Source organism: Schaalia sp. JY-X159 (assembly GCF_014525425.1).
GTDB lineage: Bacteria > Actinomycetota > Actinomycetes > Actinomycetales > Actinomycetaceae > Scrofimicrobium.
Genome location: NZ_JACEXI010000006.1, coordinates 1 through 57,671 on the forward strand (window position 1 = coordinate 1; position 57,671 = coordinate 57,671).

Here is a 57,671-nt window from a genome sequence, read left to right on the forward strand (position 1 = left end):
GGATCGTAATCCGGTCGAGCTGCCAACGTTGGCAGGTCATAGCAGAACGTCAGATCGCCAACCACAACTCGCATCGGCCTGTGCCTCATCGCCTGCACGCCAAGCGCAGATGCGATGCTCCCGTCGATGCCAGCTAATCCCCTGTTCGCAAAAACACTCGCTCTTCCAGGCGCCCTCGCCGCAATATCAAAGGCTCTCACCGCATTCGATGCGCCTAACCACAGGTCTGTTCCCTCGGCCTGCCCCCAAATCTCTTCGGCCGTAGTGACGTGGTCAAGTTTTTCATCGCGACTATGTTGGTCGAGGACGCGATCAACTCGGGTAGCCGCATCCCTCCACGTTGCAAGCCACCGTTGTGCATCATCATCCCCCTCAGAACGGTCGGCCGCAGCGATGGAGGCAGCCTCAACCAGCCCGCGCACCTCCAGTGGCACCACGACCTCGACCTTGCCCCAGAGGTCCGTCCATTCATGGTGGTTTGCCAGTGCCACAATTCGCACATCAGGCCGTTGCAACAGCCTCATCACCTGGCGGGAAAGCGTTGGCTTTCCAAGCACAAGTATCTGCTCCACTTGCGCGCCGCACATCTCAATAACCCAGGGGGAATGCGGGATCCATGTCTCACAGTCACAGAGTCCCGACGTCGGTTCAGCAATCACAGGAATCATGCGCTCACCTGCTTGTTTCGTGAGTTCCCGCGCCGCCGCCAAGTCGCCCGGATCAACGCTGCCCGCGACCACAATGGTGGACAGTCCCGGCTGCACCAGCTCTTCCCAACGCGGAATCTGCGTGCCTGCTGCCTCACGTCCGAGGGCGTAGAGCGCCGGATTCTCACGTTCCTTCCCCTCGATCTGCCCCTCCGTGACAGCGGTGGCAAACGCAGAAAAGTCTGACGGCACCAGCGGGTCAGCTAAAGCAACATTTATGTGTACGGGACCACTACGCCCTCCCATGCCAAGTCCGCGCGCCAGCGCCCGCCACACCCGGTTGCGGACCCCTAAAGCATCAGAGCCCTCTGGAATGTCCACTCCAATGCAGACAGTTGACGAGAACATGCCGGCCTGGTGCGTTGCCTGCGAGGCCCCCACGCCAACCATGTGAAATGGTCGGTCCGCTGTGACCGCAATGACAGGTAGGCCCTGATGCCGCGCCTCTTCCAGTGCTGGGTGAAGTTCGGCGACAGCTGTGCCCGACGTGGTGATAACTGCGACCGGCACGCGTCCTCCCAGTGCCTGCGCCGCACCCAGAGCCCAATAGCCCGCGCCCCTCTCTTCAGCAAACGTGTGAACGTTGACCCGCCCGGCAGCTTCTTCCGCCGCCAGAACGTATGCGAAAGGCGCGTTTCGTGAGCCGGGGCAGTACGCAAACTCAGTTGCTCCCGAAGAGATCAGCGCACTCACAACCGCACGCGCCACTTTCAAACTAGGGGGCTCCATTAGGCTCACCTCTGCTCCTCCCCTTTTCGCAGGACACTAGCAACCCTCTCCAGGCGCTCGTGCCAAAGCTGCTTCACTGAACTCTCAACCTCATCCGCATGGGGGTTCAGTGCGGAGAGCGTCGCCACTTTCGCCTGCTCCACATCAATCTGTCCATCTACCGCAACAAGGGGCTCGGCAAGCACATCACCGACAAACATGGTGGCCGTGTTAAGTCCGCAGGCATGCTGAAGGTTCGGTAACGAGGCAGCAAGCGCCACCCCAGCGGCGATTCCAACTGAGCTGTCAAGGGCAGACGAGACAACAGTCGGAAGCCCGATCGCTGAGCCGAGCCTACGCGCCTGCGCGATTCCGCCCAGAGGGGCAACCTTCAGCACCGCAATGTCTGCTGCACTCATGTCGCGTACCGCTTGCGGATCATCTGAGCGCCGTATCGACTCGTCTGCTGCCAGGGGTACCCTTGTGTGGCTTTTGAGTTCCGCCAAATCCTCGGTTGAGCCAACGGGTTGTTCAGCGTATTCCAAGCCACCCAGCACTCGAGCCGCCCGGTTGAGAGCGTCAAGCATTTCCACGGCATCAGGAACACTCCAGCCCGCGTTGGCATCGATCCTGATCCGCGCCTCCGCACCGTGGTTTTCGTAGAGGGCACGCGCGACAGCCTCCACCCGCTCCAAGTCCTCTTCCAGCAGTTGGCCACGCTCGGCGACTTTAACCTTGGCTGTGCGACACCCACGCTGCTTCTCAACCCGTTGCAGCGCCTTCTTGACGCTGCAGGCCGGAATGGTCACATTGACGGGAACTGCGCCGCGGACCGCACGCGGGGTGGGAATGGTTGCAGATGCTATGCCACTTGCGAGCCACCGGGATGACTCCACGGCGCCGTAGTCCCAAAAGGGCGCAAACTCGCCCCACCCGGCAGGGCCCCGCAAGAGGATGCCCTCACGTCTTGTGATGCCACGGAACCGAATGTTCATCGGCAGAATGAATACTACGACCTCGTCAATGTCCCCAAGGGTCGCCCGCGCGTCGTCACTAAGCCAAGCCAAGGGGAGAGCGGAGAGACCGGGGCGTGGGTAAGTTGTCACCACCGAAGTCTATATAGTGAGCTCATGATTCTCATTGCTCTTCTGGCGGGTGTACTTGGCCTTGCGGGTTCTCTAGCGCTGCGTAGAGACACGGCCCGAGCCCGATCGCTGCGCAACTCGAAGGGTTTGGCAGACGAGCGGTTTATTCTCCTTGCACTACCCGGCGTCTCTCTGTTTCTTCTGGGAGCGGGACTCCTGGGTCTCATACTCCCAGGAATTGGTGGCGCACTGGGCAACGTCCTCGGCGTCCTCCTCGCGATCCCATGTGTCGCCATCATCGGGTTTGGCGCGTACCTGGCAATCCTGGGGTTTGGTTCGGGCCCGGCTCCCAGTTGGGCCAAGCCAAAGTCAGACCGTTAGTCAGCCGTGTAGATTGTCTTGGTCCGCCATCCTTCTGGCAGATTGAAAACGTACTCGACTTCCGGAGTTGGCCCGTAGAACCCGTTATCCGGCAGAGTGGGGTACTGCGTCCCAAACTCAAAGTGCCAAGGTTCAGGCCGCAACGTCCCAAAAGCCTCATGTGTTGGGTTTCGCCATCCGTAAGCGGGGCCGTTCTCAACCAGCCAGACTACCTCGGGATTCTCGTATGAGGTGTAGAGGTCAATGTCAAAGTCAACGGCCACCCCCCAACTGTGATTTGACGTTCCCGGCAGTGTTGTCATTTCGGGCGCGTTCTCATGCGCCCAGACTTGGTCGGCGTACGTGCGATACCCACTTTGGATGGCCAAATCATGGCCAAACTCCGCCTTGAAAGCCACGTTCAAACGCTCAAGGTTCGGGACCGTGGCGCAAAGCAAGCGGTAGGTAGGGGCCCAGGGAACGGGACAGAGTAGTGACTCATCAATGTAGCCATTCTCCGCCTTGGACAGATCTGGGAGGGAGGCTGCTATGCGCAAATCCTTCTCAGTCTGGAATGAGCTGCCAAAACCGCCTGCTATTAGCGCATCCAGCTCGTCGTCAGTAAGCGAACTGGCATCAATGCTGTCCGCGCCCAAGACCACTGCTCTATCCGTCACGGGAAGTGAAGCCAGTGCAGTTGCCAATTGCTGTGCTGCCGTTGCCACCTCGTCAACCGCGGTGGTCTTCACAGGGGCAACAATCCTTGAACTTCCCCTATCCTCAACAACATCGGCGGTGGGCACAGTCTTGATGTTCGTCGCCGCCGTAAAGAGTTGCCGAATTGGCGCCGAAGTTGTCCTGTAGGAGTCCACCAGTTCATCAGGAACGCCCTCGAGGACGAAAGCCGTTCCAGTGGCCTGCTCTGCTGAAGCAACTGCACTCTCCAGAGCCTGGAATGCCAGTAATGCCTCTTCACTGGAAGTGTCCCCCGGAGCCGTCGCAATGGCATCGATATTGAGGGAGTCACAAGTTGATTGCGCTGCGGAAATGACCGCTGCCTCCTGCATCTGCGGCGCAAACGTTACGACAACGGTCTGAGACCGGGTGGTGGCTGGCCTTTGCGCACTGTCGGAATGAGCATATGTTCCAACTACCCACGTGGCAGCGGTTATCACCAACGCAAAGGTAAGGGCACCCGCAACGAGTGCGGTGGACACCCTATTAGCAGCTGCCCGCCTGTAACGGCCCCGCCCGATTGCGTGCTGGGGCACAACACCAGGAGACTCAGATTTCTCCGAGGCCGAAGTCGGCTTGGTATGTAAGTGTGACAGAGGACGTCTAAACCAGTCTTGCACCAGCGCCCCCATTGCCGAAGTTCTCTCCCGACCCCATATCAGGGAAAGTCAAGCTTACATCGAACCCAGTGACCGAACCATGACTGCCTTGATGGTGTGGAGTCTGTTCTCCGCCTGGTCAAAGACGACTGACCGCGGCCCCGAGAACACTTCATCCGTGACCTCGATGCCTTCCAAACCAAACTCTTCAAAGACCTGCCTGCCCACGGTGGTATTGAGGTCATGGAAGGCAGGCAAACAATGCATGAACTTCGCATTTGGACCGGCAAGTTCCATGAGTGCCTCATCAACTCGGTAGGGCCTCAGCAGCTCTATTCGTTCAGCCCAAACGTCTTTGGGTTCACCCATCGAAACCCAGATATCGGTGTGGACAAAGTCTGACCCCGCAACCATATTGATGTCATCCGTCACAGTGATGGTCGCACCTGTGGCAACTGCGATTTCGTTGCCACGCTCAATAACTTCCGGGTCCGGCCACAGCTCGCGGGGAGCGACAATACGCACGTCGCATCCCAGGAGAGCGCCATTTATAAGTAGGGAGCGGCCCATGTTATAGCGCGCGTCCCCTACGTACGAATAGGTGATTTCTGAGAACGATTTCCCACCGGCATGCTCCACCATCGTCAGTGAGTCAGCCAGCATCTGTGTTGGGTGCCACTGGGCTGTAAGACCATTCCATACCGGAACCCCGGAGTCGGCGGCCAGGATGTTGACTTGGCTTTGATCGTCGCCACGAAACTCTATGGCATCAAAGAAGCGCCCGAGGACGTGGGCAGTGTCCGAGATGGATTCTTTGTGACCCATCTGGGATCCCTGGGGATCAAGGTAGGTCGTGGACGCACCCTGATCAGCCGCGGCCACCTCAAACGCACACCTCGTCCTTGTCGAAGTTTTGGCGAACACCAGGACAATATTGCATCCCCGAAGATAGTGGACCTCAGTTCCGGACTTCTTCTGCTTCTTCAAGATTGCGGCAAGCTCGATGAGTCGGTGCCAGTCACGCGGTGTCTCATCATCCTCTTTGAGGAGGTGGGAACCCGGCTTGAGGTATTCAGCGATGTCAGTCATGACGTCATCCTACGGGTTATCGTTGTTTACGTGAGCTCCTTAGAATCAGTTTCAGACACTTTCGATCCCTCGCGTTGGCGCCCTGTTCAGGGCTTCTCTTTTGGCGACATCACCTATCACCGCGGCATCTCGAGAGGTGAGAGTGATGGGGCGTCGGCCGGCGCTAGTCTGCCGTGGGTACGCATCGCATTCGATCGACCAGAGGTGCGGAACGCCTTCCGTCCCCAAACAGTCGATGAACTGCTGGTTGCGTTTGAGGACGCCCGAACTGACGCAAGTATTGCCGCGGTGATCCTGACAGGTAATGGACCGAGCCCCAAAGACGGGGGATACGCATTCTCATCCGGCGGAGATCAAAGGGTCCGAGGACGTGACGGGTACAAGTACTCGGTCCAGGTCCCTGGGAAGAGTGACATTTCGGAAACCGCCAAATCACCCTCCCAACCTTCGGATGGTGATTTGGGGGCAGTGGAGAGAGCCCGTGCGGGGCGGCTGCACATCCTTGAGGTTCAGCGACAGATTCGCACGATGCCAAAAGTTGTAATTGCAGCAATCAATGGATGGGCTGCGGGAGGAGGACACTCGTTAGGGGTGGTTTGTGACCTGGCAGTGGCTTCACGTCAACACGCCCGGTTCAAGCAGACCGACGCAGACGTGGGGTCCTTTGATGCGGGCTATGGGTCTACACTCTTGGCGCGTCAGGTGGGCGACCGCAGGGCACGTGAGATCTTCTTCCTGGCGCGAACCTACTCAGCTGAGCAGGCGGAACGATGGGGTGCGATCAACGAAGCCGTCGACCATGATGTCCTTGAGGAAACCGCAATCGAGTACGCCCGCCTGGTGGCGGGTAAGTCACCGCAGGCTCTGCGGATGCTGAAGTACGCATTCAACCTGGCCGATGACGGCCTGGCTGGGCAACAGCTTTTTGCTGGCGAAGCGACCCGGTTGGCCTACATGACGGATGAGGCTCGTGAGGGACGTGATTCCTTCTTGGAGCGTCGGGAACCTAACTGGTCAGCATTCCCCTACTACTTCTAGAGACTAGTAGCGGCTAATTACCTTGGTGCCCACGTTGGCCCAGTTGTAGAGATCCCGCGCGCTTGAAACCGGCATGTTCACGCATCCGTGTGAACCGGCCGAGCCCGCATCATACCCAAAGCTCGAACGCCAGTATGCGCCATGGGTCGCATATCCTCCGTGGAAATAGAGGATCCACGGGACATTCTCGGTTTCATACTTCGTGCCGTCGGCATTGTTACCGCGCATCGTCTGCGTGGGAACTTTTGCCCACACACTGTACTCGCCAGTGACCGTCGGCGTTGCTGGAGCTCCGGAAACCATGGGAGAAGAGAGGACGGGAGTAGCACCCTCATAAGCCGTAACTGTGTGCGCGGAGAGGTTGATATCAATCCACTTCTCTCCCGGAGCGGCCTGGTACGCCAGATTTTCAGCACCCGGGGCGATGAGTCGCTGTTCGGTAGCACGCGGCTCGACCACATACTCAATGACTCCTACGAAAGGCTCTGTGGATCCCATCGTTTGCACTATTGCGTCTGCCAGTGCTTGCCCGTTGTTCGCTACATAGCCGTCCGCACCCTCGCGGGCGGTCGACAGCACTGTGCCCTGAGCATTCACATTCTGCACCATGGGCTCCGAAGCAACATTCGTTTCCGCGGAATGCTCATCAACCCAGGCCTTCACCAAGGTTGGATCCAAGGTGGCAGCCAGAGACTGATCCTTAGCCTCAAACACTACCCACGACGCCTTTGTCGGTACATCTGCATCATGGCGGATCTCTTCGCGATCCAGCAGGGCAAGCTCAGTCTGCAACCACTGGTTTGCCTGATCAGCGGCCGCAGAAACCACCGCAGAATCATACTCGGGAGCCACTTCCACGACAGAAACCGCGATGGGTGTGAAGCTCATGGCTTTGGCGGCCCGGGTCACCTGATCGGCTAAGGCATCGAGGTCAACCTCAGAGCCAGATTCTGACGCACCGGCGACAAAGACCTGCTGGTCTGCGTCAAACGTGACCTGGCCATTGGCTGCCTCCCGAACCGAATCGCCTTCAAGCCCTCCTACAGCCACCTCGAGCTGCTTCTCATCAACCGTAACGACAGGTTCGATATCACGTGAGTCGAACAGCCCGCTGACACGGGTTATCAGACCCCTGTTCGGCGCAAAGGCTTCGTCAACCGTCTTTTCAACGTCAACTTGAATGCCTATGTCCGCAAGAGCAAACGTTGCGGGAGTGACTTCTCCCTCTAGCACCACTGATTCCTGGGCAATCTGAGCGTTGATTCCCTCAGTTGCCTGCTCACGAGTCATTCCTGAAATTGACTGACCTGCAATGGATGTTCCAGGAAGTGCGTGACTAGCATAAAAGACTGTGACTCCAGCAAAAACTGCAACCAGAAGGGCAAGCAAGCCAACAAGACCTGCAATAACGACTTTTTGCTTGGAATCAAACAGTTTCTTCATAACGCTTACATCCTAGCAATCCCCCATTTTTGGAGTCGATGGGATGTGCATTACGAACGTGCTGCAGATCATCTGAGACGGCGTCTGGACGGACCTACATGAGCGTCGATCTCCAGTTTCGGATTAGTGTTGCTAACTATGATGGTCCAGCTGCTCTCTACGTCTGATCGCGACGTCGCGGTAAACACGCTTGTCAAGCACATCTTTGCAGGACAAACTACCCTGGCCGTCTTGGATCAAGACAACGAGGTGCTGCGTAACCGACTCAAGGGCTCCACCCCCCATCGCCAAGTTGGCGGTGAGCAACCCCACGAACTCATCATCGCGACTTCTGGCTCGACAATGCAACACCCACACCTTGTCTGCCTCAGCACCGATGCTCTGCTTGCCTCAGCAGAAGCGACGAACAACGTCCTCGGCAGTCCGGGGCAGTGGATCACAACGCTCCCACTCAATCACATTGCCGGCATTCAAACCGTCGTCCGAGCAGCTATCAGCGGACACACTCCGATCCTTGCTCCATCGGGCAAGTTCAATGCCAAGGACTTCGCCCAGTTGGTCACCGAGGCGCGTGCGTGCACTCCTTCTTCTGTTCCTCTCTACACGTCCCTCGTTTCCCCCCAACTTCTTGCATGCCTCAATGAAGCACCGCAGGCATTGTCTTGCCTGGATTACGTCCTCGTCGGCGGGGGCTTCATAGACCCGTCCCTAACTGAGCGTGCCAAGCAAATTCGGGCCCGTGTCGTTCGTACGTACGGGATGACCGAAACTAGCGGAGGATGTGTTTACGACGGGATTCCACTGGAGTGCGCAACGGTGAAAATCGACTCTGACGGCATCATTCTCATTGCGGGATCCATGCTTATGAGCGGATACTTCGACGAACCCGCGCCCCTGCTGTACGAGGACGGTCAAGCCTGGTTCAGAACCTCTGACCTTGGGGAAATTGCCGAGGACGGAACCTTAAGAATCACCGGTCGCGTCGATGACATCATCAAATCCGGAGGTGTCAAAGTGAACCTACGGGCGGTAGAGGAAGCTGCTTCATCTCTGGGAATGGGCCGAGTTTGCGCCCTCGCGCTGCCCGACCCAATGTGGGGGCAACAGGTCGCGCTGCTGGTCGAACACGATGATGCGTTATCCCTTCCCCAGAGGGAAATGCGCGCCCGGCAGCTGCGCGAAGCGGTCCGCGGTAACCTTGGCAATGCCGCAGCCCCCAGGACGGTTGGGTTCATCAAGCAGATCCCACTCACATCCCTCGGAAAAGTGGATAGGACGTTGGCAAAGCAACAAATCAATGATTTGATTCGCCAAGGAGACGTGTGGCGACGTTAGATAAACCCATGGCTTCTGCAAAAGACTGGCTCGAGGGCGCACGACTGCGCACACTCCCCGCCGCGGCCGCACCCGTCCTCGTCGGTGGAGGTGCTGCCTTCAATCTTGGTGCGTTCTCAATAGGGAAATCCCTCCTCGCCCTCGGCGTCGCACTGGCCCTGCAAATTGGGGTCAACCTAGCCAATGACTATTCAGACGGAATTCGCGGTACAGACCAGGACCGGGTCGGTCCCACGCGCCTCACTGCAAGCGGGTTGGTTCCAGCCCGCCAAGTGCTTGCCTTCGCCCTCTTCACCTTCGGTGTTGCAGGTGTTCTAGGACTCGCGCTGATCGCTTGGTCCGGACACTGGTGGATGGTGGCCGTAGGCCTTGCTAGCGTCGGCGCCGCGTGGTTCTACACGGGAGGCAGCCGCCCCTACGGCTACATGGGGGTTGGACTGTCGGAACTGTTCGTCTTTGTTTTCTTCGGCCTGGTTGCAACCGTTGGCACGACTTACGTTCAGACCACTAACCTGCCGTGGTGGGTCTGGTGCGCAGCGAGCGGGATAGGGCTGATCTCTGTCGCTCTCCTTATGGTCAACAACATTCGCGACATCCCCACGGACTCCCAGGTCGGCAAGAACACCTTGGCTGTACGGCTGGGAGACGGGGCATCCCGTGTCGCCTACATGGTGATGATCGTCGGTGGTCTGCTACTTGGGGCAGTCGCACTTGCCGGTGCCGGGAGCACCTACTGGTGGCTCTTCGCGGCGGCGCTCCTGCTTGCTGGGCTACCTGGGGCAGTGACTATCGCCAAGGGCGCAAAGGGCCTGGCCCTATTGGGTTCCCTGCGGAATACCGGGCTTTATGCGCTTGCCTACGGAGTTCTTGTTGGCGCTGGCTTAGCACTGAGCTCCGCTATTTAGTGGGGACCGTTTAGAGTGGAGACATGGCACGCATCATGCTGGTGGTACTCGCCCTCGCGATAACGATTTACGCAATCTCTGATTGGGTATCTCGGTCACGCACGTGGACACCCGGCCGCGTCAATCGTTGGGTTTGGTTAGCCGTCATCGTGCTCATTCCGATAATCGGGCCTCTTGCATGGATCATCGTGGGGCTCGTTACCCGTGCGGAGCAGCGCAGAGTCAACACTTCTCCCGACTCAACCCCGCCTCGCTCTTCTCGTCCCGACGACAATCCCGAAGCACTTTCCGACCTTGCGGACCGCATCTCTCGACGCCAGCACCGGAGCCGTCCAGTTCGCAGACCCAACGATTCTCCTCAGATGCCGCCTTCAGACGAGGACGACGACACCAACCAGACGGGTGACGAGGACGAAGAGGACGCCTAGAAGCTCTGGCGAGTTCCACCCAGACTTATCGGCGCACCGCAGCCTTCGAGGTCCCCGGTGTCATGTCCTGAGCCGCCTCCAACAGCGCCAGTGCTGGCTCTTCATAGTTCCATCCCACAAGCACGTCGCCGTCAAACGTCAGCGACGTCAATGAGGCAAGTGAACACTGCCGGTTGAGGGGATTATGGGAGAGCGGTTTGCCATCCAAGAACCTCTGCACCATGACGACCGGCATCTGGTGCGACACCAGTAGTGCTTCGTGACCCCGGGCTTCCTCAACCGCTGAGGCCACCGCTGAGCTCATGCGCCTCGCAATGACCTTGTAGGGCTCCCCCCATGAGGGCTCATGAGGACGGGTATAAAGATGCCAGTTCCTTGGGTGTGCAAGCGCCCAGCGGTTCTTGTTGATCTGGCGCCCTTCAAACTCTGATCCGGCTTCGATAAGCCTTGGATCCGCTTCAACCCGCAGCCCATAGGCTTTCGCGGTTGGCGCTGCAGTCTGCTGGGCCCGAAGCAGCGGTGAGGCGACGACATGGGTGATGTCAGCACCTTCTGCAACTAGGAACTCAGCAACCGTCTGGGCCATCTCCTTGCCCAGAGTTGTTAGCCCAAACCCCGGCAGGCGTCCGTAGAGCACTCCATCTGGGTTATCAACCTCGCCGTGGCGCATCAGATGAATGGTCGTGAAGCTCATTGACTGCTACTTCCCTTGCTCTAGTTGGTTAGGCATCCAGAAGCCACGCTGTTGTCTCACCCGGCAGACGTCCATCCTCAAGTGGGCGCGAGGAAAGAAGGAGGTCTCCGTCAGGCAGATCCACAGCATCCTTTGAGAAGTTCATGATCACCCGCCAACCGTTGGGCCGCACAAACTGCAAAACGTCCTCGGACCCAGTTTCTTCCCAGGTCAACCGCTCTTCAGTCAGCAGCCTCTTCCGTAGAGACAAGGCCTGCCGATAAAGGTTCAGGGTAGAGTGCGGATCCTTATCTTCCACGTCCACCGCGTGGTCTGCAAACCACGTTGGCTGAGGGAAATGTGGCGTTTCAGAACCGAAGCCATAGCCTTGAGCATCCGCCACCCAGGGTAGGGGTACGCGGCAGCCATCACGCCCAATATCGACCCCTGGACTACGGAAGAAAGTGGGGTCCTGACGGTCCGCATCAGCGATATCGCCAACCTCGTGCAAGCCCAGCTCTTCTCCCTGATACAGGTAGGTGGCTCCAGGAAGCGCCAAAAGCAGCATTGTTGTCGCGTCGGCCCGGCGATTGCCCTGCTCGACATCAACGTCAGCTAGCAGACCACCGTCGAGAAGCCACTTCTGACCCACAACGGACTCTTCGCCCTCGAGCAAATCTGGCAGACCATAGCGAGTAGCGTGACGAACAACGTCGTGATTGGAAAGAACCCATGTCGTTGAAGAGTCAGCCCGAGCCGCCAACTCCAAGTTGTAATCAATGATCTCTTTGAACTGGGGAGCGTGAAAATCGGCGCGCAGTAGGTCAAAATTAAACGTCTGCCCGAGCCCCTCAATGCTGGCGTATTTGGCACGCCTCTCAGGATCTTCCACCCAGGCTTCTGCCACCGCGACGCGCGGGGGATCATAGCGGTCAAAGACCTTACGCCACCCCCGGTAGACGTCATGCACCTCATCCCGATCCCACACCGGATGTGTGCCATCCCAGGGCAGCTTTTCCATCTCTGCCCAGGTGGGAAGCGGATCAGGCCCAAAGATGACCGCCTGGTCCTTGACCAGAGAGTGGGCCACATCGATGCGGAACCCGTCGACACCCCTGTCCGACCAAAACGCCAAGACGTCCTCAAACTCTTCACGCACCTCAGGATTGTCCCAGTTCAGGTCAGGCTGCTCCGGCGCGAAGGTGTGCAGGTACCACTGGCCGTCCGCAAGCTGATCCCACTGCGGTCCCCCGAACATTGAGATCCAGTCGGAGGGGATTTGCTCATTCCCGTCCTCGTCAATTCGGCTGTCCCTAAAGATGTAACGATTACGAGCAGGGGACCCCTTGGGTGAGTTAACAGCCTCCTTGAACCAGACATGCTGGTCGGAGGTGTGGTTGGGAACGATGTCGACAACGACGCGAATTCCGGCCTCATGCAAGGCTGCCGTCATCTCATCAAAATCTGCAAGCGTCCCCAGCTCCGGTGCGACATCACGATAGTCCGCGACGTCATATCCGCCGTCCGCTAGTTCCGAAGGATAGAAAGGACTGAGCCAGACAGCGTCAATCCCCAACTCCTTCAAATATGGCACCTTCTCAGTGATCCCGCGAATGTCTCCCAGACCGTTTCCATCGAGGTCGTAAAACGACCTCGGATACACCTGGTAAACCACCGCCTGACGCCACCATTGAGCGTCGGGAACATCCACAGGAACCAACTCTTCAAACTTCGAAGGAAGCGGCAATGAAGGCATTGAGGCACGACCCTTTCACGTAGGCACTCGGTCTCCCAAGCGTACAGGGAAGCACCGACTTTCGACCGGAAAGGAACCTCAGATAGCTGAGTACAGTGTCCTCAACGCGTCATCAAACTGTCTGTCTTCAACACCGATGAGGATCGATAGCTCGGAGGCGCCCTGCGTGATGATACGAATATTGATCTTCGCCCTGGCGAGTTTCGTGAATACCCTTGCGGCAATACCGGGTGTCGAAACCATGCCACGACCAACGACAGCGATCAGAGAGATCCCCTCTTCAACACTAACCGCATCTGGGTGGCAGAAGATCTTGATCTCTTCTACCACCTTAGCCAACTTGAAGCCGATCTCCTCGCTTCGAACCACAACAGAAACTGAATCAATCCCGGATGGAATATGCGCGATCGAAACACCATTGGTTTCAAACACCGAAACCAGCTTCCGCACAAAACCCTTCTCTTCGTCCATCAGGGTCTTCTCAAGTGTGAGGACCGTGAAGTGCTGCTTACCAGCAATACCCGTGATCCCGCTGTGTCCCACCCTGTCGCTATCAGGGACAATAAGTGTGCCTGGATCCTCCGGACGCTCGGTGTTGCGAACGTTGATCGGAATCGACTTCTCACGCACCGGGAAAATTGCTTCCTCATGGAGTACTGACGCCCCCATGTATGACAGTTCGCGCAGTTCCTTGTAGGAAACCGTCTCAATGGGCGCTGGGTTATTGACAACGCGCGGATCCGCCTGGAGAAACCCAGAAACATCCGTCCAGTTCTCATAGAGGTCGGCACCCACCGCACCTGCAACTATCGCGCCAGAGACATCGGAACCTCCCCGTGAGAATGTATGGATACTTCCATTCTGGTCGGCACCATAGAAACCTGGAATCACGGCTCGGTGGATTTCGCCGAGGACGTCCCCCAAACGCATCATCGTTGCATCAGCGTCATAGACTCCGTCACTGGAGAACACAACCACATCCGCTGCGTCGACAAACTCATAGCCGAGGAACTCTGCGAGGAGCAAACCATTGAGGTACTCCCCGCGACTAGCAACATGACCTTCCGAGGCTCCCTCGATGATCTCAGTACGAACCTGTTCGAGGGCGGCTTCCAGATCCTGCTTAAGTCCCAGACCTGTGTAGATATCGCGATACCTGTTTGCCACCAGGGTGAACACTTCCCCGAAATCGATGTTGTGTTCTGCGAGTTGGTGGCACATGTACAGCAAATCTGTCACCTTGTGGTCATCCTTGCGGCGCTTACCCGGAGCAGATGGAACGACGTATCGTCGCGCTTCGTCGCGCGCGATAATTTGCTTGGCAGCCGTGAAGTGCTCAGCGTCCGCCATGGACGACCCACCAAACTTTGCGACAACTACGCGTGACATCTAGAGACCTCTCCCATTGTGTATTGGCCGAGCCAAGTCTAGGGGGATGCCTGCATCGCGGGCGCTTGAGTTCGATTATTGGTCGCTTGCGGGGTAAAATCACCACGATCAACCATGTTGCACGGGCCATTGGACCCACGATGAAAGGACTGCGAGTGAGCGATAGCCACCACAGCGACCACAAAGAAAACTTGAACCGAAAAGAACGCCGCGGGGAGGCTCACGCGCTGCACGTCGACGCAGTTGACCTAAATACCGAGCTGCAGTCGGATCCAAACCTCGGGGAGTTCACCAAGGACAACATCCAGACGGGCGCGGGTGAACACACACCGGGATCAAACCCCAACCGCGAGTGGGCTGTCGATGAGCGCCAGGCACAGGACGACCTCGACGATCGTTCCTAATTTTCTCTCAGAGAGGACCCGCTACCCATGTGGTGGTGGGTCCTCTTTGATTAACCCCGGGACCACGTTGGTCCGGAGGAGTGGGACAAACTTTAAGTAGGGAAGAGGTGGGCTCAAGAATGGCCAAGCATCGCATTCGTAAGGCGTGGAAATCAATCACGGCACAGTCGCGTCTCTCCGTACCCCAGGTCAGCGCCACGGCCCTAGCGGCAATTACCATGGCGGTGGTCTCTTCCCGATTGACCTCGTTCTCTTCTTCAATTCTTATCGTCGGCCTCATTTCGGTTGTTTCCGCCCTCGCCAGCGAGTTTTACCGTATCCTTATCACCTCCAGTGCTGAGAAGACCAAGCAGGTTGTCGCACCAATACTGCCGGTTCTCGCAGGGGAGGAAAGAAGTCAGGGTGCGGAAGCCACTGCGGATGGCACTGAGACTGCGGTCCACACAGACCTGACGACAGCGCAGCCAACCACCCTGGACGACACGGTCGTCGCTCCGGTCGCTGATGTTGTATCCGGACACGTCACTGAGCCGTCCCACGAGGGGACCCCCGAACAGCAGTCCAAGCACCCGATTCTCAGCGCCGTCTTTCACAATCAGGTTGTCCAGATGTCTCTGATCTTCCTTGTTGTCGCGCTGATAACAGTTGGTATCTCATACGGCGTAGCGCGCGCTCAGGGCGGCGACCAGTTCAACAGCTACACAACTAACACTGTGGAGCAAACGCTCACGGATGAGCAGCGCCAAGCCCTGGTCGATGAGACGGTGCAGCGGGTGCAACAACAACTAGCCGAGCAGGACCAGAGCGCCGGACACACCGACGGTGACTCGGGCAGCCAAAGCGGAGCTGCCCCTTCGGATCTGACTCAGATTCTTCAAGAGAACGCACGCCTGCAAGAGGAAGTTGCGTCTTTGAGCGCGCTTCTTGAGACAGAGCAGCAGAAGACCGATGACCTTGCAGCCCGACTTGAAGCCCTGGAGCAACAGTTGGGCCAGCAACAGGAGACACCTAGTACCACTCCTGGCACCGGCACCGGCGGATAGCGGGCGGCGGCTACGCGCTCGCTACTGCCTCACCGAACCACTGGGTGATCGAGGTCGGGTGCGTGATAGCAGTTCCGACAACCGCGGCCCACGCACCAATCTCCATGACCTTCGCTGCCTGGGCGGGGGTGTGAACCCTTCCCTCACAGATGATCGGCAGCTCGGGGAACTCGGCAACGGCCTGCTCTAAGAGCTCAAAGTCCGGACCGTCGGTCTTGGGACGGGAGCCGGAGTAGCCCGACAGCGTGGTGGAAAGGATATCGAAACCAACCTCAGCTGCGGTGCGAATGTCCTCAATCGATCCGCAGTCTGCCATCGTTGAAATGCCCTGATCTCGAAGTGCTGCCACAGTCTGAGCCAGTGTCAGCCCATCGGGACGTGGGCGATCCGTGGCATCCAAAGCGACAATGTCGGAGCCCGCATAGGAGCAAGCGACCGCATGGCGCAGGGTGGGGGTGATGAAAACGCCCTCGTGTCCTTCTTTCCACAGGCCGATGACCGGGACCTCAACGCGGGTCTTGATGGCGGCAATATCTGCCAGACCTTGGCAGCGAATGGCGGCAGCTCCACCAATCTGTGCTGCGTGAGCAATCTGGGCCATGGTCTCTGGGTTACGCATTGGCTCACCCGGGTATGCCTGCACAGAGACGATGAGCCGTCCCCGAAGACCGTCAATTAGTGCACTGTTAGCCATCGCTACTCTCCAATTTCAAGTTGTTTGCTCGCCCAGTGGGCCGCGCCAATCAGTGGCGCTCCTCCGCCGAGGGTACCCCTCTTGATCTGCGTGGCGCTCACTGCTTTGAGGGCTTCAGTGTTGAAGCCTGTCTCGACTGCGTCCCACCAGACACGCCCAGAATTTGCGACTGAACCCGACACGATAATGACGTCCGGATCCCACACGTTTGCGAGTGCCCCCAGGGTCTCCCCCGTTGCCAATCCTGCTTCAGTAACCACGGTGACAGCCCCCTCTTCGCCGGCCTCGGCGAGGTCATCAACCGTCTTTGCATCGCGCTCTTGACCCGTGGCTTTCCCATATGCGCGGGTAATTGAGGGGCCGGAGGCGATCCCTTCAATATGCCCGCTAGTTCCGCACGAACACGGAATGCCGACGGCCCGATGTGCGGGGATATGTCCGAGATGCCCTGCGGCCCCGTTGGCGCCAAAGCGGACAGAGTCACCCTCAACGACTGCGCCGCCCACACCGGTTCCAATCCCGATTAGAAGGGATGACGCGTAGCCATCACCGGCACCATAAACATGTTCACCAAGCCCGTGAGCCTGGACATCCCCGAGGACGTACACCGGGAGACCAACGGCCTCGGACACCTGTTGTGCCAGTGCGGTTCCTGCCCAGCCTGAGATCAGGTCGGTGGCGGAGACAATCGTTCCGCTAACTGGATCAACCACTCCGGCACTTGCGATCGCAACAGCCAGAGGGCTAACCCCAGCCTCTCCCAGGACCTTGCGGACCAGGGTGATGACGGCGCCTACCACTGCCTCGGCACCCTCGGTCGCCGGGGTGGGGAGCTTCGTCTGGTTTGAGAGAACTGGCTGGGACCCCAGGGTCACCAGTGCCGCAGCGATCTTGGTCCCCCCGATATCGACCCCAACAAACGAGGACGGTCCCGCGTCAGAATTTCTCTTCATCACAAACTCCCCACCCTTCGCCGACATCCCTACGCTTCTTGGCTCAGTCGAGCAAACCGACCTCGGCCAAGACCTCCGCGATTGCCTCAACATTGCTTCCTGTCAACGAGGTGACGGGCTCGGGCATGTTGTTGGTTTCGAAAATGCCCATCAGGTTGAGGGCAGTCTTGAATGCACCGACACCTGCCCCAAACCCTGCAACGCCCTCGACCACCTGGGTGATCATCATGAGGCGGACCAGGCGATCCTGCTCCTCACGTACTGCGTCCCAATCGCCACGCTGGTAAGCATCCCACTGACGCACGTAGCCGTGCGGGTCGATGTTGGCGAGCCCGGGAACGGATCCGTCCGCACCAGACATGTATGCCCCATCAACGACGACCTCGTGCCCCGTCAGAAGCGCCAGCGGACTGCCGGCATCGCGGTTCTTGATGGAAAGGATGCGGAATGACACGTCATCGCCTGATGAATCCTTGATGCCGGCGAGGACGCCCTCTTCACCCAGACGCATCAGCATGTTCACACCGAGCTTGGTGTGAACACAGACGGGGATGTCGTATGCGTAGAGCGGAAGATCGATGTTGTCCGCGATCACCCGGAAGTGACGCTCAACCTCAGCCTCGCCACCAAGTGCGTAGAACGGTGCGGTCGCAACGATCCCCGCAGCCCCAAGCTCCTGGGCTCGCTGAGCATGCTCGATTACGCGGGTGGTCTGCATGTCGATGACGCCAACGACCACTGGAACACGACCAGCAGCGACCTCTACCGCAGCGGACGTTACCTCGTCGCGACGCTCGCTGGTGCTGAACGCGACCTCTCCTGAGGATCCCATGGCGAACAGCCCGTGGACCCCAGCGTCAATCATGCGGTTGGCGTTGCGAGCAAATGACTCGTAGTCGAAGTCTCCGCTGGCGGTCAGCGGTGTTACGACTGGAGGAATGACACCTGTAAGTGACATTGTTTCGGGCCTTTCTAGCCTGCGAGTGAGGTTGGGTGTAGTAGTGATGGCGCAGCACCAAGCAGTGTGCGCGTGTAGTCATCGGTTGGGTTCTCTAGGACCTGACGAGCAGGGCCTTCTTCAACGATCTTTCCGCCATTCATGACGATGATCGTGTCACTGACGTAGCGAACGGTTTGGATGTCATGGGAGATGAAGACCATTCCCAGGTTCAACTCGTTCTTCAGGTCGGTCAACAGGTTGAGAATCTGCGCACGGACTGAAACGTCAAGAGCCGAGGTCGGTTCGTCCGCGATAATCGCATCCGGGTTCAGAGCAAGGGCACGCGCAATCGCAACACGCTGACGCTGACCGCCCGAAAGCTGCCCAGGGAGTGCCTCCAAGGCGGACGTTGGCAGCCCCACCATGGAAAGCAGTTCCCGAACCCTCTTATTGCGTGACGCCTTGTCGCCGATCTTGTGGACATCCAGTGGGTCCCGCAACTGATCTTCAACCTTCATACGGGCATTCAGAGCAGTAGCTGGGTCCTGAAACACCACCGAGACGACGCGACCAATTTGTCGGCGGTCAGCAGCGGTGCGCTTCGTAACTTCGCGGCCCTTGAAGAAGACCTGACCCGAGGTCGGTGCCTGCAACCCACACATGACGTTGGCCGTTGTGGATTTGCCAGATCCGGACTCACCGACCAAACCGATGGTCTCCCCTTGGAACAGGGACAGGCTGACATCTTGAACCGCTTTGACATACGTTGGGTTGAAGATCGTTCCCGCGCGAGTCCTGAAGGTGACATCAACGTTGCGCAACTCAATGATCGGTGTGCGGTCATCGGCATGCGCCTTGAAAGGAAGCGCGGTTGCTTCCGATCCGGCTACGGCCTCAGACTTCTTACTGTTTTCCTTAGCCACCGTCACTGACCTTCCTTCGTATTGGTGTCGCTGCTATCAGATCCACCTTGGTTCGAAGTTGCACCAACCAGGTTTGACTTGGTCGGCTCGACTTCAATCTCCTGAGTGCCGACGCCCTCGTTCAAAACGACCGCGTAACGGTGGTCATTGCCAACATCAACCAACTGTGGACGCTCGCCGGTCCACGCCTCCGGGTGAGAGGAACGCGGAGCAAAGCGGTCACCCTCTGGGAAGTCGCGTGGCGACGGGACAACACCGGGAACCTGATGCAGACGTCCCGCTCCGCCCTCGATCGAAAGAACCGAGCCAAGTAGGCCGCGGGTGTATTCGTGACGCGGGTCCGTGAGGATCTCACGTACGGGCGCCTGCTCAACAACCTGCCCGGCGTACATGACTGTGACGCTATGGGCAACTTCGGCGACGAGGGCGAGGTCGTGACTGACGAAGATCATCGCGAATCCCAGCTTCTCTCGCAGCTGGTTCAGAAGCTCAATAACCTGCTTCTGCACCGTCACGTCGAGTGCCGTTGTTGGCTCATCCGCGATCACAAGCTTCGGGTCACGAGTCAGAGCCATAGCGATCAGTACGCGCTGACGCTGCCCACCTGAGAGTTCGTGCGGGTAGGAGTCCAGGGTCCTCTTGGGATCCAGGCCCACCAACTCGAGCAGCTCGTGTGCCGTGCGTGTACCGCCACGCTTCGTGAGTTGCTTCATCTGAGCGCGGATCAGCATCGACGGGTTGAGGCTGGAGAGCGCATCCTGGTAGATCATGGCGATCTCATTGCCGCGCAGTGACTGACGCTCCTTGGGGGACATTGACAGAAGGTTCTTACCCCCATAGAAGATCTCGCCGGAAACATTGGCGTTCTTGTCCAAGAGGCCCGTGATTGCCAGAGCGGTAATCGACTTACCCGATCCGGATTCACCCACCAGACCCATGGTCTCCCCCGGGCGTACCGAGAATGAGATGTGGTCGATCACGTCGACGTCACCGTGGCGTGGGAAGCGGATGCAGAGATCCTTGACTTCGAGAAGAGGTGGAACGTCCTCGGTGAAAACCAACCGGTCTGTCCGCTGCAACTCGACTTCTCGCAGTTGCGAGAGCGTCGCCTCCAGCGATTCAGCCTGTTCTGCGTGAGCGCGGACAGGATCAACGAGAAGCTTGTCTGCTTCGCGGTCACCCGCGGTCTCATCAGCCTTGGGGGCATTCCTCGAAGGAGCGGCCACGAGGCCGTCCGTAAGACCCTCGGAAAGGATGTTCAGCGAAAGTACGGTGAACATGATCGCCAGGCCGGGGAACAGTGCCTGCCACCAACGACCCGACAACACGCCACTTCGAGCGTCAGCGAGGATATTGCCCCACGTTGCTGTGGGCTCCTGGATACCAGCCTGAATAAATGACAGGGAGGCCTCAAAGATGATCGCATCTGCGACGAGGACGGTTGCGAAGACAAGGACCGGAGCAATCGTGTTGCGCACGACGTGCTTGATAAGGATCCAGTGTGCCCGGGCGCCCGAAACCACCGCTGCCTTGACATAGTCTTCGCCGTACTCGGAGATGACATTCGCCCTGACGATACGTGTGAGTTGCGGGATGTAGAGGAAGCCGATCGCAAAGATGATGACCACCAGGGAGTTACCGAACACCGACACGAACACGGCTGCAAGTGCAATGCCCGGGAAGGACATGATGACATCCATGACGCGCATCGTCACTTCGGAAGCGGCCTTGTTGGTCACTGCTGCGAAGGAGCCAATTACGGCGCCTAGGACCAGCGCGAACAACGTGGCTCCGAGGCCAATGATCAGTGAGAAACGAGCTCCGTAGATCATGCGGGAGAGGACGTCTCGCCCCTTTTCATCAGTTCCGAAGAGGAACTCTGACGAAGGTGGCTGGCGAGCAGTGAAGATCTCGATTGGGTTATGTGGCGCGATAACGGGAGCGAAGATCGCACAGAGCACGATCAGTGCCAAGACAATGAGGGAGATACGGGATCCCCACGACATTGCGCGCCAGCGCTTGAAGCGGACTTTCCCTCCGCTTTCTTCCATTCGCTTGGTGAGATTCTTTCTTAGCACGTCACACCGTCCGAATCCGCGGGTTGATGAGAATGTAGAGCATGTCAACAACAATGTTGATGATGATGAAGGCCAGGGCAACCACGAGGGTTACACCCTGCACCAGGGTCGGGTAGTTCTGCTGCACGCCCTGGAGGATCGCCATGCCCATACCTGGAAGGTTAAAGATGACCTCGATGACAACCGCGCCACCAATGAGGTAACCGATGCGTAGGCCCAGGACTGTGATGGGGGTGATGAGTGCGTTGCGGAACACGTTGCGAGCAACCACAACCGGCTTGGGAACGCCAGCACCGAGTGCGGTGCGCACGTAGTCCTTATCAAGTTCCTCGACCATTGAGGTACGGATAACGCGAGTTAGCGAACCCGCGACGGGGACTCCAAGAGCGACAACTGGCAGGGTCATTCGCGCCAGCCAGGCACCGGGGTCCTCACCAAATGAAGGAAGTGGTCCAGAAGCCGGAAGCCATCCGAGGGAAACTGAGAAGAAGAGGATCATCAGGACAGCCAGCCAGAATGAAGGCGTTGCGATAAAGGCTGTGGAGATGACGCGGATGACCTGGTCTGGCCAGCGGTCGCGGAACAGTGCGGCAATCACGCCGAAGATTACTGCGATGATGACCGCGAAGATGAGGCCGAGGAAGGTTAGCTGCATCGTGACAACAAATGCGCTGCTGACCTTATCCGCAACGGATGCTTGGTTGGCGCCGTAGGTACCGAGGTCTCCGGTAAAGAGCCCGCCCACGAAGCTGATGTAGCGAGTAAACCAGGGATCATTGAGGCCATGCGCTTGGCGGTAGGCCTCAAGGGCTTCGGGTGAAGCGCCTTCGCCAAGTGCCGAGTAGGCCGGGTCGATCTTTGAAAAGGACATGAGGAAGAAGACCAGGAAGGTTACGCCCAAGATCATGATTGGCAGGGCGACCAACCGTCTTCCGATTAGACGGATGAGATTATTCAAGCCAGTGCTCCAGTGACAGTAAGGGGTGGGGCGGAGCATTTGCTCCGCCCCACTTGACTACTTACTTGGTCGAAACTCCGATGAAGTTCAGGCCAGTCGTGCCGATCGGCACGAAGTTGTTGAGTTGATCAGCGTGGTATCCGGTGATCATGTTGCGGTGGAACAGTGGGTAGAGCGGAACCTCTTCAGAGAGGAGGTCGTATGCCTGGTTCCAGCTGTCCTGCTGTGCTTCGCCCTCGGACGCTACAGCAGCGTCAAGCAGCTCGTGGAGCTTGTTGTAGCCATCAGAACCGAACCACTGGGTGCGGGAGTGGGTCCAGGTGTTGTCGCCGTACCACCAGTTCATCAGCAGATCGGGGTCGTTACCGAAGACCGAGGGGTCACCCGGTGCGAGAACGGCGTCGAACTGGGGATCCTCAACGTCGGTGTTGTTGGCGTAGAGGGAAGACGATGCTTCGGACTGAATGGTGGTGTTGATGCCCACGGCGTCGAGGTCGTTCTTGACCTGGGGTGCCAGTGCGGTGATCCATGGGTGATCTGTGGTCAGAAGCGTGATGTCGATCGAGTCAACGCCGGCTTCCTTGAGGAGTTCCTTTGCCTTCTCAGGATCGTACGTGAACACCGTCGATGCCTCGTTGTAGTTGGCGTGAGTTGCAGGCAGGAAGGAAGTTGCTGCGGTTGCCTCACCAGACATTGCGTTTGAGATCAGCTTGTCAACGTCGATGGCATAGAAGAATGCCTGGCGAACACGAGCGTCATCGAAAGGAGCCTTCTTGGTGTTGAACATCAGGAAGGGGAGTGCGAAGCCCTGAACTGATTCAACGGTTGCGCCTGCGCCTTCAAGCTGTGCGCGGACGTCAGCCGGGACGGCTTCCATGACCTGAACAGAGCCCTCTTGAAGAGCGGTGGTGCGTGCGGTGTCATCCTTGATGATGTCGACGATCATTGCCTCGTCTTCGGCTGGGAAGTCACCGTTGTAGTTCTCATTCGGTGACATGTGGATCTTCTGCTCGTCAATCGAGTCGTACTTCCACGGGCCGGTGCCCACTGGCATCGCGGTCATTTCTTCCTGGGTCGAGGAAGCAGGGACGATCTTGATCAGTGTGAGACGTTCCTTCACCAGGCCGAACGGCTTGGAGAGGCTGATCGTGACTGTGGTGTCGTCCTTCGCGGTGATGTCGTCAATGAAGTCGAGCATCGAAACGTAGAGGTTGCCCTCTGCGGTGGCGCGCTTATAGGACTCAACAACATCGGCGGAGGTGACTGGAGTTCCATCAGAGAACTTCGCGTCATCACGCAGCGTTACTTCGTACTCGGTGTCTGAGACCTCTACCAAGTCGTCATCCTTGGCGAGAGCCTTGAATGGTTCGTAGGTGTGCAGGTCGAGCTCGTAGAGACCCTCCATGACCTGCCAGTTGGTGCCCATTGCCAGCGCCGAGGACGTGGACGAAGGATCGTAGTTGGTGGTTTCGTATGCTGCGGCAGCGGTGATTGTGCCGCTTCCTGCTGCGCCGCCTTCTGAACCCGCATCACCACTTTCCGGTGTGGCCGGGGTGCTTCCCCCACCACTGCACGCGGCAAGTGACAAGGCTGCGGTTGCCGCGAATGCGGTTAGCGCAAAGCGTCGTTTCTTTGATACTGACATCTTGGGTTTCTCCCCTTATCTCTCCATTGAGGCCGCCGAGCGTGATTTCAACATATGCTGAACCCAACCCAGTCTCTAAATGCCCTGGTATAGTGAATCATAAGATGTCTGACAAATATTTACAACAGTCCGTTGCCGAATTGTTATCAAGTGTTGCAGTGCCACAGCCGGCACCGATCAATACCTTGAACCGATCCGCCGCGACGATGAACGCTGTCAAAGCGCATATCCTTTCTAACAACCTCGCGCCGGGAGACCCCCTCCCTACCGAGGCTGCACTTGCCGCTGATCTCGGCGTTTCCCGCTCATCAGTCAGGGAGGCGCTCCGCAAACTGGAAGCTCTCGACATCGTTGGGGTCAAGCAGGGATCCGGAAGTTTCGTCGGCAACATGTCCCTCGAACCCATGGTTGAAACCCTTGTGTTACGTGCCTCACTGTCCGAGGCCGGCAACCGTGACTTCCTCCGCGAGGTTGCGGAGGCGCGCCAGGCAATGGACCTGGGAATGGCGTCCACCGTCGTCGATGCACATAAGGGCAAACCTGACGAAGCCCTGCAAGAGCTAGTGGAAGAGATGGTGTCCCTTTCCAAACAGGGCCACGGCTTCATGAACCAGGACATCGCATTCCACCGCACCCTCTTGGCGCCGCTCAGCAACCAACTGCTGCGCCAGATGTATCAGTCCTTCTGGTTGGTGCACACGTCAATCATTCCTAACCTTGAATCCGAAACAGAAGGATCGGGCTTGCGGACTGCCTACAGCCACCGCCACATGCTCGACGCTGCAACAGACGGTGACGTTGATGCCTACCGCGCCGCTGTGGTGGAGCACTACGAACCCCTGCTGGAGATCCTCAGCTAGGTCGCCGGCCAAACGCGCGCACAAAAAGTGCTCCTACCTGGATGATGTTCGAAACTCGTCACCGGCGTTGAGATCGTTGATTTCACGGGCAAGTGTGGGTATCTCGAAGGTGCGGGAGCTGGGCGTTCGGACTCCTATTCTGGACTCTCGAGGCCGAGTCATTGAGTCGGTTGGGAGGGTTCAAACCTCTGTCACCCCAGAAATGATCGTTCAGATGGTCGAGTTGTACGAGGCCGGAACGAGTGCCCGCCAGGTCGGTCTTGAAGTGGGGCTACATCGCGAGGCAGTGATGCGTCATCTTCGCAATGCGGGTGCACGGCTCCGGCGGCAGGGGTTGGATGCGGAGGCTGTCGAACGGGCGCGGGAGCTCTACTTGTCGGGGAAGACTCTTGCGCAGGTCGGTGCGGTTCTCGGAGTTACCCAAGGCACGGTCGGTCGCCATCTCCGCAATAGTGGTGTGCTGTTGCGTCCTCCGCTGTTTCCTGCCACAGCAGCCTTGCCTGGTGCATGATCGTTCCCGTACCTCCCAGATAGTACGACTGGAGCACAGAAGAGGTACGGGCCATGACTGATATTGATGAGGCACCCGAGGATGCGCGCTTTGCGAGGGTGATGCTCGCTATCGCTTCGGAACCGGGAGATGCGGTGACGGGCAGGCTCATCCGCGCGGTAGGACCGAGTGAGACGGTGCGGCTTGCGATGGAACTGACTGACGCTGATTTGTCGGTACGCACGGACGTCGACGCATGGCGGCAGCGACTTCGGTCTCGGTTGAGTGAGGACCACGCTCGACAGACGATGGAGACGTCCGATCAGCTCGGGATGCGGATTCTCGTTCCTGGCGATGAGGGATGGCCGGAATCCATGCTGCGGTGGCATGATCATGGGCCGATCGCGCTGTGGGTGATGGGTGCAGTCGAGCACTTGTCTGCGCCGTCTTCGGTGGGGCTCATCGGTGCGCGGGCAGCGACTGGTTACGGCACGTATATCGCGGGAGAGCTCGCGTCAGGATCTGTCGATGCTGGAGATATGGTCGTCTCGGGCGGTGCGTATGGAATCGATGCGGCTGCGCATCGTGCTGCACTCATCGCAGGCGGCACGACGGTAGCGGTGCTGGCTGGAGGGCTCGACCGGCTCTACCCGGCCGGCAATCAGCAACTGCTTGAACAGATCGCCCAGACCGGAACGCTGGTAAGCGAACTCCCACCCGGGGCTTCACCGACGAAGCACCGATTCGAGCAACGAGGCAGACTCATCGCTGCCTTGTCTTCTGCGGTGGTGGTGGTTGAGGCCGGATACCGTTCCGGGGCACTCGTCACTGCCGCACAGGCGATGGAGATTGGCCGCAAGGTGGGCGCGGTACCGGGTCCGATCACCAGCGCTGCTTCTGCGGGCTGCCACCGTTTGATGCGTGACGAGATTGCAGAAGTCGTGACGGGGATGGACGACGTCACCATGATGCTGCGACGTGCCGGAGCCTATCCACCGAGAACCCTGACTCCTGACGTGTCTGCGTCTGTGCTGGTTTCGCCGTCGACTTCTCCTGCACGCACTACGGAGCTGAGTCGGTAACAAGACCGAAAGGCGGAGCGAACCGTGATGGATCGATCATTGAATGACGGGCGACAGTTCGGCCCGTATGGACAAGAGTTGTTCGACGACCATGTGTCGCAACTGCTGGAAGGGGGCGGCCTCGTGAGACGACTCGGCAACGCCCATGCCCCAAGAGTGGGTTGGGCGGACCTATCGGCGAGGATCGGCCGTAACGACAAGCCGGGGGTACTGTTCGCCGCCGTTATCACTGGGGCTCTCACTGACCGGGAACTTCGCAGGGGGCTCGAGGACACCTGGACGACGTGTGAGTGGCCGGGACGGGCTGCGGATCATGAGGTGTGGGTGCAGCTGTTTGAACTCGCGGGCGTCGACGAAGACCACTACTTGCACGAGACCGAGGTGCGCGACCGGGCACGGCTGCCGGAGTCGGTGCAACTGTTTCGTGCCGCGGCGGAGGGGCACCAGACGGGGTTTTCGTGGACGACGAGTTTTGAGCGGGCGCACTGGTTCGCCACCCGGCTCGGCGCACTCGGCGGTCGCCACCACGAGATCTATGAGGCAGCGGTGCCGCGGGAGGCGGTGCTCGCCACGTTCCACGCCACCCGCGGTGAGCACGAGTACGTCATCGATACTGGACGCCTCGACAAAGTCATCCCTGATGCTGTGGAGCCTGCCGAGTGGGAGTACCTCCTGGAAGAGGAGAACCGTCTGCGCGCTACCGACGAGTAGCGGCGGACGGTCAGATCCGCAGGCGAGTTAGCTGCTGGCGGGTACCGCCTCCCAGGTCTCTGCAGCCCTTCGGTTGTGGCGGCGGGCGCGTGCTTCCTGGTAGCGGACGCGAGCCAGAAGGACGACGCTGATGGGTCCCATGAGGATGAATTTCAGCGCATTCCACAGGAAGAGGAAAAACAGCAGGTAGAGCCATTCGCTCCACCCGTGACCGATGAGGGTGGTGCAGGTGACGGCGGCGAAGAGATAAACGGCTCTTCTGTAAGTTGTTTATTGGCTGGTCTGGGACTGGCTGGCAGGATGGGTGTAGTTTTGGAGGTTTCGGAATCCTAGGGCTATGCCGCGGAGGTGTTCGAGGCGGCCGTTGATGGCTTCGGTTGGCCCGTTAGAGGAGTGGGGGTGGGTGAAGTAGGCCAGGATGTCATTGCGGCGCTTGTGTAGCGTTCGTGCTAGGGAACGTAGCTCGGGATTTCCCCGCGTGGTATCGGCGTTGAGGGCGTCAATGATGCAGGCGAGTTTCTCGCGTCCTTGCAGTCTTTTCGGGTTTTCGTAGGCGTTGATCACTGCTTGGTAGAGACTCCATATTCGTGTCAGGGCCTCGTACCTGGGGTTTTGGATGATGGCATCAACTTTGGGTGCAGCCGTTTCACTTAACAGTTTGTTACGGGTCAGGAGCAAGCGGCGCACCTGGTAGAGAGGATCATTTTTTCGTCCTCTACGTCCCAGGGTCTCTTGTTGCAGTCTTTGGCGGCAGTGGGTGACTTTGTCGCCCACTAGGCGTACCACGTGGAAGGGATCCATTACTGTTGCAGCGGTTCTGAGGACTTCTCGCACTGCGCTTTTATAGCCAGTGAATCCATCCATTGCCACGGTTTTCACGTTTAACCTGAACTTGGTGTCGCGTGCTTGTAACCAGGTTTTCAGCACTTGTTTAGATCGGCCCGCAACCATGTCTAACAGGCGCGCCGGTCTGCCATCGCGGCGTGGGGTTAGGTCAATGATGACGGTTACGAACCGGTCTGAGCGCCATCCCACGTGCCGCCAGCAGTGTTCATCCACCCCGATGGTGGTGACCCCATCAAAACGGGTGGGATCACTAATCAACTGCGTGTAACCGGCTTCTAAGACCGCCTCGTTGACGGTGTTCCATGCCGTCCCCAGATTCCGTGCTACAGCGTTGATACTGAGCCCGTCTAATACCACTGATACCAGAGCCCAGTTGATAGCCGCCCGCGTGAGTTTCGAGCCGGCAGGCACCAAATCCGCTGGCACTTGTTCCGACCAATAGGTTTGACACAGTGTGCAAGAAAAGCACCGTAAACGTAGTAGTAGACGCACCGGTCGGGACCCGTTTGGGGCATGAAATAACTGACGAGAACGACTCCCACGAGAGTTGGCCTGGCACCCACAAGAGCGGCACCACCAATCCGGTTGTGTCAGACGAACCTCGAAAATGAGGACTTGCCGGTCTCCTTGCTGAATTGTTGTTTGACCAGTGATCACCACCTGACTGCTATCAAGACGGAATGCAGACTCTAGACACGGCACACTAAACTGATACACAGACCCTCCGGGCAGCAGATGCAGATTTTGAACACCTACATCCTGCCAGCCAGAGGGTCACTCACACCCACAATCCCAACACCACCTACAGTCCCTTTTGCGAAGAGCCGGATTACTGCCAGCGCTGCAAACGTTGCCGCGAGAACGAGGCCAGCAGAGGTGATGACACCCCCGGTGGTGGAGAGTCCGCGAAGCACACCGTCGCGAGTGCCGTGGGTGAGCGATTCTTCCCGAACCCGGGTCATCAAGAAGATGTTGTAGTCGATACCGAGTGCGACAAGGAATACGAAACCGAAAAGCGGCACCGCGGCGTCTGCGCCTGGGAACTGGAAGACTCCGTTAAAGACCAGTGCCGAGATCCCGAGAGCGGTACCAAATGAGATCACCGTGGTCAGAATAAGAAGCACCGGGGCGAGGATTGATCGCAAGAGCAGCATCAATATCAGCAGGATAACGATGAGCAAGATCGGGATGATCAGGTTTCGGTCGTGGATCGAGGCATCGTTTGTGTCGATTGCGGTCGCGGTGACACCGCCAACGATTCCTATCCCGGCAAGGTCACTTCGCAGTTCACGGACAGTCTGCTCTGCGGCAGGAGAGTCGGCCACATCGGTGAGGGTCGCTTGCAACAAAACTTGCCCACTGGCCACCGTAGGGGCTGGCGCAGCTGTTCCGGGCGGGCCAAAGGCCGTTATTCCCTCATTCGTGACCTGAGCGGTGCCGCTCGGAGAGTCGGCTGTGGTGATCGCAACCGACTCGACCCCATCGGACCTGAGGAGTACATCGGCAACTTCTTGCAGCTGATCCTGCTCGGTCACTACGTAGGTTGGGCTTCCTGATCCACCCGGGAAGTGTTTGCCGAGAGCGACCTGTCCGTCGCGAGCTTGCGACTGACCAAGGACCAGATCGCTTTGCGCAACACCGGTAGCCTGCAACTGTGTCAGGCCGAATGCGCCGACAATCAAGATGACAGTAGTAGTCACCCAAATAGCGCGCGGCCGCCGGCGAATCTGTCCGGCCAGCCATGCCCAGATTCCGGTCGTGTGCATACCGTCCTCAAGGCGGGCAATATCTGGCTCGTAGTGGGGGCGCTTCGGCCAGAAGGCGCTACGACCAAAGCTAAACAGGATGGCAGGCAACAGTGTGAGGGCGGAGAGCATTGCGAACGCGATACCGATTGCCGCGACTGGGCCTAGGGTGCTATTGGACTTGAGATCGCTCAGCAGCAGGCACAGCAGGCCGGCAATCACAGTGCTTCCTGAGGCCAGAATCGGCTCGAACGAACCCTTGAGTGCGGCCATCGTTGCATCCCACTTGTGCTGGTTCGTTCTGAGTTCTTCGCGGTAGCGAGCGGTGTACAGCAGTGCGTAATCAGTGGCGGCACCAATCACGAGAATGAACAGGATCCCCTGTGTCTGGCCACTGAGTAGCAGGATCCCCGCTTTGGCGAGCCACCACACCGTCAGTAAGGCCACACACAGCGCGAATAAGCTCGTCGAGAGCACAGCCACTGGAAGCAGAAGTGACCGGTACACGAGTATGAGTATTACGAACACTGCAATCAGAGCCACTAACAGCAGGAGACCGTCGATGCCACTAAACGCATCTACGAGGTCAGCGGTAAACCCTGCAGGTCCCGTGACGTATGCCGTGACGCCCTCTGGCAGGTTCTTACCGATGGCGTTCCGCATCGAATCGACCACATCGCCAATTTCTCCGCTGCTGTTGATGGGCACGAACACTTGCGCTGCGTGTCCGTCTTCCGATGGAAGGAGCGGAGAAGTTCGGCTGTCGACGCCGTCGAGTTGACTGATACTGTCGAGCTCGGTCTGCAAGGCAGCCATGGTGGTGTCATTAATCTTGGAGTCGCTAGTGAAGATGAGGACAGCGGGGATGCTGTCACTGTCACGGAAATCCCCGAGAACTTTTTGTACGGTGGTAGCGTCAGCGCTGGTTGGCAGATAGCTGGTCTGATCGTTCGATGACACCTCACCGACCTTCCCGAAGTAGGGTCCGCCCACACTCGCCCCAGCGAGCCAGACAAGGATGAGCAGGGCAGGAATGAAGACTCGCAACCACTTCGGAGGTCGCTGACGTGCCGCAGCTCGAACTTGTTTCGCATTCTTGGCCTATGAAACTGAGTTCTTCATGGCTTTCCTTTCAACGGAGCAGCTTTGGGCGACAGTCGAGAAAATATTGATCAATATTGACTATATAGCCTATCTAGCAATACCCTTAGCATAATACCCACATTCCTCATAGAATGTAAGAATGGCAAACGACACGACCGGGCCCCCTCAAGGGACTGCCCAGACTTTGCGTCCAAAGGACGAAGAGCCTCCGTCTGTGGAGAGTTCGCTTTATGACGTCAACGCCAGTGACCCGCAGGGGCACCTCATCGACCGATCAGCCCTCAGTGTTGAAGATGTTGCACAGATCACCCGTCTCATGAACTCGATGGCAAACCTGAGGCGCTCGGAGGAAGAACTCTCGAAAGCGTCCCAGAAGTTCATGCAGCTCAGTGAGACAGAGATGCGGGCAATTCATTTTTTGATTGTGGCCGCGAACCAAGAACAGATCGTGACTCCGGGCGCGATCGCACGGCACCTCGGCATCACCAGCGCTTCAACCACAAAGTTGCTTGACCGCCTGGAGCGAGATGAGCACATTGTGCGTAGCCCGCACCCAACAGATCGGCGCGCATTATCGATCAGCGTCACAGAACAGACTCACGCTGTAGCCCGTGACACGGTGGGACGAACACACGCAAATAGGTTTATTGTGGCAGCGGCTCTAGAGCCAAGGGAGCGCGAAGCTATAACGAAGTTTCTCAACGATATCGCCGAGCGCATGAGGCAAGGTCACGACGGATGGAACGTCCCGTGAGTCCGGCTCTGAGTGATGTGAGCGTCGTCTGGTTTCGAGACGACCTGCGTATTGCTGATAACCCTGCACTCACTGCGGCGCTCAATCGAGGCTCTTCGGTGTTGGCGCTGTACGTTCTTGACGAAGAGTCTCCGGCGATCAGGCCACTGGGTGGGGCTTCACGATGGTGGCTGCACGAGAGCTTGCTCTCGCTGGAACAGTCCCTTGCAGAGCTCAACATTTCGCTAGTGCTACGAAAAGGAGCTGCGGGATCGGTGGTGCCCGATATCGTCAGAGATTTAGGGGCATCTTCGTTGTTCTGGAATCGACGCTACGGAGCTGGCGAGATCGCGGTCGACGCTGAGCTGAAGCAGAGGCTTCGGGGTGAAGGCGTGCATATTGAGAGCTTTCAGGCGTCGTTGCTCTTTGAGCCTTGGACAATCAGAACTGGCCAGGGCTCGCCCTACTCCGTATTTACGCCGTTCTGGCGCGCATGTCGCGTCAATGCCGAAGAATTACGGCTCCCACTGCCCACGCCGCCTCGCTGTAACCTTCCGGCACCTGCACTCGGCTCAGAAAATATCACCACGTGGGCGCTGCAACCTACGGGACCCGACTGGGCCGAAGGATTGCGGCAGGCCTGGACACCTGGCGAAGCGCACGCGCATGAGCGACTGCATGAGTTTCTTGAAGAGGATCTCGAAATATACTCCGTCGGCCGCGATGTGCCAGCAGAGCACGCAACGTCTGGCCTTTCGCCACACCTTCGTTGGGGTGAGCTGAGTGCCCACCAGGTGTGGCATGAGGTGCAGCAAATCCGAGCCCACTTGTCACCCGTAGCGTCTGAGGGTGCAACGAAGTTTCTCACCGAAATCGGCTGGCGCGAGTTTGCTTGGCACGTACTTTTTCACTTCCCGAACCTCTCTGAATCCAACTGGAGAGCCGAATTCAATGAGTTCCCCTGGCGCAGAGTGCATCCGGACGAGCTTGTGGCATGGCAGCGTGGCGCAACCGGATACCCACTGGTCGATGCGGGGATGCGGGAACTCTGGAACACCGGCACCATGCACAACCGGGTACGAATGGTCGCCGCTTCGTTCCTCACAAAAAACTTGCTCATAGATTGGCGCGTAGGTGAGCAATGGTTCTGGGACACGCTCGTTGATGCGGATCAAGCCAGTAACCCATTTAACTGGCAATGGGTGGCGGGCTCCGGCGTCGACGCAGCCCCGTACTTCCGGGTGTTCAACCCTGAATTGCAGGCGAAGAAGTTTGATCCTCAGGAATCCTACATTCGGCACCATATTCCCGAGTGGGGTTCCGGAAGGTACCCGCAGCCAATTGTTGCCCTCGACGAATCGCGAAGTGCCGCACTCGCGGCCTACCAAAGCGTAAAACGTCAGGGCTCATAGAACCTGAGTCAAAGTACTTATTGTTTGGATAATAGTTTCCTGGTTAGAATATGTGTTGGCTAGCAAAACCTGGATTTTGGAAAATCCGGAGATTGTGCTCGGCTGAGAATTTTCATTCCGACGGGAGCGCATATGCACCAGCAACACTCGACGCCGCTACTGGTTGATATCGACGGGTACCGCAATGTCACTGAACTGCTGAAGCGGCGTGCCGAAGATGCCCCGCAGCATGTTGCGTTTGAAATCCCAACAAAGTCCGGAGATCTTTCTGCGCCATGGCAGCCCATTTCAACACAGGAATTTCACTTCGAAGTTTCGCAGTTAGCAAAGGGCTTCATTGCTGCGGGCGTGAACGTAGGTGATGCCGTAGCCATCATGTCGGAAACGCGCTACGAGTGGGCAGTGGTCGATTTGGCTGCCTGGTTCGCCGGAGCCGTCGTGGTGCCAATTTACGACACGGCTTCACCCGCCCAAGTTGCCGCAATAATTCGCGACGCAGACGTGCAAATCGCTGTGGCAGGGAGCCATGACCAGATAGACGTTCTCCGCCAGGCGATTCGCGAAACCGGTGTGGATGCGCTCGGCGTCTGGGCAATGAGCGGTGGCACTACGGGCCTGAACGACCCAACGATCAAGGACCTTGCGGCACGTGCAACTGAGGTGTCTGATGGCGAACTCGAACAGCGTCGCTTGGCAGCCGGCCCCAACTCACCTGCAACCATCGTCTATACCTCCGGCACAACCGGAGACCCCAAAGGCGCGGTTCTGACCCATCGAAACTTCATCGGCCAGGCACTGAACATCGCTGCAGCGTACGGCGACGTGGTCCACCCCGGTGGAAACACGATTATCTTCCTGCCGCTCGCGCACGTACTTGCCCGTGGGTTGCAGCTCATCTGCATCGCGAGCGGTATGCGCATCGCCCACCTTGCAGACCCGGCGAAGGTGGTTGCAACGCTCAAGGTCCTCACACCGACCTTCCTGGTCGTCGTGCCACGAGTTCTCCAAAAAGTGCAGGAAGCCGCAGCGCAGAAAGCGGCGGATATAGGTTTTTCTGCTCTCTGGCGGGCTGCATGCTTGACTGCGATCGAGTGGGGAAAACAGCGCGAAGAGACTGACTCTGGAAGTGCTGAGTTGCCATCACTTGGGCTCCGTATCCGCCATGCAGTTTTTGATCGACTGTTCTTTCGTAAATTGCGTGCAGTGCTTGGTGGCCGGGTCGATTACATTCTCTCCGGCGGGGCCACACTCGACGCAGATCTGTCATTGTTCTTCCGCGGCATCGGAGTCCCAGTCATCGAAGGCTACGGGCTCACTGAGACGACGGCACCGCTAACGGGCAACTTGCCCGGCTCTATTCGTTCAGGAACTGTTGGCGTACCGCTCCCCGGGCTCTCCGTGCGGATCAGTGACGACGGAGAAGTGCTTGCGCGGGGAATCGGCGTCTTCGAAGGGTACCGCGACCCTGAACACAACATTGACGCCTTCGTCGATGGCTACTTTCGTACGGGGGATCTCGGAGCGCTTGATGCTGATGGGCGGCTCACCTTGAACGGCCGTCTCAAAGATGTGATCGTTACCGCGACTGGAAAGACTGTGGTTCCGACGGCTTGGGAGAATGCTGTCGCAGCACATCCGCTCATCTCTCACGCAGTAATGATCGGTGAAGGAAAGCCGTATCTCTCAGCGATTCTGCTGCTCGACCCGGAAGCGCTCATTGCGTGGGCGAGGACCGCAGGTGTCGAAAGCCAAATCTTGGACACCACGAGCTTTAGCGAAATTACAGACTCCCGTTTGCGGGAAGAACTACAGTGCGCCGTCGACACTGCCAACGCACTTGTGGCACGGAGCGAACAAGTGCGGCGCTTCGCACCTGTTGCTGCCAACCCGGGCGACAGCACACTCATCACGCCGACGATGAAGATCAAACGCCGCATCGTTCTCGAACGGGGCGCTCACGTCGTGGGCAACCTCTACCGATGACCACCGCGACCGATAGACAGAAAGGACCCACTATGTCACGCACAAATCGATCCGCCCTCATCACGATCATCGTCGTGCTCGCGATAGGTGCGCTCGTCGCCCTTACGGGTGCACAAGGTAGCGCAGAAATCGACGGAATTCCGCTCTTTACCCTCGCCGTTGTTGCCGCCTTCACTATTCAGATCATCGTGTACCTACCAGCGATGATTTTGAAAACCGAGAGATTCTTTGACCTCACAGGGGCCAGCACATTCACACTCATTTCTATTGTGCTGCTTATTTTCTCCCCTTCACCAGACACTCGCAGCTGGGTACTTGCAGCGATGGTAATTCTGTGGGCGGCACGCCTGGGCCCGTTCCTGTTCTTGCGAATCCGTAAGGCCGGTGCCGACAACCGATTTGATGACATCAAAGGCAGTCCGCTGGTCTTCCTGCGGGTCTGGATCCTGCAAGGCCTTTGGGTGAGTCTGACCGCATCAGCTGCATGGATTGCGATGAGCAGCGATGCCGCGTTGCGAGAGCCGCTCGGTTGGATCTCAATCGCAGGAATCGTGCTGTGGGTGATTGGAATGACGTTCGAACTGACCGCTGACCTACAGAAGTCTGCTTTCAAGGCCGACCCCAAAAATGCGGGTACCTTCATTCGCACCGGTCTCTGGTCACGCTCTCGCCACCCGAACTATTTTGGTGAGATTGTCCTCTGGGTAGGAGTGTTCTTGGTGGCAGCTCCGGTGCTTCACGGTTGGCAGTGGATTGCTCTACTATCGCCGGTTTTTGTCACCTTGTTACTTACTCGAGTCAGCGGAATTCCTATGCTCGAGGCAAGCGCTGACAAGCGTTGGGGTGGCCAGGAAGATTACGAGGCATACAAAAAACACACCCCCGTGCTAATTCCGCGTCTGACGGCTAGCCCACACGGCAAAATGTAGTCGATCGCGTAGCGGCACCCAGAGAACGTTGTTTTCGGGTGGGAGGACCATCTCTCTTCGGGGGAGGCGATTTCGTGCTGTATCCGGAATCGGGTGCGATGACTCGGTTCGCGATCGAGGAGCTATACACGGGTACCGATTGATCGATGAGCGATTGGCAACTTCTTGGACGTGGGACTCGCAATCACGCGTCCGGCAGCCAGATGGTGACTATCCCTGGGTGTCTCTCGCACACGGAGAAGTCGCTCCGATGACTACCAACGACTCTTAGATCTCACAGTGGAATGGGAGAAGACAACTCACGATCTTGCGGAACGGGAACAGGCTCTCGCTGCTGACCCCATCACCACGGCGGGAATGGAGCGGCATGGTGGGCAGCGCACCTTGCTGACATGACCCCAAGAAATCACCCTCCAATGTCTTCCATCGTTCTCGTTCGTGCGGACGTGATCGTTTGAGTCTGCGTCGTACCCGCCGAACCCCACCGAAACCGCCTGCCTCACCGTCTGACCAGCATGCAGAAACGGTCGTGGTGCCGCCGGTGCTTCCGCAGATCCTTCTCGAGGCCATCAACTCCGACACACTCATCGCCACGGTCAACGGAGATAAGCTCTCAGCCACCCCGATCCGGCGCAGCGAGATCACGCAGACTCTCACCGAGCTCGTCGCTCGGCTCGGGTCACCGACGCGGGTGGAGGTGCGGGAGCTCGATGGCAGCGTCCACGCCGATATCCTCACCGCGCCTGCACCGCAGCCTCGGTCCCCATTTGCCCCGCCACACGATACGCCCACCGCGGTCGCTCTACCGAGCCTGTTGGAGTTCGCAGCAGATGGATTCGTGCCCGGTGAGGATGTCGCCCTCGCCCTGGTTCTCCGGCACTCGTCGGCAGGATCAACAGGTACCGCACGGGCGCTTCTAGACCGTGGCGAGAAACCAGTCGTGACAGGCGAGGTAATTCTGTTAGGCCGGATCTCTGGCACCACATCCGTGCAACGCATCGACTGACCCGGCGCTGCATCCCGCACCTGTTCTCCTGACCCCGCACACACCGTTGCGGGGTCAGGAAGGTGGCCCATCATGTCTGGCCCTGTGCAGGCGAAACCCGCCAACGATCTCTTCATCAACCTTGCCCTCGGCACCCTCATTGCCGCTGCCGGCTTCACCGGACTCCTACGAGTCGCAGGCAGCGTGGCAGCGTTCCTCAGCGGCCTGCCGGAACCCACCGAAGGGTTTACCTCCGGCGTCAGCGTTCTTGCCACCCCCACTGATCCAGGGAAGGCACTCGGCGCTGACGGCCTCAACCCGATCCTCTACTGGGTCATCGTCACCGTGTTCTTCGGGATCCTCGGAACGGCGGGCTTCTTCGTGTGGCGTGCAATCCACCAGGCCCACTCAAAAACTGACCCGCACCGGTTGGCCGGCACCGCAACGGCAGCCGAGGTCGCCCGAGTTGCCTCAGCAAAGGCCCTGGTGAAGAAGGCCGCGACTCTGCGGCCGTCATTGACCGGGAAGGCGGCCCCTGCTGATGTCGGATATCTCCTCGGTACCGGCAAAGGCGGGCAAGTATGGGCCACGGTCGAAGACAGCATTCTGCTGATCGGGCCACCGCGTTCCGGAAAAGGCTTGCATGTGGTCATCAACGCGATTCTCGACGCACCCGGTGCCGTCATCACGACCTCCACCCGCCCTGACAACCTCACCGCAACGTTGAAAGCGCGGGCGCGGAAGGGAAAGGTCGCCGTGTTCGACCCGCAACAACTCGCCCCGGGACTGCCCGCGGGGATGCGCTGGTCGCCGGTGCGGGGGTGTCAGGATCCGTTGACGGCGATGATCCGTGCGAAAGGCCTCGCTACGGCCACCGGATTCGGTGGCGTCCAAGACGCCGGATTCTGGGAAAGGAAAACCACTGCCGCAATCCAGGGACTCCTGCACGCGGCGGCACTGGATGGGCGAGACGCGAAAACGCTCTACCAATGGGCTTTGAACCCGACCCTCGCCGCTGATGCCGTCCGAATCCTTTCCTCCCATTCAGGGGCGGCGGAAGGATGGGCGGACTCATTGGATGCGATGGTGCAGGCCGACCCTCGTACCAGGGACTCGATCTGGCAAGGCGTCTCGCTCGCGTTCTCTGCCCTGGCCGACCCCCGCGTGCTCGATGCGGTGAACCCGGCACCGGGCGAAGAGTTCGACCCGGAAGCGTTTCTGCTGGGCAACGGAACCTTGTACCTGCTGACGACCGGGGCAGGCGCTGGAGCGTCATCGGCACTGGTGGCGGCGTTCATCGAAGACCTCGTCGAAACGGCGAGGAAGATCGCCGCACGCTCACCCGGAGCCCGCATGGACCCACCACTCCTGCTCGCGCTCGACGAGATCGGCAACCTGGCACCGTTGCCCAGTCTGCCAACGTTGATGGCGGAAGGAGGTGGCACAGGGATCACTCCGCTGCCGGTGTTGCAATCGCTCGCGCAAGCACGGGAAAAGTGGGGCGAGAACCAAGCGAACGCCATCTGGGACGCCTCCATCGTGAAGATCATCCTCCGCGGAGCGTCCAACAGCCGCGACTTGCAGGACCTCGCCACCCTGATTGGTGACCGTGATGAAACTACCGACTCCGTCACGACCGATGCATACGGGGCGCACTCCAGTCAGCGATCGATCCGCCGGGTGCCGATCCTGCCACCTGATGTGCTGCGCACGCTGCCATTCGGGACTGGGGTGGTGATGCTCCGCACCGCACGCCCCATCATCACGAATCTACGGCCCTGGCCAAAACGTGGCGACGCGAAGATTTTGCACACGGACCGGGCCGAGATTGAGCAGGCACTCCAAGGCGGTGCCAGTTAACCCGAGTGGGGTTCGTACCTCTCTGGTGACCCCGACAAGAGTGCCGGGGTGAACACGAGCACGACACCTCTGGAGGTATCCGGCCATGGCCATTCAGACGAAAGATTCCCTGTCAGGATTTATCGCGTCCGACCCGCAGCTGACGTTCACCGGAAATGGGGAGGCCCGCTTTTATGCCCGCATTGGGCAACCGCACGCGCGGCGCGAGGAGGATGGCAGCTTCACGAAGCTGGATCCGACGTTCGCCGACCTGGTGATGTTCCGTAAGTCTGCCGAGCTCGCGCACGCGCAGTTCCAGAAGGGCGACAACTTCATTGCCGAAGGCGACGTCCAGACGTACCCGCAAACGGTCGACGGTGTCGAGGTGGAGCGCGAACAGTTTGTCGCTTCTCGAATTGGCCACGACAACAACACCACCCGCTACGAGGTACATCGTGCACCAGAACGCGGACCCGTCGAGCGTGAGAGCGTGAGCCGCGACCAGGTCGTCGATGCTCTTGCAGCCCGGCAAGAAGCGCTGGACCCCGAACCAGATGCCACGACAGTGGCAGCCACGTCGCGTGCGACACTCGCTCGGTAATCCTGGAAACCATCGTGAACAACACCCAAAACCCCGCCCCTGACGTTCCCGATGCAGACCAGCCACCGTCGGTTGATACCGATGGTGATGGCCTTGATTTGTCGGGGTTGCCTGAGCAGGTGGCGGCGAAGGCGAAGCGGTTCGCGCAACAGGCATACACCCAAGACCTCGCCGCGCAACTCGGGCAGATCCCCAGACCGATCAACTGGCGCACCCTGCCCCCGGATGATCTCGAACACGAGCTGCTGGAGCTGAACTCGTGGGTCAACTGGCTCGCCACGAGTACGGGCTGCCCACACAGGTCATCCCACCGATGTGGCATCGCCACCCGGAACTCCTGTGGGAACTTTCCGCACTCCGACAGCACTGGCTCGGCTGCTACGACCCGCAGGCCAAACCCAACCAGGCTCTCGCTTGGCATCATGACTTCGCCGTCTCGCGTGAGCGCCTCCGCGACTGGGTGACAACCTCCGGAACCCGCCTCGACCGAGACCGACCCACCCGGGTCACTCCGTGGCCCGGCGGTGAGTCCGAGAACTGGGTCGAACCCGACGCCAGCGAACGGCCGGTCACGGAACGCACCAAAGACTTTGTCGACTTCGTCGCCGAGCAAGTCGCGGCCCGTACCGCAGAGCAAGACGCGGTCATCCGACAAGTCATAGACGCCGAGCAGGAGCGCCACTGATGGCGGGCCGGACGACGCGATACCGACGCACCTCTGGATACGTGCCCTACGGCGATCGGCGCTTCTTCGTCGAAGCGGATCATCGCCCCGACCCTGACCTCGGGGTGCTCACCGAATTGTTCATCCGGCTCGCTCTCGAGCGGGTCGCCGATGCTCGCGAACTGCGCGATCGTAAAGCGAACCCGTCTACTCTGAAATCCCGATCACACCCCTAACCCAGCGGTGCTGCAAGGTACCATGGGACACGCAGAACGCCCTCCCATACACGGGTCGGGCGCGCACCCACCACACGCGGACTCAGCCTGACAATCAGGACCGGGAATGCAGACGCTAACCCTTGACGGTTGGCACCAAACACACTCGACGCGCACCTAGACCCGGCAGGGCACCTGCCGCTTCGTGTTTGCCCCGTCGAGTGAAAGCGGTGCAGCCATGACTCTCCTCGAAGCCCCACCCCTAGGCCGAATCACCGTGGTGACCGGCGAAGCACTCGCCGTGTCCTATCTTCGGGTATCCACAAAGGAGCGAGCAGAAAAAGGAGGGAAGGAAGAAGGGTTCTACATCCCCGCGCAACGTGAAGCGAACCAACACAAGGCTGCACAGCTGGGCGCGGTCGTCATTGAGGAGTTCGTGGATGCGGGCGAGTCTGCAAAGAAGGCAGACCGTCCTGCTCTGCAGCGCATGATCCGCTACGTCAAAGAACACAAAGTCGCCTACTGCATCGTCCACAAAGTCGACCGGCTCGCCCGAAACCGCGCCGACGATGTCGCGATCCACTTCGCCCTCCAAGAAGCGGGCGTCATGCTTGTCTCCGCGACGGAGAACATCGACGAGACCCCCTCCGGGATGCTACTGCACGGAATCATGTCAACTATCGCGGAGTTCTACTCCCGCAACCTCGCCACCGAGGTCGTCAAAGGCATGACTCAGAAAGCCATGGGAGGTGGCACCCCGTCCAAAGCGCCGGTCGGCTACCTCAACACCCTGGAACGTGACGAACTCGGCCGGGAGCTCCGCTCCATTGCACTCGACACTGAACGGGCACCACTCGTGAAGTGGGCGTTCGAAGCCTACGCATCGGGAAATTTCTCTCTGGCTGACCTCCGCACCGAACTGGTGAAGCGAGGTCTCACGACTGCGCCGACTCCGAGACGTCCATCTCGGTCGATCGCATTGTCTTCCGTGCACCGCATGCTGCAGAACCCGTACTACAAGGGTGATGTCGTCTACCGGGGTGTGCGCTACGACGGAGCACACGAACCCCTCGTCGCTCCCGAAGTCTGGTACCAAGTGCAGTCCATTCTCAAAGCGCACAACTCCTCCGGAGACCGCACCCAGAAACACGACCACTACCTCAAGGGCACCGTGCACTGCCGGGAATGCGGATCGCGCCTCATGATCAGCAAAGCAAAAGCACGCAACGGCACCATCTACCCTTACTTCGTGTGCCTCGGCCGGCATCAGAAAAGGAACGACTGCACCCAAGCTGCGATCCTGGTCGGAGACGTCGAAGACATGATCGTCGACTACTACCAACGCGTCCAACTCAGCCCCGCAACCCGAGATGCGCTACGCGGCATGCTGCACCACGAACTCGACCGGCTCACCTCGGCAGCTTCTACTGAAGCGGCCGACCTAACCAAACGTCGTACTCAGATCATTGACGAACAAGACCGGCTCCTCGAAGCACGGCTGAAGGACACGCTGTCACTTGAGCAGTTTTCGAAGTTTCAGGACACACTCCGAGCTGAACTCGATTCCGTCAACGAACAACTCACCGAACATCACAACGACTATGCCGAAGCACGCAATCACATCGATGACTGTCTGAACCTGGCTAGCGACATCGGTCGTGTCTATGCAACGTGCTCAGACCAGAACCGTCGCCTTGCGAATCAAGCGTTCTTTACCAAGATTCGTATCGGAGAACATCGCGATCTCGACGTGACACCAGCGAAGCCCTTCAACGTCATTCTCGACCCGGAAGTTCAGCGTGAAGCGGGCCTGTGGGATGAACCTCAAACCATCGCGGACGACGAAAACAAAACTGCGACACGGTATACCGTGTCGCAGTTTCGAACTTCGTCTATTAAGTGCCCCGAACAGGATTCGAACCTGCGACCTTCCGCTCCGGAGGCGGACGCTCTATCCACTGAGCTATCGGGGCATGCATTGGGTTGCCCAACGCCGCTTTACTTTACCAGTTTTCCAACCACGCAAAATCACGTGGCAGATATAAGGGATTCTGATACGACTGACACTTACCGATCAGTCTTTGCTGGGAGGCCACTGTCCACGTTCAATGAGGACCTCTTTGAGTAGTGAGGGCTTGTCCGTGACGATTCCGTCTACACCCCAGTCAAGCAGACGCTCCATCTGGGTCCGGTCGTTCACGGTCCACACATGAACCGCCAAGCCAGCTGTATGCGCTGTGGCAATGAACCTTGGTGAGACTACGCGCACACCCTTGTTCTTCTCCGGAACCTGGGCGGCTCTTACGCCATGGCGCGGTCCAGGAACGTGCCAGCTCTCCGCATTCGACACAGTTTCGGAAGCAAGGAGCAACCGCACAATTGTTGTCACGCCAAGTGAGGTCGACAGCTCCGCGCCACCAAGTTCGCGAACTTTCTCAAGGCGCTTCTCTGAAAACGAGGCCACCATGACACGACCGCCTGCCCCCGACTCTTCAAGAACATCTAGAAGTGGCTCAACGACCTCATCCGACTTCGCATCGATGTTGAAATACAGGTCTGGGAACATCGCCAAGACATCAAGCAACCGGTGCGGTGGCTCTCCGGCCTCGTTGTGAAACTCTTGGAGTTCCTCGAAAGTGTAGTCCGAGAACTTACCTGACGCTCCGTAGCATCGGTCCAGGGTTTCATCGTGAGAGATGACCACGACACCATCTGCGGTGCACTGGACGTCAGTCTCGATATGCTTGACGCCGATCTCACGCGCATGCTCGAACGCAGCAATGCTGTTCTCAACAGCCTCTTCCCCACCTCCGCGATGAGCGAAGATCAGGGGGTACGGCGCCGCCACAACGGGAATCACTAGCAGCCTTCACCAAGGAAGACCGCACCATAGGACTCTAGCCACTGTGAGGGAGGTAGGGATGATCCTGAAGAATCGCGCACCTCGAAATGAAGGTGGGCTCCAGTTGAAGAACCAGTGGAACCAACCGCACCTATTTGTTCACCCGCTGTGACAGTCTGGCCAACCGCCACGGTGATACCACCGTCATTCTGGTGCAGATATAGGGAATCGTAAACCGAACCGTCTTCCATATGGTGTTCGATTTCTACATAGTTCCCACGGCTAGAGTCATAAGAAACCGTCTTGACGACACCATCAGCAACCGCATAGATCGGTGTCCCCGATTCAGCCGCGTAATCGTCGCCCTCGTGTAGCTTCAGGTATCCAAAAATGGGATGAATTCGGTACCCGTAATACGAAGTACCAGAGAAGGTGCCTTCACGCAGCGGCATGTAGACCATCTGCTGCGTGGTCATTTGACGTGAACCGTTGGCTGCGACATCCACCTCAGCGGCACACGGCTTTACCTCAACCGGGACGCGGATTCGTGCCCGGGAAGCGGCTGCAGGATCACGGCGCAAGTCCGTGGAAGTATCTTGAACGCTGGACTTGACGTCTGCCCATGACTGTTCGACACCGAACTTTCCCGTCACTTTGTCAGAATCGGGGGCGGTGGTCGCGGGCATCGCGGCAGTCGCTACGGGAACCGCAAGAATTGCTGCAAGCATTCCAGTTGTGGCGGTAGCGCCACTCCAGCGGAGCGCTACACGACCCCGCGATGCAGGCGTACGACTTGAACGCTGACCTCGCGAGTGCGCGCTCAACATGGATTCCTCAGCCAATCGGTCATGCACCGAACTGCGCTTGGGCAATGGGCACGCAACCTGATCGCCGTAAGACATCCGCTCTCCAACTACTGAAACAATAAGTCGGCGGCCTCGAAAGACCGCGATCTAGAGTCTACGGCTTGGCAAGAGTTCGATCAGTAGTGTTCATCACTAACGTGCAAAATTTGGGTGGAAGATATGTCACCCCAAACACCCTTCCGGACCAAGGTCACCGTTTGGTAACGAGAATGCGGTCAGCTGCCTCACTGTAGCTGGGGTCCACGCTGCAGCGAATCCCGCACTTGTCCCACCAGCTCTTCCCACAGGTCTTCCATGAACAGGGCTCCGACCAGCACACCCTCAGCCTCACTCACAACGCCCACAACGTGGCTCGAGGTTGTCTGCATCTGCCGCAGCGCGTCCTCGGCGCCCAGGTTTGAGGGGATGTACTCAAGGGAGCGGACTCTCCACGGAGGCAGCGGCTCACCACGTTCTTCCGGGGTCTGCGCATAGAGCACGTCTTTGAGGTGCACATAGCCGACAATCTGCCGGTCATCACCCCGGCCCTCGGTCACGGGGAAGCGCGAAAACCCTGTCTTCGCCACCATGGACTCCACGCTATCCGGATTGGCAGGCAGCGCGATGGTTGCAAGCTCGTCAAGCGGAATCATCAGGGCGTCCACAGTTGTCTCGGCAAACTCCAAGGTCCCGGCAAGCAACCCCAACTCATCACTGAGCTTGCCTTCCTCCCGCGACACTTCAACAATGTTCGCCACCTCTTGGACCGTGAATGTCGCCGCTATCTCAGACCTCGGCTCAAACCCAAAATGACGGATAAACCAGTTGGCTGTGTTGTCCATCAGGACCACGACGGGGCGCAACACGCGCCCAATTGCAACCAGTGATGGAGCAAGAGCTAGAAGAGTTACGGTGGACTTCGCGATCGAGAGGTTCTTCGGAACCATTTCACCGAAAACAACGTGGAGGAAGAGGACGATAAGCAACGCGACTACGAAAGCAATTCCGTGTGCAACATCCATGCCCAACCCAAAGGCGGACAGCGGGCGATAGATAAGGTGTGCAATGGCGGGCTCTGCAATCGCACCCAGAGATGTCGACATGACGGTGATGCCCAGCTGGCTTATCGCCAGCATGAGAGAGACGTGTTCGAGGGCGTACATCGCTTGCTTGGCACCGCGAACCCCGTCATTTGCCAACGGTTCCAGCTGGGAGCGACGCGAGGAAGTCACCGCAAACTCTGCTGCTACAAAGTAAGCGTTGACCAGGAGGAAGACAACTGTCAGGGACAGTCCGAGGACGGGACTCATTCGACGTCCCCCTCTTCCGCTTCTGTGCGGTTCGGATCCAACACCGGCGTGACATGAAGGCGTGTCACACGCCTCCCCTGCATGGCAACCACCTCCACGCTGACACCACCAACCGTGACCACATCACCGATCTCGGGAATCTCACCTAGCTCATTCATCACGAAGCCGGCCAGGGTCTCATAGGGCCCGTCCTCATCGACATATATGCCCGTCTGGGACGCGAGCTCATCGGGTCGCAACGTACCTGGCACCATGTATCCGCCGCGCGTCGTCGCCTTAATTCCTCGACGGCGTCGATCATGCTCATCGCTGACTTCGCCAACCACCTCTTCAACAACGTCTTCCAGTGTGACGATGCCCGAGGAAGACCCGTACTCATCCACAACAACAGCCATCTGTACACCGTCACGCAACTCAACCAGAAGTGGCAAGATTCCTACCGATTCGGGCACCTGGTCTGCCGCAATAGACACCGACCGGGACGACACCGACACATCGCCGCGTCGATCATGCGGGATAGCGATTGCGCGCCGCAACAACGCAATGGAAATGAAGTCTTCCCCGTCCTTGTCCATGACTGGGAAGCGGGAATGACCTGTTTCCCTGGCGAGGTTGACAAGGTCGGCCGCCGTTGCGTCCTCGGGCAGCGACTTGACCCGGCCACGATCAGTCATGACGTCGATGGCCGTGAGGGACTCCATCGAGACGGATCTTGTAAATAGCTCTGCCGTGTCCTCATCAAGAGTTCCCTCATCAGCGGAGTGTCGCACAAGGGCGGCCAGCTCAGAGGCAGAACGCGCACTCGAGAGCTCCTCCACCGGTTCGACACCGAACCGGCGAAGTATCGCGTTGGCGGTTCCATTGAGCAGGCGAATGAGGGGGGCGAACAGCCAGGTAAACACCAACTGGGCCGGGGCTGTCAGACGCGCGGTGCGCAATGGTTCCGCAAGCGCCATGTTCTTCGGGACGAGTTCGCCGAACAGCATTGAAAACACGTTGACGATAATCACGGAGGCCAACGCACCTAACGTGGCTGCCAGCGCAATAGAGACACCCAGGCCAGTCAGAGAAGAGCTGAACATTCGCACCAGCGCTACCTGGGTCGTGTAGCCAAGCAGGATGGTTGTGAGAGTGATACCGACCTGCGCCCCAGACAACTGGGTTGATAGAGATTTGAGGGCTCGTAGCACCCTGTTGAGCCGCTTGTCCCCGCCGGTTACTTTGCGTTCTACAGACGCGGGGTCCAGGGCGACCAGTGAGAACTCTGCAGCCACAAAAATTGCTGTGCCCAGAGTGAGGAGGATTCCGAGGAGGACGTAGAGGAGGTCAACGAGTGCCGAGGGCATAATAATAACACTATATAAGGCACCGGCCTCGGTGCGAATAGGGCACATGCAACAACTATTGGCGTGGTTGCTCCAAGACTTAAGTCCGGTACGTGCCTACACTTGGAAGTCGAGCGATCCACCTCTAGTCGAAGGAGCCTTTGTGGTAAGCAGCAGGGATGATGGCTTAGGCCCAAACGACTGGTACATCTCAAACATGTACGAGCAGTTCGTAACCAATCCAGAGTCGGTTAACGATGAGTGGCGAGCATACTTTAAGGCCTATCCCGAAGTGGGGTTGCGCGCAGCTGCCACAACTGAGGCGAACCGCGATGCTCAGATCATTGCAGAAGCTATCACGCCCTCGGCGGAACAGTCCTTCAGCGCGGAAGACAACAACCCGGGTCTCCCTTCGCCGCAAGGTCCGCCGCGCAGCGAGCAGCCAAACCTAGAGAACGTTACGCGGTCCGACCTTCCACCAGCGCCGCCCACCAGGGTTCGCGAAGCCACTTCTCCCTACACCCGCTCCAGCGATGCCGCTTCGGCCGCTTGGGGGGATGTGGATGCGACAGGGAAGGATCGAACCGAACTCATTCGCGGCGTGGGCCGGTCGATCGTGAAGAACATGGAGTCATCCCTGGGGGTACCCACAGCAACCTCCGCTCGTGAGATCCCTGCGAAGCTAATGATTGAGAACCGTGCGGTCATCAACGCCCATCTCGACCGTACTGTTGGCGGCAAGATCTCTTTCACCCACCTCATCGCGTACGCCCTCGTCGAAGCACTGGTCGAGATGCCGTCGATGAACGTTCGTTACGTGGAAAAGGACGGGAAACCGCACATCGAACACCTAGCCCACGTTGGGCTCGGACTGGCGATTGATGTTCCGCGCGAGGATGGTACAAGGTCGCTACTGGTGCCGGTTGTGCGCAATGCGGACACACTAACTTTCCCACAGTTTGTGGCAGCAATGAATGACCTGGTTGCCAGGGCGCGAACCGGCGATCTCACCGCTGGAGACTTCCAGGGCGCTTCCGTATCGCTAACCAACCCGGGAACGATTGGGACCACCTTCTCCGTTCCTCGTTTGATGACAGGCCAGGGCGTCATTATTGGTATCGGTGCGACCGACTATCCGGCGGAATGGTCTGGAGCCCCAACGGAACGGCTGGCCGACCTCGGGGTCGGAAAGATCATGTATGCCACCTCAACCTACGATCATCGAGTGATCCAAGGTGCCGCATCGGGGGCCCTCCTCAAGGTACTTTCTGCTCGCTTGCGGGGCGAGGACGGATTTTACGACCGTATTTTCGATGCACTGCAGGTCCCATATCCGCCGTACCGCTGGGAGCGGGACCTGATCTATGACTCGGCAGCTGAGAAAGGCAAGCAAACCCGCATTGCGGAGCTGATCCACGCCTATCGCTCACGGGGCCACCTGGCGGCCGACACCGACCCCCTCGCCTACCGTGTGCGTCGCCATCCCGACCTAGAGCTGCGTCGCTATGGGCTGACCTTCTGGGATCTCGATAGGGAGTTCCCAACAGGGGGCTTCGGAGACGCACCAAGCATGAGGCTGCGCGATCTCTTGCGCCGACTCCGTGACACGTACACACGGTCAGTCGGGATCGAATACATGCACATTCAGGACCCCACCCAGCGCACTTGGGTGCAGTCTGAAGTGGAGGCGCCCTATCAGAAGCCTTCTCCAAGGGAACAGCGTGAGATCCTTTCGACACTGGTCCGCGCGGAGGCCTTCGAGGCGTTTCTACAGACGAAATACACGGGTCAGAAACGGTTCTCCCTCGAGGGTGGAGAGTCTCTAATACCGTTCCTCAACGCGGTACTGACCGACGCAGCCAACACTGGTCTCTACGAAGTCACGATTGGTATGGCTCACCGGGGCAGGCTCAATGTTCTGGCCAACATCGCGGGGAAGTCCTACTCGCAGATCTTCTCGGAGTTTGAAGGTAGTCCACATCTACGCGGCACAGAGTCCTCCGGCGACGTCAAGTACCATCTGGGCACAGAGGGTTTCTTCAGAGCGGGCGACGGAGTTGGTACGCGCGTCTACCTCGCTGCGAACCCTTCGCACCTTGAAGCTGCTGACGGGGTGCTGCTCGGTATCAGCCGGGCTATGGAAGACCGTTTGAATGAGCCCGGCTTCCCAGTCATGCCCGTCCTCGTCCATGGTGACGCTGCGTTCATTGGGCAGGGCGTCGTCTACGAATGCCTCAACATGAGTCAGCTCAGCGGATTCAAGACGGGTGGTACCCTGCACGTCATCGTCAATAACCAGATAGGTTTCACGACGGGGCCGACTTCGGGGCGGTCGACCCGCTACCCGACAGACTTGGCCAAGGGCCTACAGATCCCTATCTTCCATGTCAACGGTGACGATCCGGAAGCCGTTGTTCGCGTGGCAACACTCGCGTTCAAGTACAGGGAAGAGTTCAACAAGGACGTCCTCATCGACCTCGTCTGTTACCGACGTCGCGGTCACAACGAGGGCGACGACCCTTCAATGACACAGCCTGTGATGTACGAGATGATCAACTCGCTTCCCTCAACCCTAGAGGTCTATACCAGCAACCTAGTTGGTCGTGGTGACATCACAATTGAGGAGGCGAGGACGGTAACCGCGGAGTTTGAAACTGAGCTCGGCAAGATTCTTGAGGAGACTCGTTCGCGCGGTGGTCTGCCCGATCCCTCAGAAAGGTCCAACACCGACGTCAAGGACCGAGTCCAAGAGCGCTATGGTCTGGAGGTTCCAGAGTCTCAAAAGCCGGGTGCGGGCATGATGATCGGTTGGGAAACCGCGGTCACAGCAGAGCAGCTGGAACGAGTCGGAGAGGCATACAACGCATTCCCCGAGGGTTTCACCCCCCACAAGAAACTCCGTCAACTGAGCGAACGTCGACTCGCTATGTCGAAGGGTGAAGCGCCAATCGACTGGGGCTTCGCCGAGCTGTTGGCATGGGGCACGATGCTGATGGACGGGACGCCTGTTCGCGTCACAGGTCAGGACACGAGACGCGCAACCTTTGTTCAGCGCCACGCAGTGCTCCATGATCAAAGTGACGGACGGGAGTTCACTCCCCTGGACTTCCTCACTGAAGACCAGGCGAAGCTCTCCATCTACGACTCCCCTCTTTCCGAATACGGGCCACTGGCATTCGAGTACGGCTACTCGGTTGAACGTCCGGAGGTGTTCGTGGCTTGGGAGGCACAGTTCGGCGACTTCGCCAACGGAGCGCAAACAGTAGTTGACGAGTTCATCTCTTCAGCCGAGCAAAAATGGGGCCAGGCCTCATCTGTGACACTGTTGCTTCCACACGGCTACGAAGGCCAAGGCCCTGACCACTCTTCCGGAAGGATTGAGCGCTACCTGCAGTTGGCTGCCGAAGACAACATGTGGATTTGCCAGCCTTCCACCCCGGCGAATCACTTCCATTTGACGCGCCACCAGGCGTACCGTCGACCGCGAACCCCTCTGATTGAGTTCACCCCCAAGCAGCTGCTGCGCCTGTCGGCAGCGATCTCTTCGGTTGATGAATTTACTTCGGGGACTTTCCTTCCCGTAATCGGAGAGGTAAGCAGGGACGTGGGCCAGAACGCCAGCGGCGTGCGCAGGGTCCTGGTTTGCTCCGGGCGTATCTACTATGACCTGATCAAGGAACGCGACGCGCAAAATCGCACGGATGTCGCAGTTGTGCGGTTGGAGCAGTTCTATCCTCTGGCGACCTCGGAACTGGCTGAGGCACTCGCTCCATATGAGAACGCCGAGGTCGTCTGGGTTCAGGACGAGCCGGAGAACCAGGGGGCCTGGTTCTTCTTGGCGATGAACTTGTTCCCCCGCCTTGGGCTGCTACCCAACTTCAGTGGCCTGGCAGGAGATCTACCTTCAGTTCGGGTCATATCGCGGCATGAAGGAGCATCGCCAGCTACGGGGTTGTCATGGCGCCACCAAGAGGAACGAGCCGCTCTCTTGACGGAGGCCTTCGCGTAGCGCACCCGTAGCCGCTGGTGAACTCAATGCAGCGGGTATGCCAACGGCCCACGAGTTTTCGTGGGCCGTTACAATCTCACAGAGATCGAAAGATCAGCTGTTTGGGCGCTTACCGTGGTTCGCTGCCTTCTTGCGACGATCACGACGCTTCCGTCCTCGCGTACTCATATCCAAATCCTTCCGTCTGTACCCTTCTGGGTGCACAACACTGCTAATAATCGCACATCTGGGGCGCAGTACATAAGCCTGAAGCCGAGGTTTCACTCACGGTTTGCGGATTTGGCGGTCCAGTTTGCGCCACCGCACTACTCGCTCTGCCCACACTCCGTCTGAATTCGAAGGATGATCCGTGCCCGCAGCTCCGGAGGTGGCGACACGCAGAGGCATTCCCGTAGCACGGTGACGACCTCAACCTCACTGATCCAGCTGTCACAATCTTCAGCGCAAGATTCCTGATCACACATTCTTTGCCTCCGTCCCGCTGGTTACCTTGCCATCAGTCTGGTTTAGTCCCCTGGCCGCTGTAATCTCTCGCAGGCGGATTCTTCCGCGATGGATACGACTCAGCACCGTGTTCTGGGGAACGTCCATAAGTTCCGCAATTTCTTTGGTGGTCAGGCCCATAACGTCTGCCAGATACACTGAAGTTCGCTGGTTCTCCGGGAGCGAACCCAGAAGCGAGTAGGCCTCATCCCGCTCAAAATGCTTGAGTGCCTCGCTTTCTGCAGAGGGCGCGTACGCGCGACTCACCGCCCCACCTTCTGAAGCATCTCCGGTGCCCGCACCGCCTTCGGCATCGCTACGCAACTGCCAGTCCTGGGGTAGGGGTTGCCCAATGTGGTTGAGGTCGCGCGATGATTTGCGATAGTTCGAAATGAACGTGTTGGTCAAGATGCGGTACAGCCATGCACGCACATTGGTCCCAGATTCGAAAGTGTCAAAGGCCAGAAACGCCTTTAGGAACACCTCCTGCGTCAGGTCCTCTGCGTCAGCAGGGTTCCTGGTCAGCGCGAGGGCGCCCCCGTAGATTTGATCCAGGAATGGCAGGGCTTCGGCCTCAAACCGCTGATCTGAGTCCGAGGACGCAGGTCTCGCTTTCACTTCCACCCCGAATCCTCTCTCAACGCCGCCTGCTCTGTGATCCGTAGTGGCAAAACGTCTCTATTTTGAGCACAATGCTAACCAACACCCATATTCTGTGCTCGAGTCTACGCCCACAGCCCAATGACCTTGGAGGTCGAGTGACTATAAGTAACGCTGGTGGCGACGAGTATTGGCCCGCTCCCACGCCAAGCGGACCAGTGAATGCGACCGTCCTGCTACCCGGATCGAAATCGCAAACGTCACGCGCATTTGTAATTGGCACGATCGCCCAGAATCCAACGAAGATCTCGGGCGCCCTCGCCTCCCGGGACACCTACCTGGCGGCAAAGGCGATGGTCGCACTCGGCGCAGAGTTTGTTTTCGAGGACGATCCCCGCTCCCTCACCATCATGCCGGCATCCCGACTGCGTGGCGGGTCAACGATTGACTGCGGGCAGGCGGGCACCGTCATGCGTTTCGGTTCGGCGCTGGCGGCATTCGCGGACGGAAAAACCACCCTGGTCTGCGACCCGTCAGCCGAGTCACGACCGATCACCCCACTCATGGACTCCCTGCAGGCGCTGGGAGCACGAGTCAAATACGGCAAACGCAAGGGCTTCCTGCCGGTGACCATCACGGGTATTCCTGCCCGTAAGAAAAAGGCCACATCCACAAAGTGCGACGGAAGCGACCAGGTTGGTATCGATACCTCCAGTTCTTCGCAATACCTCTCAGCCCTACTGCTCGCATCCCCCCTCATCTCCAAACCCACTGTGCTCCGTGCGGAAGGTCGTCTGCCGTCATGGCCCTATGTCGCAATGAGCCTTGACATGCTGGCTGAGCAGGGTGTCGATATCCAGAGGACCACTTCTTGGAGCTGGAAGACAGACCCAACCCGTCCCGCGGGTAACCCCATCCAGATCGAGCCTGACCTTGCCAATGCCGGACCTTTCTTAGCGGCCGCCCTGCTTTGCGGGGGAACCATCACGATTGAAGACTGGCCCGCCCATACGGATCAGGTTGGCAAGTACTGGGTGGAGCTCCTCCCCCAGTTTGGTGCCACAGTGGCCCTCAGCGCTCAGGGACTTACGGCAAGTGCCCCGCTTGGGTTGACTTGGCCCGGCCTCGACCTCGACATGGGGGCGTATGGCGAGCTGGCACCAACGGTGGCCGCCCTCTGCGTCTTCGCCACATCACCGTCAACCCTGCGCGGAATCGGCCACTTGCGAGGTCACGAAACTGACCGTCTTGAGGCGATGGCCACTGAGATACGACGCCTCGGCGCCAATGCCCGTGTCATGCGCGATGGTATCCACATCATCCCCGCACCAACGCATAGTGCGGACATACAGACTTATGAGGACCATCGCATGGCGACATTCGGCGCCATCGTGGGCCTCCGCACGCCTGGGTGCAGGGTTGCAAACATCGGAACCACCGCAAAGACACTCCCAATGTTCACCGCGCGCTGGCATGCGATGCTCCAGGGCGCCGACTCTCCCAGCACATTGACCATGGCGGAGGTCTTCGCGAACCCGGCGCTGATTTCGGGGGCAGAGTAGTCTCGACATCAGACCAGATCAACCGGGGCGAACCCATCTGCCTCACTCGGCGAGAAAAGGAACGGCGTGGCCAGACTCGATACGGGAACTGATGATGAACGCGTCCGCGTCCGACCGACAAAAGGTTCCCGTCCTCGAACCAAACGCAGACCGGACTATTCAGCGCGTCCCCTGGGCCGCGTTGTAGCCGTCGACCGAGGGCGGTTTGCCGTATCCACATCTTCAGGCCCGCTGCTGCAGGCGGTGAAGGCCCGCGAGATTCCGCGGGGCGCAGTTGTCATTGGAGACTTTGTGCGCCTCACCGGCGACCTCAGCGGCCGGGTGGACACGTTGGCACGAATCGCGCACGTCGAGGAACGCACCAACGTCCTGCGACGCAGTCTCGAAGAGGCCGAAGACGGGCGTGGGGAAAAAATCATTGTCGCCAACACGGATCTCATGGTTATCGTCACCGCTTCTGCGAATCCGACACCTCGCGTGGGAATGGTGGAAAGGTGCCTGGTCGCAGCACGCGAAGCAGGTGTCCCAGCCCTTCTGTGCATGACGAAAACCGATCTCGCCGACCCTGGTGATTTCACGGCATTGTTTGACAGCTTCGATCTGGAGATCGTTACCGCAAACTTGGTGACAGGCGACGGCCTCGACAAGATAGCAACCCTGCTGAAGGGCCACTTCTCCGTCCTCATCGGTCATTCGGGGGTCGGTAAGTCGACTCTCATCAATGCCTTGATTCCAGGATTGGGGCGCAGTGTGGGTGAAGTCAATGTCGCGACGGGAAAGGGGCGCCACACCTCTACCAGTTCCGTGGCACTAGAACTCCCTAAGGGGGGATGGTTGGTTGACACGCCAGGTGTTCGATCCTTCGGCCTTGCCCATGCTGACGTCGAGGACGTTCTGGCGGTATTCCCCGACCTTGTGGCCGTAACTGAGTTCTGCCTGCCGAACTGTACGCACACATCATCGGAGGTGTCGTGCGCCCTCGATGAGTGGGTGGCACAGGCCGGACCGTTTGCAAAAGTTGGCGAAGCAGACGATTCGCTGCTAGCCCCTCAGCGCAGGGCGGGCATCGTGGCACGTGCGCGGACACTCATCGCCGGTCTCCCCCAGGACAACTGGTAGCACCTATCGACGCATCATCGCGGCTTCAGGGCTTCGATTGCAGCCTCATGAATGAGCCCATTGGAAGCGATTGCATTTCCGCCCCATGGGCCAGGTTCACCATCTAGCGACGTGAACCGTCCTCCGGCCTCCTGCACAATGGGAACCAACGCCGCCATGTCATACAGTGCCAGCTCAGGTTCTGCGGCAACATCAACGCTGCCCTCAGCAACCATCATGTAGCTCCAGAAGTCCCCAAATCCCCTTGTTCGCCAGCAGGACGCCTGAAAGTCGAGGAAGCTCCGTCCTCGTCCAGCTGCCAGCCAACCCTGCAGAGACGAGTACGAGAAGAATGCGTCATGGACATGCGCTACACGTGAGACCTGCAGTTGTCGTGACCTCATAAGTGACGTCCCTGCGAAAGCGCCCATACCTTTCGCCGCCCACCACCGACGCTTCAGAGCGGGAGCGGATACCAGTCCGACTACGACCTCGCCGTCCTCGACAAGGGCGATAAGTGTCGCCCATACCGGAACCCCTCGCACAAAGTTGCTGGTCCCGTCAATCGGGTCAATAATCCATTGCCGACTTGAGGAACCGCTTGTTCCACGTTCCTCACCGAGGACGGAGTCCCGTGACCGGGATGTGCCGAGCTGAAGGCGGATCTGGTCTTCCACGGCCTTATCGGCATCCGAAACCAACGTGTAATCTGGCTTTTCTTCCACGAGAAGATCATCCGCTTGGAAGCGGTTCATGCTCTGGTGGTCAGCCTGGTCTGCGAGGACGTGTGCTAGGCGGAGGTCGTCGATGTATCGTCGCGTTTGAGACATGTGTAGAGACTATCTTGATGGTGCCCGAATGAGGGCCAGACGCCCCCGGGCTGACTAGACTGCAACCATGGCCAGACGCTTCCTTATGTTCACGACGCGAATTTACGAGAAAGTTGCGATTTCGGAACGTCAAGCCATGCTCAAGTTCACGGGATTGCGCGACGATGAGCTTGTCAATGTCCGTCTTGAGCGGGATCCGTTCCCCGATATTAACTTGCAGCACTGGGACGGCATCATCATGTGCGGTTCCCACTTCGATGTGTCAGCGCCGGAAGACAGCAAGAGCCTGCGGCAACTCGACGTGGAGCAAAACCTGACGCGGCTTTCGGAAAGGGCCATCGCAGAAGATTTCCCGATTTTGGGGATCTGCTACGGCCTGGGGATTATGGCGCGCATGCTTGGCGGGAGCGTGAGTCCAGCCATTTCAGAGGACATTACGGCGCCGCAGTTGACCGTGACCCCGCAGGGTCGGGTCGATCCGATTCTCAATGGCATTCCGGATACTTTCCGCGCCTACGTCGGGCACCATGAATCGGTTGTCGAGCACCCACCGCAGATGGTGCCGCTAGTGACGGGCACGGTCGCCCCACTTCAGATGGCGCGCATTCGCAACAACATCTACCTGACGCAGTTCCATCCTGAACTAGATTTTGAAGGCATTTCGGTGCGCATCGACGTGTTTGAGGATCATGGCTACTATCCGAAAGAGGAACGGCCCAGGGTTGAGGAACGGGTGCGCGGCGTCGATGTGTCGCCAGCCCACCTAATCCTCTCCAACTTCGTCGACCGGTTTGGCACGAACGAGGGCGTCGCCTAAGTCAGTACGCTCGCTGATGTCGTACCACATCAGGGCCTCCTCAAAGAGCTGCCCTATTAGCAGGTCCGCCTCCTCTTGCGTCTGCGCCAAGAATAGCTGCGCGCATATCTCCCGCCCCCTTGTGTCGTCCGCATAAATCTCGTCGACCTGTTGCCAGGAACTGAAGCGTGCGTCCCGGGAGGGGAGGGCGCCCCCCACAACCAGCCGAGTGGGGGAGGATTGTTCTTCGCGCGCAAGGTGGAGAGACTCTAGCGCGGCATCATCCCGCGCATCCTCAGTTGTTTCCTCCCAGGTTGAATCTGGGGAAACATCCCTATCTTCAACGCAAATCGCATCGCGATTCGGTGGGGTCTGGGCAAGTAGTTCGGACGCTGTGAGCGCTAGATAGTGCTGCATGTGCCCAGCTTGCCACGGCCGAGGTACCCGCGTCTCTCATCTGCGACAAACTGCCGCTGACATGGGAACCTTTGCGAAGACCGGCGCAGTCATAGTGCAACTGTTCCATATCCTTTTCCATCAGACGTTATCCCCAAATTCTAAAAGAGGCTGGTTTCCACAGACAACGCTGTAATCTCTGCACCACTGTTGTTTGTCAGAGTACTAAGGAGCGTAGACACAACAGAATGGAAAGAGGTAGGTCAGTGATTACATCAACCGATTCACAGTCCCCAGGAATGCGGGACGACCGCAGAGGAACCGTTCAACGGCAAGCACGTAAAGCCTTGCTTCGTGAGCTTGCTGGGCTCCTGGTGTCCTTCGGCGCAGTGGCCATGGCGCTTCACCTTCAAGGCGTCGGCTCAGCTCAGTTTGCTTACGTGACGCTCGTCCTCGCGGTTCTTGCTGAGATCCTCTTCCTCTGGCGCTCCGTCTGGGCCGCGCTTGCACTAGTGGCAGTGAGTAGAACGCTACCTGGGCGGCTTCACCTAATCTTGGGCACGGCTGTGGCAACTTGGGGGACACGGTCCGCACGTCGGTCGGTTGCGGGCATCGCCACGACCACGGCCCTGGCGGGCACCCTATTCTCCGGCGCTGCGCTAGCGGATACGGGAACCACCACAGACACTACCGAATACCTGTGGAGCTCTTCTACGACCACCGCAGAATACGTACACCCCCTTGACACTGCTCTTTCGGGTGGGGTTCCCTCTAGGACGGCAGCCTCCGACAGTTCACCTTCAGCGAGTACAGACAGTGTCTTCCCAGGCTCGGGAGAGTTCGAAGCGGCACGTGAAACGGAGGTTGCGTCTCAACCTCCGGCTCAGAGACTTGAGCCAGCTTCCGATCTTCAGCAGATGCCACCTTCCACACCGTCTTTGACCGCGACTCCCCCGCCAATCTCCGATACGCTGTCCTCCCGACTCTCGACAAAGCCTTCGACGCGAGACATGTCCACACCGGTACTGCTTCCAAGTTCAAATGGTGATTCCGTCGACCTATCCACGGCATACACGGTTGCAGAGGGGGACTGTTTATGGGACATTGCGGCAACAATGCTCGGTGAAAATGCTTCAGACTCTGAGATTGACGCACTTTGGAGGGACATTTATGACGCAAATGAACTTGTCATCGGATCCGACCCCAACCACATCGAACCAGGAATGATCTTGGAAACTATCCCTCTTCCCGCATCTTCGTCGAAGTAGAAAACCATGCACACCCCAGAGCCAGCCAAGACCCTCCAGGTAGCCAGTTCTTCAGAACACCCCAACCGCACTGCCGGTCCTGCTCCCAGAACGCAAGTCAGGGGTCGGCCCTATGCACGTGCCATTCACATAGCGCCAACCCAACGCAGAACCGGTCACCCGAGCGATACAACACTGGCCGGGCTGCCCAGCCCCGAACAGTGGGCTCAACAGATTGCTG

At 58.7% G+C, this 57,671-nt stretch carries 51 protein-coding genes, 1 tRNA gene and 1 pseudogene (1 of these 53 running past the window's edge); 26 read left to right on the plus strand and 27 right to left on the minus strand.

From position 1 onward, the window contains the following. On the minus strand, window positions 1-1,436 hold a 1,436-nt coding region (gene menD, locus IDL90_RS09770), incomplete at its 3' end, for a 2-succinyl-5-enolpyruvyl-6-hydroxy-3-cyclohexene-1-carboxylic-acid synthase (protein WP_187995247.1). 5 nt (window positions 1,437-1,441) lie between these two features. Beyond that, the gene (locus tag IDL90_RS09775; protein WP_187994377.1) at window positions 1,442-2,521 is read right to left on the minus strand and encodes an o-succinylbenzoate synthase; all 1,080 of its coding nucleotides are present in this window, start codon (window positions 2,519-2,521) and stop codon (window positions 1,442-1,444) included. A 24-nt stretch (window positions 2,522-2,545) separates the two neighbouring features. On the opposite strand from IDL90_RS09775, the gene IDL90_RS09780 reads away from it, so the two are divergent. Next, on the plus strand, window positions 2,546-2,881 hold the full coding sequence (locus IDL90_RS09780) for a hypothetical protein (RefSeq protein ID WP_182141863.1): 336 nt from the start codon (window positions 2,546-2,548) through the stop codon (window positions 2,879-2,881). Here IDL90_RS09780 and IDL90_RS09785 read toward each other — a convergent pair. After that, window positions 2,878-4,077: a D-alanyl-D-alanine carboxypeptidase family protein gene (locus IDL90_RS09785; RefSeq protein ID WP_187994378.1), complete on the minus strand. Its 1,200-nt coding sequence runs from the start codon at window positions 4,075-4,077 to the stop codon at window positions 2,878-2,880. The two genes, IDL90_RS09780 and IDL90_RS09785, sit on opposite strands and share 4 nt — an antisense overlap. Window positions 4,078-4,269: 192 nt before the next feature. After that, window positions 4,270-5,283 (minus strand): ornithine carbamoyltransferase, encoded by a 1,014-nt coding sequence (gene argF, locus IDL90_RS09790; protein WP_187994379.1) that lies wholly within the window; start codon window positions 5,281-5,283, stop codon window positions 4,270-4,272. A gap of 30 nt (window positions 5,284-5,313) precedes the next feature. Between argF and IDL90_RS09795 the strand changes: the two genes are divergently transcribed. Beyond that, complete coding sequence (locus tag IDL90_RS09795) at window positions 5,314-6,321, plus strand: 1,4-dihydroxy-2-naphthoyl-CoA synthase (protein WP_182141860.1); 1,008 nt, start codon at window positions 5,314-5,316, stop codon at window positions 6,319-6,321. 3 nt (window positions 6,322-6,324) lie between these two features. Here IDL90_RS09795 and IDL90_RS09800 read toward each other — a convergent pair whose 3' ends face one another. After that, window positions 6,325-7,764, minus strand: coding sequence for a L,D-transpeptidase family protein (locus IDL90_RS09800; protein WP_182141859.1), 1,440 nt, complete (start codon window positions 7,762-7,764; stop codon window positions 6,325-6,327). A gap of 138 nt (window positions 7,765-7,902) precedes the next feature. On the opposite strand from IDL90_RS09800, the gene IDL90_RS09805 reads away from it, so the two are divergent. The 3 genes from IDL90_RS09805 to IDL90_RS09815 are packed head-to-tail and all read left to right on the plus strand — an operon-like array spanning window position 7,903 to window position 10,432. After that, window positions 7,903-9,099: an AMP-binding protein gene (locus IDL90_RS09805; protein ID WP_182141858.1), complete on the plus strand. Its 1,197-nt coding sequence runs from the start codon at window positions 7,903-7,905 to the stop codon at window positions 9,097-9,099. Between the two features lie 8 nt (window positions 9,100-9,107). Then, window positions 9,108-10,004 (plus strand): 1,4-dihydroxy-2-naphthoate polyprenyltransferase, encoded by an 897-nt coding sequence (locus tag IDL90_RS09810; protein ID WP_187994380.1) that lies wholly within the window; start codon window positions 9,108-9,110, stop codon window positions 10,002-10,004. Between the two features lie 23 nt (window positions 10,005-10,027). Continuing rightward, window positions 10,028-10,432, plus strand: a complete 405-nt coding sequence (locus IDL90_RS09815) for a PLD nuclease N-terminal domain-containing protein (RefSeq protein ID WP_187994381.1) — start codon at window positions 10,028-10,030, stop codon at window positions 10,430-10,432. 25 nt (window positions 10,433-10,457) lie between these two features. On the opposite strand, the gene IDL90_RS09820 is transcribed toward IDL90_RS09815, so the two are convergent. The 3 genes from IDL90_RS09820 to IDL90_RS09830 all read right to left on the minus strand — a co-directional run bounded on the left by IDL90_RS09820 (window position 10,458) and on the right by IDL90_RS09830 (window position 14,250). Next, window positions 10,458-11,126, minus strand: coding sequence for a histidine phosphatase family protein (locus tag IDL90_RS09820; protein WP_187994382.1), 669 nt, complete (start codon window positions 11,124-11,126; stop codon window positions 10,458-10,460). Between the two features lie 28 nt (window positions 11,127-11,154). Further along, window positions 11,155-12,861 (minus strand): glycoside hydrolase family 13 protein, encoded by a 1,707-nt coding sequence (locus tag IDL90_RS09825; protein ID WP_187994383.1) that lies wholly within the window; start codon window positions 12,859-12,861, stop codon window positions 11,155-11,157. Window positions 12,862-12,939: 78 nt separating this feature from the next. Then, complete coding sequence (locus IDL90_RS09830; protein ID WP_182141853.1) at window positions 12,940-14,250, minus strand: aspartate kinase; 1,311 nt, start codon at window positions 14,248-14,250, stop codon at window positions 12,940-12,942. 155 nt (window positions 14,251-14,405) lie between these two features. On the opposite strand from IDL90_RS09830, the gene IDL90_RS09835 reads away from it, so the two are divergent. Both IDL90_RS09835 and IDL90_RS09840 read left to right on the plus strand, forming a co-directional pair. After that, the gene (locus IDL90_RS09835; protein WP_182141852.1) at window positions 14,406-14,654 is read left to right on the plus strand and encodes a hypothetical protein; all 249 of its coding nucleotides are present in this window, start codon (window positions 14,406-14,408) and stop codon (window positions 14,652-14,654) included. A gap of 119 nt (window positions 14,655-14,773) precedes the next feature. Continuing rightward, window positions 14,774-15,697: a hypothetical protein gene (locus IDL90_RS09840; protein WP_182141851.1), complete on the plus strand. Its 924-nt coding sequence runs from the start codon at window positions 14,774-14,776 to the stop codon at window positions 15,695-15,697. 10 nt (window positions 15,698-15,707) lie between these two features. Here IDL90_RS09840 and IDL90_RS09845 read toward each other — a convergent pair whose 3' ends face one another. From IDL90_RS09845 to IDL90_RS09875, 7 genes are all read right to left on the minus strand, one after another. Further along, window positions 15,708-16,391: an N-acetylmannosamine-6-phosphate 2-epimerase gene (locus IDL90_RS09845; protein ID WP_187994384.1), complete on the minus strand. Its 684-nt coding sequence runs from the start codon at window positions 16,389-16,391 to the stop codon at window positions 15,708-15,710. Between the two features lie 2 nt (window positions 16,392-16,393). After that, window positions 16,394-17,344 (minus strand): ROK family protein, encoded by a 951-nt coding sequence (locus IDL90_RS09850; RefSeq protein WP_187994385.1) that lies wholly within the window; start codon window positions 17,342-17,344, stop codon window positions 16,394-16,396. A 43-nt stretch (window positions 17,345-17,387) separates the two neighbouring features. Next, window positions 17,388-18,302: a dihydrodipicolinate synthase family protein gene (locus IDL90_RS09855; protein ID WP_187994386.1), complete on the minus strand. Its 915-nt coding sequence runs from the start codon at window positions 18,300-18,302 to the stop codon at window positions 17,388-17,390. Window positions 18,303-18,316: 14 nt separating this feature from the next. Then, the gene (locus IDL90_RS09860; RefSeq protein ID WP_316930291.1) at window positions 18,317-19,114 is read right to left on the minus strand and encodes an ABC transporter ATP-binding protein; all 798 of its coding nucleotides are present in this window, start codon (window positions 19,112-19,114) and stop codon (window positions 18,317-18,319) included. Between the two features lie 95 nt (window positions 19,115-19,209). Beyond that, window positions 19,210-21,258, minus strand: coding sequence for a dipeptide/oligopeptide/nickel ABC transporter permease/ATP-binding protein (locus IDL90_RS09865; protein WP_187994387.1), 2,049 nt, complete (start codon window positions 21,256-21,258; stop codon window positions 19,210-19,212). Window positions 21,259-21,286: 28 nt separating this feature from the next. Continuing rightward, a complete protein-coding gene (locus tag IDL90_RS09870) occupies window positions 21,287-22,243 on the minus strand; it encodes an ABC transporter permease (protein WP_187994388.1) in 957 nt (318 codons plus the stop codon). 61 nt (window positions 22,244-22,304) lie between these two features. Continuing rightward, a complete protein-coding gene (locus IDL90_RS09875; RefSeq protein ID WP_187994389.1) occupies window positions 22,305-23,888 on the minus strand; it encodes an ABC transporter substrate-binding protein in 1,584 nt (527 codons plus the stop codon). A gap of 104 nt (window positions 23,889-23,992) precedes the next feature. On the opposite strand from IDL90_RS09875, the gene IDL90_RS09880 reads away from it, so the two are divergent. The 4 genes from IDL90_RS09880 (at window position 23,993) to IDL90_RS09895 (ending at window position 27,031) form a co-directional block, all read left to right on the plus strand. Further along, window positions 23,993-24,748 (plus strand): FadR/GntR family transcriptional regulator, encoded by a 756-nt coding sequence (locus IDL90_RS09880; protein WP_262509019.1) that lies wholly within the window; start codon window positions 23,993-23,995, stop codon window positions 24,746-24,748. 202 nt (window positions 24,749-24,950) lie between these two features. Beyond that, window positions 24,951-25,259, plus strand: a complete 309-nt coding sequence (locus IDL90_RS09885) for a hypothetical protein (protein ID WP_187994390.1) — start codon at window positions 24,951-24,953, stop codon at window positions 25,257-25,259. A gap of 53 nt (window positions 25,260-25,312) precedes the next feature. Continuing rightward, entirely contained in the window at window positions 25,313-26,320 is a 1,008-nt protein-coding gene (gene dprA / locus IDL90_RS09890; RefSeq protein WP_187994391.1) for a DNA-processing protein DprA, read from the plus strand. A gap of 27 nt (window positions 26,321-26,347) precedes the next feature. Then, entirely contained in the window at window positions 26,348-27,031 is a 684-nt protein-coding gene (locus IDL90_RS09895) for a hypothetical protein (RefSeq protein ID WP_187994392.1), read from the plus strand. A gap of 270 nt (window positions 27,032-27,301) precedes the next feature. On the opposite strand, the gene IDL90_RS09900 is transcribed toward IDL90_RS09895, so the two are convergent. Both IDL90_RS09900 and IDL90_RS09905 read right to left on the minus strand, forming a co-directional pair. Continuing rightward, the gene (locus tag IDL90_RS09900) at window positions 27,302-28,594 is read right to left on the minus strand and encodes an ISL3 family transposase (RefSeq protein WP_187994393.1); all 1,293 of its coding nucleotides are present in this window, start codon (window positions 28,592-28,594) and stop codon (window positions 27,302-27,304) included. Window positions 28,595-28,629: 35 nt separating this feature from the next. Beyond that, on the minus strand, window positions 28,630-30,582 hold the full coding sequence (locus IDL90_RS09905; protein WP_316930275.1) for an efflux RND transporter permease subunit: 1,953 nt from the start codon (window positions 30,580-30,582) through the stop codon (window positions 28,630-28,632). 283 nt (window positions 30,583-30,865) lie between these two features. Between IDL90_RS09905 and IDL90_RS09910 the strand changes: the two genes are divergently transcribed. The 9 genes and pseudogenes from IDL90_RS09910 to IDL90_RS11895 all read left to right on the plus strand — a co-directional run. Next, complete coding sequence (locus IDL90_RS09910) at window positions 30,866-31,480, plus strand: MarR family winged helix-turn-helix transcriptional regulator (protein WP_187994394.1); 615 nt, start codon at window positions 30,866-30,868, stop codon at window positions 31,478-31,480. Continuing rightward, window positions 31,477-32,871, plus strand: coding sequence for a deoxyribodipyrimidine photo-lyase (locus tag IDL90_RS09915; RefSeq protein WP_223175171.1), 1,395 nt, complete (start codon window positions 31,477-31,479; stop codon window positions 32,869-32,871). The genes IDL90_RS09910 and IDL90_RS09915 overlap by 4 nt, the downstream gene beginning before the upstream one ends. A 132-nt stretch (window positions 32,872-33,003) precedes the next feature. Further along, a complete protein-coding gene (locus tag IDL90_RS09920; RefSeq protein ID WP_187994396.1) occupies window positions 33,004-34,854 on the plus strand; it encodes a long-chain fatty acid--CoA ligase in 1,851 nt (616 codons plus the stop codon). A 32-nt stretch (window positions 34,855-34,886) separates the two neighbouring features. Continuing rightward, window positions 34,887-35,783, plus strand: coding sequence for a DUF1295 domain-containing protein (locus IDL90_RS09925; protein ID WP_187994397.1), 897 nt, complete (start codon window positions 34,887-34,889; stop codon window positions 35,781-35,783). Between the two features lie 529 nt (window positions 35,784-36,312). Continuing rightward, window positions 36,313-36,789 carry a hypothetical protein gene (locus IDL90_RS09930; RefSeq protein ID WP_187994398.1) on the plus strand — a complete coding sequence of 159 codons (477 nt, stop codon included), beginning with the start codon at window positions 36,313-36,315 and terminating at the stop codon, window positions 36,787-36,789. Window positions 36,790-36,861: 72 nt separating this feature from the next. Further along, window positions 36,862-38,628, plus strand: a complete 1,767-nt coding sequence (locus IDL90_RS09935) for a TraM recognition domain-containing protein (RefSeq protein WP_187994399.1) — start codon at window positions 36,862-36,864, stop codon at window positions 38,626-38,628. 85 nt (window positions 38,629-38,713) lie between these two features. Beyond that, the gene (locus tag IDL90_RS09940) at window positions 38,714-39,208 is read left to right on the plus strand and encodes a single-stranded DNA-binding protein (protein ID WP_187994400.1); all 495 of its coding nucleotides are present in this window, start codon (window positions 38,714-38,716) and stop codon (window positions 39,206-39,208) included. Window positions 39,209-39,467: 259 nt separating this feature from the next. Beyond that, window positions 39,468-39,893, plus strand: a complete 426-nt coding sequence (locus IDL90_RS09945; RefSeq protein WP_187994401.1) for a hypothetical protein — start codon at window positions 39,468-39,470, stop codon at window positions 39,891-39,893. Between the two features lie 432 nt (window positions 39,894-40,325). Further along, window positions 40,326-41,414, plus strand: a pseudogene (locus IDL90_RS11895) (recombinase family protein); the annotation flags it as partial. A gap of 348 nt (window positions 41,415-41,762) precedes the next feature. Here IDL90_RS11895 and IDL90_RS09960 read toward each other — a convergent pair. The 6 genes from IDL90_RS09960 to IDL90_RS09985 all read right to left on the minus strand — a co-directional run bounded on the left by IDL90_RS09960 (window position 41,763) and on the right by IDL90_RS09985 (window position 46,430). After that, on the minus strand, window positions 41,763-41,915 hold the full coding sequence (locus tag IDL90_RS09960; protein ID WP_187994402.1) for a hypothetical protein: 153 nt from the start codon (window positions 41,913-41,915) through the stop codon (window positions 41,763-41,765). A gap of 72 nt (window positions 41,916-41,987) precedes the next feature. Beyond that, window positions 41,988-42,060: transfer RNA gene (locus IDL90_RS09965), tRNA-Arg, on the minus strand. A gap of 101 nt (window positions 42,061-42,161) precedes the next feature. Then, window positions 42,162-42,947, minus strand: a complete 786-nt coding sequence (locus IDL90_RS09970; RefSeq protein WP_182141847.1) for a glycerophosphodiester phosphodiesterase — start codon at window positions 42,945-42,947, stop codon at window positions 42,162-42,164. Further along, a complete protein-coding gene (locus IDL90_RS09975; protein ID WP_187994403.1) occupies window positions 42,947-43,657 on the minus strand; it encodes a M23 family metallopeptidase in 711 nt (236 codons plus the stop codon). The genes IDL90_RS09970 and IDL90_RS09975 overlap by 1 nt, the downstream gene beginning before the upstream one ends. 362 nt (window positions 43,658-44,019) lie before the next feature. Beyond that, window positions 44,020-45,084 carry a hemolysin family protein gene (locus tag IDL90_RS09980; protein WP_182141845.1) on the minus strand — a complete coding sequence of 355 codons (1,065 nt, stop codon included), beginning with the start codon at window positions 45,082-45,084 and terminating at the stop codon, window positions 44,020-44,022. Then, on the minus strand, window positions 45,081-46,430 hold the full coding sequence (locus IDL90_RS09985) for a hemolysin family protein (protein ID WP_187994404.1): 1,350 nt from the start codon (window positions 46,428-46,430) through the stop codon (window positions 45,081-45,083). Before IDL90_RS09985 ends, IDL90_RS09980 begins: the two co-directional genes overlap by 4 nt. Before the next feature lie 142 nt (window positions 46,431-46,572). On the opposite strand from IDL90_RS09985, the gene IDL90_RS09990 reads away from it, so the two are divergent. Then, a complete protein-coding gene (locus IDL90_RS09990; protein ID WP_316930276.1) occupies window positions 46,573-50,418 on the plus strand; it encodes a multifunctional oxoglutarate decarboxylase/oxoglutarate dehydrogenase thiamine pyrophosphate-binding subunit/dihydrolipoyllysine-residue succinyltransferase subunit in 3,846 nt (1,281 codons plus the stop codon). 93 nt (window positions 50,419-50,511) lie between these two features. Here the strand turns inward: IDL90_RS09990 and IDL90_RS11900 are convergent, their stop codons facing one another. Both IDL90_RS11900 and IDL90_RS09995 read right to left on the minus strand, forming a co-directional pair. Then, window positions 50,512-50,586 (minus strand): 50S ribosomal protein bL37, encoded by a 75-nt coding sequence (locus IDL90_RS11900; RefSeq protein WP_398397221.1) that lies wholly within the window; start codon window positions 50,584-50,586, stop codon window positions 50,512-50,514. A 288-nt stretch (window positions 50,587-50,874) separates the two neighbouring features. Beyond that, entirely contained in the window at window positions 50,875-51,519 is a 645-nt protein-coding gene (locus IDL90_RS09995; RefSeq protein ID WP_187994406.1) for a sigma-70 family RNA polymerase sigma factor, read from the minus strand. A gap of 140 nt (window positions 51,520-51,659) precedes the next feature. Between IDL90_RS09995 and aroA the strand changes: the two genes are divergently transcribed. Both aroA and rsgA read left to right on the plus strand, forming a co-directional pair. After that, entirely contained in the window at window positions 51,660-53,063 is a 1,404-nt protein-coding gene (aroA, locus tag IDL90_RS10000) for a 3-phosphoshikimate 1-carboxyvinyltransferase (protein ID WP_182141841.1), read from the plus strand. Window positions 53,064-53,129: 66 nt separating this feature from the next. Beyond that, window positions 53,130-54,182: a ribosome small subunit-dependent GTPase A gene (rsgA, locus tag IDL90_RS10005; protein WP_182141840.1), complete on the plus strand. Its 1,053-nt coding sequence runs from the start codon at window positions 53,130-53,132 to the stop codon at window positions 54,180-54,182. Between the two features lie 14 nt (window positions 54,183-54,196). Here the strand turns inward: rsgA and hisN are convergent, their stop codons facing one another. Beyond that, a complete protein-coding gene (gene hisN / locus IDL90_RS10010) occupies window positions 54,197-54,991 on the minus strand; it encodes a histidinol-phosphatase (RefSeq protein ID WP_182141839.1) in 795 nt (264 codons plus the stop codon). 67 nt (window positions 54,992-55,058) lie between these two features. Between hisN and IDL90_RS10015 the strand changes: the two genes are divergently transcribed. Next, complete coding sequence (locus IDL90_RS10015) at window positions 55,059-55,808, plus strand: glutamine amidotransferase-related protein (protein ID WP_182141838.1); 750 nt, start codon at window positions 55,059-55,061, stop codon at window positions 55,806-55,808. On the opposite strand, the gene IDL90_RS10020 is transcribed toward IDL90_RS10015, so the two are convergent. Next, window positions 55,755-56,204, minus strand: coding sequence for a hypothetical protein (locus IDL90_RS10020; protein ID WP_187994407.1), 450 nt, complete (start codon window positions 56,202-56,204; stop codon window positions 55,755-55,757). The genes IDL90_RS10015 and IDL90_RS10020 overlap by 54 nt on opposite strands. Before the next feature lie 245 nt (window positions 56,205-56,449). Between IDL90_RS10020 and IDL90_RS11740 the strand changes: the two genes are divergently transcribed. Further along, entirely contained in the window at window positions 56,450-57,451 is a 1,002-nt protein-coding gene (locus IDL90_RS11740; RefSeq protein ID WP_182141836.1) for a LysM peptidoglycan-binding domain-containing protein, read from the plus strand. 6 nt (window positions 57,452-57,457) lie between these two features. Then, on the plus strand, window positions 57,458-57,671 hold the 5' end (the start) of the coding sequence (locus tag IDL90_RS11905) for an Rv3235 family protein (protein ID WP_223175172.1). 293 nt of this gene lie beyond the right edge of the window; 214 of the gene's 507 nt are visible here — the first part of the coding sequence; it begins with the start codon at window positions 57,458-57,460; the stop codon falls past the right edge of the window.

Coding starts and splice junctions, on each gene's coding strand:
- IDL90_RS09830 (WP_182141853.1), bottom strand. CDS start 14,250: ATGTCACGCGTAGTTGTCGCAAAGTTTGGTGGGTCGTCCATGGCGGAC.
- IDL90_RS09875 (WP_187994389.1), bottom strand. CDS start 23,888: ATGTCAGTATCAAAGAAACGACGCTTTGCGCTAACCGCATTCGCGGCA.
- IDL90_RS09820 (WP_187994382.1), bottom strand. CDS start 11,126: ATGAGCTTCACGACCATTCATCTGATGCGCCACGGCGAGGTTGATAAC.
- IDL90_RS09810 (WP_187994380.1), top strand. CDS start 9,108: ATGGCTTCTGCAAAAGACTGGCTCGAGGGCGCACGACTGCGCACACTC.
- IDL90_RS09980 (WP_182141845.1), bottom strand. CDS start 45,084: ATGAGTCCCGTCCTCGGACTGTCCCTGACAGTTGTCTTCCTCCTGGTC.
- IDL90_RS09975 (WP_187994403.1), bottom strand. CDS start 43,657: ATGCTTGCAGCAATTCTTGCGGTTCCCGTAGCGACTGCCGCGATGCCC.
- IDL90_RS09940 (WP_187994400.1), top strand. CDS start 38,714: ATGGCCATTCAGACGAAAGATTCCCTGTCAGGATTTATCGCGTCCGAC.
- IDL90_RS09920 (WP_187994396.1), top strand. CDS start 33,004: ATGCACCAGCAACACTCGACGCCGCTACTGGTTGATATCGACGGGTAC.
- IDL90_RS09985 (WP_187994404.1), bottom strand. CDS start 46,430: ATGCCCTCGGCACTCGTTGACCTCCTCTACGTCCTCCTCGGAATCCTC.
- IDL90_RS09805 (WP_182141858.1), top strand. CDS start 7,903: ATGATGGTCCAGCTGCTCTCTACGTCTGATCGCGACGTCGCGGTAAAC.
- IDL90_RS10015 (WP_182141838.1), top strand. CDS start 55,059: ATGGCCAGACGCTTCCTTATGTTCACGACGCGAATTTACGAGAAAGTT.
- IDL90_RS09935 (WP_187994399.1), top strand. CDS start 36,862: ATGTCTGGCCCTGTGCAGGCGAAACCCGCCAACGATCTCTTCATCAAC.
- IDL90_RS09850 (WP_187994385.1), bottom strand. CDS start 17,344: ATGAAGAGAAATTCTGACGCGGGACCGTCCTCGTTTGTTGGGGTCGAT.
- IDL90_RS09815 (WP_187994381.1), top strand. CDS start 10,028: ATGGCACGCATCATGCTGGTGGTACTCGCCCTCGCGATAACGATTTAC.
- IDL90_RS09800 (WP_182141859.1), bottom strand. CDS start 7,764: ATGAAGAAACTGTTTGATTCCAAGCAAAAAGTCGTTATTGCAGGTCTT.
- IDL90_RS09845 (WP_187994384.1), bottom strand. CDS start 16,391: ATGGCTAACAGTGCACTAATTGACGGTCTTCGGGGACGGCTCATCGTC.
- dprA (WP_187994391.1), top strand. CDS start 25,313: ATGACTGATATTGATGAGGCACCCGAGGATGCGCGCTTTGCGAGGGTG.
- hisN (WP_182141839.1), bottom strand. CDS start 54,991: ATGTCTCAAACGCGACGATACATCGACGACCTCCGCCTAGCACACGTC.
- IDL90_RS09780 (WP_182141863.1), top strand. CDS start 2,546: ATGATTCTCATTGCTCTTCTGGCGGGTGTACTTGGCCTTGCGGGTTCT.
- IDL90_RS09910 (WP_187994394.1), top strand. CDS start 30,866: ATGGCAAACGACACGACCGGGCCCCCTCAAGGGACTGCCCAGACTTTG.
- IDL90_RS09865 (WP_187994387.1), bottom strand. CDS start 21,258: ATGGAAGAAAGCGGAGGGAAAGTCCGCTTCAAGCGCTGGCGCGCAATG.
- IDL90_RS09885 (WP_187994390.1), top strand. CDS start 24,951: ATGATCGTTCAGATGGTCGAGTTGTACGAGGCCGGAACGAGTGCCCGC.
- IDL90_RS09855 (WP_187994386.1), bottom strand. CDS start 18,302: ATGTCACTTACAGGTGTCATTCCTCCAGTCGTAACACCGCTGACCGCC.
- IDL90_RS09840 (WP_182141851.1), top strand. CDS start 14,774: ATGGCCAAGCATCGCATTCGTAAGGCGTGGAAATCAATCACGGCACAG.
- IDL90_RS09895 (WP_187994392.1), top strand. CDS start 26,348: ATGGATCGATCATTGAATGACGGGCGACAGTTCGGCCCGTATGGACAA.
- IDL90_RS09825 (WP_187994383.1), bottom strand. CDS start 12,861: ATGCCTTCATTGCCGCTTCCTTCGAAGTTTGAAGAGTTGGTTCCTGTG.
- IDL90_RS09880 (WP_262509019.1), top strand. CDS start 23,993: ATGTCTGACAAATATTTACAACAGTCCGTTGCCGAATTGTTATCAAGT.
- argF (WP_187994379.1), bottom strand. CDS start 5,283: ATGACTGACATCGCTGAATACCTCAAGCCGGGTTCCCACCTCCTCAAA.
- IDL90_RS10020 (WP_187994407.1), bottom strand. CDS start 56,204: ATGCAGCACTATCTAGCGCTCACAGCGTCCGAACTACTTGCCCAGACC.
- IDL90_RS09925 (WP_187994397.1), top strand. CDS start 34,887: ATGTCACGCACAAATCGATCCGCCCTCATCACGATCATCGTCGTGCTC.